The organism is Phyllobacterium bourgognense (assembly GCF_003337575.1).
Lineage (GTDB): Bacteria > Pseudomonadota > Alphaproteobacteria > Rhizobiales > Rhizobiaceae > Phyllobacterium > Phyllobacterium bourgognense.
On the sequence record NZ_QPJM01000009.1, the window covers coordinates 115,065 to 172,557 of the forward strand.

A 57,493-nucleotide genomic window follows, 5' to 3' on the forward strand; every position below is an offset into this window, starting at 1 on the left:
TGGAACACCGAGAAGTTCTCGTGCCCTTGAACCATGGGTTAAGTCGGCTGCATCAGCTGGCTGGGTGCTGTAGTCAATTCGAGAATGCCGATAAACAGTTCAGGTGCCGCCAATCAACACTCCAGAATTGTAGTGCCAAGGATCGGATGAAACTTAGTGTTGGCTCCCGGTCATCAGGGATGAAAATCGGCGAGCGGATGACGAAACCCAGACTTCCCAGCCGCAATCCAGGCCACTCTAACCAGAAGAATAGCACGGCTTCACACTTGGTAGGATAGTCTGCGTGCGCGGGATGACGGCACATACCGCTGTACAAAATGCGGGTAACTGAATGTTCCGGAGGCTAGAGGCGGCGTGCAACTGAATTTGAGGTCATTGACAGGACGAAACGAAATTCCGTTTGAGGACAGTCTTCAATCTTCGGATATCAGGACGACCATTCTGCAAACGTCCATGCGGTTGTTCCAAGTCAATGGTTATGTCGGCACCTCGGTAGAGTGCATTGCCCTTGAGTCGTCGTGCAGTATGACCGCAGTGCACGAAGAATTTACGGATAGGATTGGGATATTCGGCGCGATCGTATCTGATGTTGTCGAACAAGGACTCCAGTTGCGCATACACAAGGACGACAACGCGATTGATCTAGGCACCGTGCTGATGGAACATGGTCGACAGATCGTATCCCTGTCCGAAACGTCCGATCTGTTGTTCCTGTACCGCTTGACGGTGTGGGAATCGGCGGCGGCTCCGGAGTTGGCCAGCGCATTTTTTGAATACGGTCCTCGTCGGTTGTCAGTGCGAATTGCGAAGCAAATCATGAACGACTGTGAACAATTTGGCATTCAGGCCGACGTGACCCGAGCCATCTCGAACTGGATGGCTACTCTGCTCTACGCTCAAATTCACCTGAGATGCTTGAGCAGAGTTTCATCAGCATCGCAAGAGCAGATGACACACGAAGCGATAGGCTTTTTACTCGATGCAATTCTGCAGAACGCTCGGGCATCTCGAAACAATCCAATCGGGAGAAGCTGAACCTAGACGAAAGTATAGCGTAGCCAGCAATCAAGTAGGATAGCTGGCCTGACGAGCGGATTCCATAATCGTCAAATTCCCCGCCACTCAATCCATCCACAATAGCCGCTTGAAGTTCGGTCGATAGACTATGGGGACTTACAGCCGCCAATCTTGGAGTAAGAAATGCTCGCCAATGCCATTGTTGAAGACAACCCCACTTTCAACCGTTACGAGATGCCGATAGCCGACGGTCTCATTGCCGCGGCGTATTACAGGACTGAGGGTCATATTGTGATTTTAACCCACACGGAAGTGCCATTCCAATATTCGGGCGAAGGCATCTGTTCACAGTTGGCGAGGGGGGTATTCGACATAATACGCGAGAGTGGCCGCAAGGTAATGCCAACTTGTACGTTCATGGTAAAATTCGCGGGTCAACATCCAGAGTATAGCGATCTGATCGTTGGCTGACTGATACCGAAGTCCTCTTTACGAATACATCTTGAGCCAGGCACGCACCACTGGTGAACAGGTCTAAGCTCCAGAACCTGGTTTTCATAGTAAGCGGTTTGCCGCACTGTTTAATTCCGGTGTCACAGGACTCCAAATCAATGTCATTGTCCGCTCGTATAACTCCGCACTTGCCTTGTCTTCGGCGCTTTGCGCACGCCATCGCGGGTTCACAATATCGGGGCGACGCCTATGTAGCTGCCACTCTGGAGAGTCTCATTCACGACATAGAGATTTTCCCACACACCAGTTCTGATCGCGTGGGCCTGTGCAAGCTCTTTCTCAGATTTTTTAATTCGGTAGATGGGTCCGAAATTGGGCAGAGAAAGCAAGTGTTTGCTGGATTCAAGTCGTCTACGACAGCGCGTCAAGCACTTCTTTTGACTGCCATTGAAGGTTTCAGCGAGGCCGAGACAATGGAGATCCTCGAGGTGACCGAAGATGTGTTGCATGCGCTACTGGAGGATGCATCTGACGAACCCGTCGGCGCATCGCGATCGGCATCTTCAATTCGCCGGAATATCCACATACTGCCGCGAAGATCCAACGTATAGCGGGTGAATGCGCCTCGTGATCTCTCGGCAATTAAACTACAGTAGATCAAACCAACTGCAAAGCCGACCGTTGTCATCGCAGCACACATACATATTCAGCAGATCATGTGCGAACGTTGCGGTTCACCCTCGACGGAGAGTGGGCAAACCATGGTTCTATAGATTTGGAGGGCGTTTTTAGGCTCTGTGGGCCTCATTTTTCGAATGTCTGGAGTCTGCAATGCGCTTTTACTTTTTAGTGGCCCTTATAATTGGAACGTTTGCGGGTATATCGGCAGTGCCGGCAGCAAATGGCACGATTATCGATGGCAAGTCGGACGTGGAGGGGGTCGCTTATCACTACCTTTTGGCGCAGGGTGGGCCGCAAACAGTAGTGCTGCTGCATGGCTGGGGTACCACATCATACATGTGGCGTCATGTGATGCCGCAATTGGCGGCTAAAGGGTATACAGTTCTCGCGCCGGATCTACGTGGTCTGGGCGACACCGCCAAACCTCTGGCCGGCTATGATAAGGCTTCGATAGCCGAGGACGTTCGAAAGCTGGTGAGCAATCTGGGCATCGGTCCGTCGGTGAACCTCGTCGGCCATGACATGGGCGGCATGGTCGTCTATGCTTATGCGGCCAAACATCCCAATGACGTTGAGACACTGGCGATTCTGGATGTTCCTCTCCCCGGCATTGAGCCTTGGGACGAACTGATCCAGGGCCCTCGTACTTGGCATTTTCGCTTCCACTCTGTCCGCGATGTTCCGGAAATGCTTATCGCAGGCCGTGAACTCGAATATCTCAAATGGTTCCACACTGCCGAGGGCGTTAATTCGCGCGCCTTCGACAACGAAGCCGATGAGTTTTACGGACGCTCATATGCTCAACCGGGGGCACTTCGGGCTGGTTTTGAATATTATCGTGCATTTCCCAAAGACGTGGAAGCTAACAGATTATTTTCCATCGAAAAGCTACAGATGCCGGTTCTTGCCATGAGTGGAGTTGGGGGCATGGGACTGGAGTATGGCAACCATATCCGCCACGTCGCAAAAAACGTGCGGGGCGTGGTCGTGGAAGGTTCTGGCCATTGGATCCCTGAAGAGCAGCCTGCAGCCGTCACGAAAGCACTGATCGAATTTCTTCCTGCACCCATGTGATTGCCACCCCATCGGGTCGCTGCGGCGGACACGGCAAGTGGATGGCAGAGAGCCATCTCGCCGTTGGCAGAAACGGGATAAGCGAAAGCCGATCCAGCCAAACACGTCGTTGGAAATCCTCAACGATAATAGCCTAATGTTGCTTTGGGTTTTGCGACCAATGCGTGATACTGGAACCGTCCAGGTATCCGGGAGCGCGCCCTATCGCCGGGCTGGCGTCTTTCATTCTTCTTCGCATCTCCACATAGCCGTTTGCGCTATGGGACAATAAGAAATGGCACTTTAGCGGCAGCTGATAAATACGGCTGGCCGATCCCAAAAGGGAAGGCGTCAATCCAAGAAAGCCTAGATGCAGCGAACGCTACCAAGTCGAAGTTGTGATGTTCGGCCATGCCAAAGAGCGAACTGCTACGCACGTATCCAGTAGGCATTTGTACCGAAACCTTGGCACCGTGTCTTGCCATATAGAGGGCAAGGTCTCCACCAGGTTGTTCACCTGCGATCTTGCCAGATCTGTCGTTGGCGATAAGGTCTATTGAGACACTGTCTGCCAGCAGTAGGAGTAATCCAGTAATGAGCTGCCGGGGAATTGAACTACCATTCCAGCCTGCGAGTATTCTATTTGGTGGTTCCTTCTTCACCCACAATGGAGGTACCACGATTACAGGAAGCTCAGCTTTTGACAGTATCGACTTGAGCGACCAAATGCCTGAAATAAAATTCGGCGGGGGCGTTCCCATAACAATCAAATCGGCATGCAGAGCAGTCAAGATTGTGCTTCTGTAGACCTCATCTCTTTCAATCCAATGATACTCATATGTTATATTTTGACCTTCCGTTGCGAATAGAAACAGTTTGTGTGCGATCATTGAATTGCGTACGGCGTCACACCGATGGTGTTTTATCAAGCGCTGCATGGCCTCTTAGCCACGCACAAAAGATTCCGAATTGTTGCAGCTCGACTTAGGAGCAGTTACACAAAGTGCTACCAAATGAGCGCTATGACGGAGGCATAACTGCACCGCATACTGGGCCCTGACAAACGTGTCGGGAGAACTGTCAACCAACAAAACTACAGTTTTTAAACCCATAGCTTTCCTTTTGCGTGCGCGCCTTGTTTTGGCTCGCGCTGCCGGCGCCGTCACTAGCGGAAGTTCAGATGGCCTCTAACATCGAAGATAGATCTCGGGAAAATTGGCTGTTGAAGCGTCAACACGAGACCAAAGATTGGCTGTCGGGATGCGACAAGACAATCGATCGACAAAGAAGATGATTTCCCTACTGTGAAATAGGCTTCCAAGGTGGGTTATTTTTCAACGTCGCAAAAGTATACATTGGTTTATGTGTTCGCAGGATCTGTTGGCCAGTGAGAGAAACGTTAGAAGTCGTGAAACAGGTCATGACTGAAGTTCAGGAACGATTTGCTGCGATCTATGGTGTGTGTTTGGGCTTTCCGACGACTAGTGTTTTCGCGTTGAGCGTTGTGGTTCTATGCTCCATAGGGCCGCAATATTCCTATCCGAGGCGACATGCGTTGAGTAGTGCTCTCACCCGTGTGCGCATTGTGCATACGGATGAGAGGTTCTCTGAGGACGAGACTTTATTCATTGAAGAAGGAGGTGAATTCCTCAACTTCGAGTTTGTAGTTTTCCATATTGTTTTCCGGCCGATCATTATCGGCATATCCAAGGGCCATACCCGCAACAACCAGATCAGATTCGGGTATTCCAAGTTCCGACCGGAGCAACGGATTTTGCAGGGACCAGATCTGCTGAGTACAGGTATCAAGCCCTCTGGCCCGCGCGGCAAGCATTACGCTCTGGAGGAAACAGCCGTAACAAATGAAACTTGACCATTCCAGGCGACGATCCATCGAGAATATGATCCCGATAGGAGCATTGAAGAATCTAAACTGACGTTCATTGTCTTTTAGCCGTCCATACTTGTCACTTCGCGGCACACCGACGGCGTCTCCCAATTGACCACGAAAAACATTGAATCTGGCAAAGTACGGCTCATCGAGTGTTGACGGGAAAAATGCGTACTCGGGCGTAAGCCTTTCAGGACCGGCCCGATAAATATCAACGGCTTTGGAACTTATCCTCTCTTTTGCTTTGCCTGACAAAACAAAGCATTTCCAAGGCTGGATGTTACTAGAACTTGGTGCGTATCTAGCGACTGATAAGATGTCCTTGACGGTTTCCATTGATACTGGCGTATCCAAAAATCCGCGTTTTGCTCGTCTTTGGATGATCGCTTGGTCCACCGATATCTTGTCCTCAAGATCCCGGCAGGTTAGGTTCATTCTCGTGTTCAAGTCCATTCCCCTTTTGTAGCCGACTATAGTCTTCAAAGGTGGCGACATCGTCTTGCGTACGGGCGCTGAATTCGCCAGCTTCATGTCATGCTGACGTGAATTATGCAGATCGCAAGTGCTTGGACGGGGGCATACTCATCAACGTCGATTCGATTGCTTCTTGTTGGATGGATGGAAGCTCAGCGACATTCGAGAAATAGGTACGCACTCTCGGCAGATCACCCCACAGACTACCAAGCCCAAGGTATTCAAGTCTTACTAAACTCACTCCCCAAAATAGATCAGCAAGGGTGACCGTGGTACCACACAGCCACTCAGCGCCGTTTGCTTGGAGGTCTCGATCCAACTGGACGATTATTTCGCGGGCCCTTGAACGCGCAGCATGCTGGAAAGAGGGATCACGACTGACATTCTTGCCCCCTTTTTCCTTCTTTATTTTCGCATGGTATGCGGCAACCAGTTCATGGTCGGCCGAATTGTCGGCGGCAAGCTCCTGTAGCGCTTCAACCTTATCGTCGTACACGGACAGCATCAGTTCTTGAAGTATTTGGGGCCGCCGGTCGTCCTCAGGATGAAATCCGTACAACAACGCAGGGTGTGGAGTGTTGTCGACCGCATCCAATTGCGCTTTCATTTGTGCAAGCAACAATGGGTCGTTTGGCACCAGTGAAGGCGAGTTCGAAACAGTCCCGTTGACATGCAGGCAAATGCGTAGCGAGTCGACTATCACTTCGCCTGTGAAAAGATCCACGAGCGTCGGCACCGCACAGGCATCAAAACCTTGAGTTGAGACCGACGACACACCCGTATAGTTGGCCGCGAGATCAGTACTTAGCAGTTTGCCACCAATCAACCTCAACCGCACGTAATCGGGATGATAATTCTCAGCCGGAATTAGCTTCCCCGATGATGCCATCCTGTTGCCTATGATGACCATATCGCAGGATTTGAAAGCCGCGCCCTTTTGCACCAGTGTGGCACGCACTTTCTGTGAACAGAAGGACATTGCGGAATGGAAAAGTGTAAACCGCCCTTGCTCGTAACCGTTGGTGTTTCGCTCGGTCAGTCTGGATGGGTCTGCTATGCTATTGTTCGCCTTCGCGAGCATCATCTCAAGTGTCGATTTGTCCATGGGGAAAGTGCCTCCATCCTCGAAAGCTGATCAATGCGTCATGGGTGGCCGGCACCCGTGTGCCGGCCCAACACGCCAACATGGCGAGCGTTCCGTTATGCCAGCATTTGCAAAAATGGTATTAGTCAACCATGCCACGGGCCGCCCAAACTTCGGGGAAAGGAATTTCTTCCATCGTTGGTAACAGCCACCCGATAGCATCTTCTCCGTGATATGCTGGGCGTCCTCCGAACGTCCGTCGCGTCGCCATCAAATGAAGGTACTTCCAATTGGTGAACTCCACCGCAATATCGGCCAGAAGTTCTGCCATTGCTCTCCAATGATCAGCAGGATCGTTCTTGATATAGATTTGATGCCAGACCGCGGCAACGTTGGAATCTGCTACATAGGGTTCCGCATAGTCGCGTGCGATTTGAGACTGCGGCACGGCTGCTCCACTTCGGGCAAGAGCAGCTAGAACATCGTCATAGATGCTAGGCTCTTCAAGTGCGGCAGATAATTGTGCCATCCGTTTTGGCTGGCTTGCGAAATAATCTAGCTGATGTCGCTGTTTGATCCCCATCAGGAAAACCATGTGACGGAACGACCAACCCTGGAGTGCGCTGTCCTTGCCATGGGTAGATTGAAGCCCGCGGAGAATGGGCATCAGCTCGGACGGAGTTAACCAAGATAGTGAACGCCAATTCGCATTCAATGCCACCATATGATTTACAATCCGGTGAAAAACACGGTTTGTCTCTGCAATATTATCTTCGCGGAGTTTTCGCTGAGCGGTTTGCAGTTCTTTGGTAATAAGAGCCCAATAAAGTTCGCTCACCTGCACATTCACAATGAACGCAGGTTCTGCAGGACTATCGCTGACCAGGTTTTGAAGTGAGTGAAGAGCTTCTGTCTGGATATAGGCGGAGTACGGAGTCTCCCCCGGCGGACATGTTCCCAGTTTTCGTTCATGGTCTGACATAGACGCTCACTCCTCCAAATGTTTAAGAAAACTTCCGAGCGAGGTTTCCAGATCCGCATTGCAATAGAACCTTTTGACCCCAGAATTTTCCCTTGGTGAATGCTTTGCATGTTCCGTTGCTAAAGCAGTCACACTCAAGCCAGTTGTTACTCGGAATCATAGAATGGGTGCTAAGCCTCCAACAGCCGTGAGTTTCAAAACACAGCGTCCAAAGAACTAGACGATACTTTTTGAAAACTTCGTCTGAACAAATTTCAGTTGGGGAGGCCACGCTAGTGCCAAGAGCAACGATAGCGTTGTCGAAACCACTTTAGGATCAATTAGACGGAATGCAGACAAGCAAAATTAGTTAGCCAAGACACCAATCTCGGAATTAGTATCCGTTTCTGTTCTAGGCGAGGGGGGTATAGGCCGTCGTCTTTGGAACTTCAACCGCAAGAAAATCAACGAGTGAACGAACTGCAGGAAGCAACCCTGTTCGATAGGGAATCAATGCAGACATTCGCGCATCGGCGGCAATCCAACCGGGAAGTATCTGGCGAAGCTTGCCCGCTTTTAACTCGTCACGGCAGATGTAGCCAGGAAGCGCTGCTATTCCAAGATTGGCACAGGCGGCTTCCTTTAACGATACCATGTTGTTACTTATAAAACGGGGTTCTAAAGGGATCGAACTTTCCATTCCTTCGCGATTCTGCAGAGTCCATATGGACGGGCCGCTTCTCACAATGGCAATTGTAGAGTGTTGAGAAAGTTCGTTTGGGGTGTGGGGAACGCCGTTTACCTCAAGGTATTGCGGACTTGCGAATAGATACCAAGGTACAGTCGTAATAGTTCTTTGTACCAACGTGGAGTTTTGTAAGGGAGCCACGTGCCCACGTAATGCAAGGTCGAAGCCTTCTGCAACGATATCCACTAATCTGTCGGTAGAGATTTCGACAATCCGTACGCGAGGATATTTGTTTAAGAATACTGGTATGAGATCGCGCAGGGCAAACTGGGCAATCTCCACGGCAGTTGTCATTCGGATGGTTCCGCTGGGCTCCGATAATCGTTCACGGACCGCATCTTCGGCAACATCCGCGCTGTGCAGAAGCTGCCTGGCGTACTGATAGAACTCTGTCCCAACGTCCGTCATGCCGAATTGACGAGAGGTTCTGTTTATCAATCGTACGCCTAATACTGTTTCGAGTTCGCGAACCCGGTGGCTTAGTGTGGACTTAGGGATTCGCAAACTGCGACCGGCAGATGTGAAGCCGCCACTATCGACAACTTGGACAAAATAGAAGACGTCTTTAAGATCCAGCATTGAAACAAGCTATACGACGAAGTAGAGCCGCGTCAAAGCTGGACGTCGGCTTGCAATGGGCTGTGGCCGCACTTTATGCATCAGATACGCCCCACATTTTATAGCATCCTGCACATCGCTAGTATTGCCTGCACGTATCTAGATGTTTACAGGCTTACGAACGACGTAAACTCTTCTACCTCAAGTTTCATGTTCGTCATATTATTTTCAGCAAGACTATTGTCTGCGAACCCGAGAGACATGCCGGCTACAACCATGTCCTTGTCTGCGAATCCAAGCTCAGCTCTCAGAAGTGGATTTTGAAGCGACCAGATCTGCTGTGCGCAAGTGTCTATGCCTCTCGCTTTCGCTGCGAGCATAATGTTCTGGAGAAAACAGCCGTAACATATGAAGCTAGCCCACTCCAGTTGACGATCCATCGTGAATATAATGCCAATGGGCGCTTCAAAGAAGCGGAATTGACGTTCCACATCCCGCATCCGGCCATACTTGTCACTTCGAGGAACACCCACAGCATCACCTAATTGCCCTCGAAATGTGTTAAACCGCCCAAGAAATGGATCGGGAAGTGGTTGAGGAAAAAACGGATATTCTGGAGCTAGTTTTTCGGGTCCAGCACGAAAGACCTCTACCGCCTTGGCGGTAATCCGGTTTTTGCCGTCGCCGCTCAACACGTAGCACTGCCAAGGTTGCGTATTACTCGAACTGGGAGCAAACCGGGCGACATTCAGAATGTCCTTAACAACCTCTAGAGGCACCGGCTTGTCAAGAAAACCTCTTTTTGCTCGTCGATCAATCATCACCTGGTCGATATCGAATACGTTCGGCGTATGTCTTACTTCTGTCTCCAAAGCGGTGTGCATGATGAATTCCCCTTTTTTAGTTTGATTTTATCAAGCCAGGGAAGTCTATGGGAGAACTGCAAATTGGGAAGACATCCACCTTGTACACATAGTTGCGTAAATCCGAACGATGACCGCGTATGGGTATTACTTCGAGTTAGTCTTCGACAAATTACAAGCCATCACGTCTGTATTAGTTCAATCCACCCTTCCTGTTGCTTGACGCGAGCCAGCCAGAGCAAAATCGCGGGAAACCGTGTCATGTCGTAACCGCCCTGCGAGGCGAGTGCCACATACGCAAATACGCCCAAATCCGCTATGGTATAGCGATCGTCGACGAGCCAATGACGTCCTCCGAGTCCACGCTCAAGCTTCTCCAGCCCGTTATAGCCATCCGTATGAAATCGCTCTATTTGCTGAGACATACGATCGGCCAGCCCTCGCAAATGATATACCCGCGGCAGCGCGATAGCCCGCTGAAGATCGGCTTGTTCGAAAAACATCCAACTCGTGACTTCAGCCCTTAGATATTGATCATCGGGAAAAAAGGGGGTGCCGGCAGCCAAGTATTGCAAAATCGCGCCTGATTCAACAATTGTCCGGCCATCCGCCAATTCCAATACGGGCACTCGTGCGAACCGACTAATTTTCTGGAACTCGGCGCTGTTGGTATCACCCTTTTCGAGGTCGAGTGTGATACGCTCGTACGGCAACTGAAGTTGGTTTAATAGTATGCGGACTTTCCAGGAATTCCCAGAAAGGCGGCTATCGTAAAGTCGCAACATCTATCGAGGCCCCGAGATCGAGTGAGCATGGATAGAGGTTAGCTTCGCAATGGGCGTTTGGCTATAGCAGGCGGCGTTCAGGAACGCCCAAAGCAGACACGGTGACTTTGGCTTTGGCAACCACTGACCATCGTCAACCCGCGATATAAGATCGTATGTACTCTGCTTCGCATTCAATGGCACGAACGTGGTGCTTCACGGCATCTCCGATCGAAATTATTCCAACTAGATGTCCGTCGTTTTCAACCGGGAGATGACGTGCCCGCAGTGTATTCATCATTTCCATCAAGGTATTAATGCCGGTGGTCGGTTTGCAGCGGTGCACGTTAGTCCACATAAACGATTCAATAGGCTGAGCTAGTGCGACCATCCCGTGTTCAGCTATACTGGCTACGATGTCCCTTTCAGTAAAAATCCCCTGAATTCTCCGGTCGCTGTCGACAATCACCAACGCTCCGATATGATGTTCGTGCAGGACCTTGCAAGCGTCGCTCACCAACATATGCGGTCCAGACGTGACTACATGGGATCCCTTTTCTTCCAGAATAGAACTTACTGACACGCTGTGGTCCTCCTTCGCGGATACGCCAGTATTCTTCGGCTCAATTTTCCAATCTGACTTTCGTTCGCTCGTTAAGGTACCGGCGGAATTTCGATCAAAACTTCGACTGGTTGAGTTTCAGACGGGTCCCTGGACAGTATAGCCTCGATATTTCGCGCCAGCGCGATGAGCGCATCGTCTTCATCTCTGCGTCCTACAATTTGCAATCCGATGGGTAATCCCGAGCCGAGGACGGGCATCGGGATCGAAATTGCCGGAAAGCCAGCAATATTAAAGGGTGATGTGTAGGTCATCATCGCTTCGCGAACGGTTCCCGACCAATCGCCGATCCTAATCATATCGATGCCACGCTTAGGAGCGACGCAAGGTGTAGTGGGCGTCATCAAAAATCTGAAACGCTTCATAAGCTGATGGAGATCTGTAATGAAATCCCAGCGTGCTTGAAGATTTTGCGCATATTCGCCAACGGTGGATGTTTTGGCCAGTTGGAGGCGCGTCATCGTTTCATGGTTATACGAACTAGCCATCAGCTCTAATCTGTTCCGGGAAAAATGGGTAATGCCCCCCTCCATGAGCACTATGCCAGCAAACACCCGAAATTTGTCAGCAAACAACGGGCATGACCCAATGCGTTCAATTTCAAGATCGCCGGAAAGCAATTCGATTGAATGATCAAATGCCACCGCGACGCATTCCTCAACCGGGACATTCGCGATCGTGTCAATCACGCCAATCTGACCGCGCAAAGTCGGCTCATAGCCAGAACTCAGACCAAGGGCTTCTGCTAGAAGCGTCACGTCTCCAACGGTCTTACCGAGGATGCCTGGATGGTCCAGTGTGGGCGCAAGGGGAAAAATCCCGTTCGTGGAGAGGCGGGAATACGTTGGTTTGAACCCAACTACGCCACATAACGACGCCGGAATCCGAGCCGAGCCGCCCGTATCTGTACCCAGACCACCAGCAATGGCTCCAAATCCAATCGCCGCTGCGGTTCCTCCACTCGAACCCCCGGGGATGCAATTCGGATCGTGCGGATTGAGCGTATCACCGAATCTGGGACTAGAGGTCGTTACTCCCCACGCAAATTCGTGGGTTGTCGTTTTCCCGATTATGATCGCGCCTTTATCCTTCAACACCCGGACAATGTCGGCGTCGTGAGATGGCCGATGACCTATGTAAGCTGCCGATCCATAACGGGTTTCGATGTTTTCGGTATCAATTATGTCCTTGACCGCTATGGGCAACCCTTCGAGCAATCGAGCCGTACCGTTGCTATAGCGTCTATCGCTTGCAGCAGCGGCCTCCAAAGCAGTTTCGGTGGCGATTACCGAGTATGCATTGAGAGCGACACGGCTACGTTCGGCTTCATCCAGTGCAAGTCGAGTTAGCGCTACGGCCGTTGTCCGGCCGGTGTCGAGTTCCTCCCGCATTTCATGGAGGGTTTTGGCACCTCGTCTGAAGTCTGGGGCTAGTCTGTGTGAATGTTTCGTCACCACATGCCCTCTAGTAGCGTATTCAGCTTCTCGGAAGGGTCGATGCCTAAGTCCGAAACTTCGTTCGCGTAGTTGGACGTCAGCAAGGATGCGACTTCTGAAAGTTTTGACCGCTCAAGACCAAAATCACGGAGCCGACTTTGAAGTTTGAGAGTTTGGACGAGAAGCGATATTTGGTTGGCTAGCGCAGATGCCGGATCGATTGCACCCGGAGTAAAAACTCGAAGCTTATCTCCGTAAAAATCAGAGCAAGCCCTTACTACGGGTGCTAGAGTGATGCACGAGGTGGCACTGTGAGGAAGGCCAAATGTCCCGCCAAGAATGTGCCCAATTCTGTGACTCAACCCATAGATGACAGAGGCAGGATAAAAATAGCATTGCCAAGCTGCGAGTTGTAGTTGAATTAGATCGTCGGCTGTGACCAAGCCCCGCTCAAGCGCAACGTTTGTCTCGTGTTGGTCGGGCCATGTCATAAGAACGGAAAAAAATCGCTTCACTCCGCTCGCGGCCATTATCGCATGCGGATGGTCCTTATCGATCTTTCGCATACCTTCTACTGCATGATCGATGCTTTTGATCGCAGAAGATAAAAGTAGCAATCGTGGGGTGCCCTGAATAAGGACGGGATCCATGACGACTAGCCGGGGGACCGTTTCCCGGACCGCGTAACTTCGTTTGAACTTCTGAGGACCGTTTGTCTCGGTGATTCCGAAGTAGTGCGAAAACTCCGAGCCGGAAAGTGTCGTGGGCAAAGCAACAATTGGCAGATATCGGCCGGTCTTTCGCTGGTGGAAGTGTGATACCGCCTTCGCGGCATCCAGAACAGACCCTCCACCAAGCGCGATTATGGAGTCAGCATCATTCGCGAAGCACGAATCGAGTGCCTGCTGTACGGCAAAGTCTGGAACGTGTGGTGGCAGGTCGCTGAAGAGACCTGCACCATTTTCAACATTTGGTTCGATATGGGTGCGGTACAGCGCCTCCAGCGGCTCAACAGTGAAGGTTATGGGCCGTTTCATGCCGTAGTCATGCAGTTTAGCGATGGATTTCGCCAGAATGTCGGTGCCCCAAACCACATAGTCTTGGGGCAGGCATTTCAACTCATTCATAAGACTGATCCCACATGAACAATTAAAAACCGACTAGAATTATTGTGACTGCAATGGCTAGAACTAACCTTACTCAAGCACTGGAACGGGCGCGGGCCGGAATGCCAAGTGGCGTTCAATTGACGTTCTGTTTTGTTCGTTCTTTTCCGAAAGACAGAGCTTTTCTCCAAGCGCCGCAACATCTTCGTCTACAGTGAAGTCGCTGGGTGTCGAGAGCGCACAAATATGGCCATCAGGATCTCGGAAATGAAATAATTGCGAATAAATCGAGTCCTGAATCGAAGAGACATCAATTCCGAGTCGTTTTAGCCGGGCGTGCTCACTTTTCAGTGCTGCATCATTCTCCACTTGCAGGCTGAAATGGTGCGATAGACCAGTACCCAAGCGTCCGGAGGTGTACCCTGGAAGCCCGAAGAAAGTTAGAACCGAGCCTGGCGAGATATTGTCGTCGCAAGCATAGTAGTAGTGGGTTCCACCCTTCTCATCGAGATAGTCCGTCTTCTTGATCAGATGCAAACCTACCGTGTCGACAAAGAACTTCTCGGTCCGCTCTGCATCACTTGAAATGGAAGTGATGTGATGGAAACCACGCAATGCGAAATCTGGAGTCACGGTGGGTACCGGGTTTGGCCAAGTTTCGGCCGCGACTAATATTTCATCTCTTCCACCGATAAGATTCTCTTTTGGCTGCGGTCGGTAGCCCGAGCCCAGCACGGTTTCATCATGACCGAAGCCTGGCTCGGAAGTGGCAATTTCGATGATCGCCCCATCCGGATCGCGGAGATAAATGGCGTGAAAGTAATGACGGTTATATGGACCTGTAACATGAACGCCGAGATCAGTAAGGCGGCGCTTCCATTTTAAAAGCCCGTTGCGATCCGGGACATGAAGAGCCAGGTGATGATTTGTTCCTGCACCCCACCGTCCCTTTGGATCACCTACACGCGGTGAGGCTACACCGCGAGCAGTCTGATCTGCTTCTACAAATCCCTTCTCCGGAATCATATAAAAAATGGGGTTCCACTCGACATAGGTTATGGATTCACCGCGAATGCCCTCGTTGGGAAACCTGCGGAAGCCAAATGTGGTGACGGGGAGACGCTCGTCGAGGTGATGAACGGTGCGCTTGACCACGGGCAATCCCAACGCTTCTGTATAAAAGCGCTCAGTGCGCGTGAGGTTCGCGGTTATGAAAGTCTGGCTGTTGACGCCGCTGACGACCATCTGATTCATGTTTCACCTTCATGTTTCATTAAAAGAGCTGCCCATGTCACGCTGTGTAGTCATAGGGACGGTAGTCCGATTATGCGGGTCGCAGAAGCTGCCATGGGGCAAACGGAGCGTCCAAAAATTTGGACGCACTTGGATTTGAAATTTAGGCTAACGCTCCCAAACGCTGCAGGCGATAAAACTTCCAATAAGAGTGCGGAGTGGAGTGCGTTCCAAAGACCTGTTGAGCCGTATGCCCCACCTTGCAAGGGATTAGTCCGCTCGCGCGACTGCGCAAAAGCGGACTGTTTTTGTTATACTGCTGCGCCAATAAATTGCGCATCTCGCAAACCTCGTGCCACGGACGTGACCCGCCGGCCTTGGAAGTTGGCTACAGCAAGATGAGCCTCGTCAGGTCGCAACGAGTCTTGAGCGGATACGTGGGTTGCACCGTACGGCGTTCCTGCCCCGAACATAGACGGATCAGCGTAACCAAGTGGGACGATAATAAGCCCGAGGTGAGCCAATGTCGTATAGATAGACAAAAGTGTCGACTCGTTGCCGCCATGCTTCGAAGAAGTGGAGCCGAAAACAGAACCCACTTTGCCGTTAAGTTTTCCCTGAAACCAAATTCCCCCCAAACTGTCGATGTATGCCTTGAGCTCCGAGGAGATGGAGCCGAACCTTGTGGGTGTGCCAAATACAATGGCATCGGCCCAGTCTGCATCGTCTTCGGTTGGAGCTTCATAGAGAGCATTCATTTTGTCTGCGCTTTCTTGCCAGCCTAATACTTGCGCCATGACTTCGGACGTCACGAATTCTCTAGCGCGCCGCAGGCGAACTTCAGCACCCAGTTGGCGCGCGCCGTCCGCAACTGCGTTGGCCAGAGTTTCTGTCGAGCCGTTTCTTGAGTAGAATGCGATAAGAATCTTGGGTTTGGTCATTTTGACGCCTCACATGAAATTTCAGCCCTGCGTGTACGGAAATTGCTACAGGGCCGGATGCGAGCGAGTTTGGCCGAAGTGATAATCGATCAACAGCTAGCAATTGCTGGAATGAATGTCCGAGAATTTGGACGATGCCCTCTCGCTCCCGATACCGGAATACAGCGAAGCTCGATATGGTTAAGCCAACACAGAAACTAATTGCTGGTGGCCGCACATTGGGCCGTCGGGATGGCCAGGCCTTTTGAATAAAAAAATATGCGGCCAGTTATATAGCTCGATTTGAGCGAGTTCACCCGTTGAGGGCTCGAGAGTTGCTTCAACACGGTTCAATTCCCTTTCAAGAAGGGCGTGCATAATTTTGCAGCTATGAATAGTACCCTCCAGAGTCCTCTAAGCTTGAATATTAGCGGCGCGAGCTCTCCATGACGGAGCGGCCGCGCAAATCCCTTTGTACGGCGCGTTATGTCGAAGCTTTTGCGAGGACGAAGTTCTGCTTTATCTCCCAGAATTCTGTATTGAACCCGTATTCGGCCGCGCGAGATTCATCGTGCGTGCGTTTAAATTCAGCGAGCAAACTCTCTTTCACGCCGAATACTGCATCCGAGGAGATGTAGGGATCATCGCGATCAAAGATGTGCGTGATAAGTGTTTCGAAACCGTCCGCCTTTATCAGATAATGAAGATGAGCCGGTCGATAGGGATGGCGACCTAAAACTCCCAATAGCTGACCGACGGGGCCATCATTCGGTATTGGATAGAACTTTGGTCGTACAGCTCGAAACCAGTATCGACCGTCTTCTCCCGTTCTGAAAACACCCCTTAGATTGAAATCGGGTTGCAGGCCTTTCTGCTGTACATCATAAAAACCCTCGTCATTGGCCTGCCAGACGTCGATCGTCGCATTATTTATCGGTGCGCCCTTTGTATCCGTGATGCGTCCATGCACGAATGTCTCTTCACCCTTGGCGTCGAGGCAAATGTTCTCGCCCATCGATCGTTCTGGAGCACCCTCTACGTGAAAGGGACCAAGCACTGTGCTTTCTGAGGCACCGTTAGGTTTGCGATGATTAATTGAATCAACCAGCATTGAAACACCCAGAACATCAGAAAGAAGAATGAATTCCTGACGCGACTGATCACACATTTGTCCCGTTCGAGTGAGGAAAAGGATAGCTTGCATCCATTCCTCATGCGACGGTTCTATCTCTTTAACAGCCTCGTGCAGTTTCCGGGTCACAACTTCCAGAATGGTTTTAAGACGTTCACTTTTGGCGTCATGATTCCTTCCCGTAACCAATTCGATGGAGTTATCTTCCGAAAAGTAGTGTTTTTGATCGGCTGTCATTTCTCTCTCCCTGGATTAGTCTCTCAGCTTCCGTTTTGCGTTCGTAAATTGCCTGTCCACGCGTTTTGGAGCAGCGAGCGAATTGACTCGATTTCGATTGTACGAGGGTTCCAATATTGATTTTGGCTTGCCACCTGGGCCGCCTGCTCCAGATCGTCGAGGCTCATGGATCCGGCAATCTCGGCAAGGCTTGTTTTTGCTCCCAGTCTATCTGCCAGGTCGAACAGCGCAGCGGCGGGATCTGTCGTTCGCAACGCGTCCTTAAGGCGCTCAATAGCATCGGGAACGGCCGGAGCGTTGTATGCCAATACATGAGGAAGGATTACAGCGTGGGTGTCCGCGTGTGGCAGGTCGAAAAGGCCACCCAGCACATGACATAGTTTATGATGCAGCGCCATTCCCACAGAGCCGAGGCAAATACCCGATAGCCAAGCTCCATAAAGAGCGTCTGCTCGAGCGTCTTTGTCTAGGGGGTTGTCTATCACGCGCGGTAGCGCAAGTGCCAATGTCTTAACGGCATCTGTCGCTATTAAACTAATGACAGGATTTCTGTCCTTGGCATACATCGCCTCGACGGCGTGGGCCATGGCATTCATCCCGCTGGTTCCAGAAACAGATGCGGGAAGAGTCATGGTGAGATCTACGTCATAGATGACCACTTCGGGCAGTATTCTGGTGCTGCTTTTCGTATGTTTCTGTCCCTCGTGAGTCTCTCCAAGGATCGGGGTCATCTCTGACCCTGCATACGTCGTGGGTATAATGATTTGCGGCAGATCGGTCCGGTAAGCCAAAGCTTTTGAAAGACCCGTGGTCGACCCGCCACCGATGGCAACGAAGCCATCGATGTTTCGGTCACGTACTACTGCCAATGCGTCGTCAGTTCTCGAGACCGGGGTGTGCATTGTAGCATGCGGGTACAGCCCTGCGGACAGTTTTCCGAGCCGATCACAAATTCCACGAGCGTCCGCTTCCTGTGCCGGTGCGGATAGAACGAGTACACGTGAGAGACCGAGGCGGTCTACCTCCGACGGCAAATCAGCGATCGTTCCCGAGCCAAAGATTACTCGCGCGGGCAGACCGTTGTAAACGAATGAAAGCATCGGCGTTCCTAATTTTGGGCGAGCAAGCGGCGTGTTTTTGCTCACGCCGCCGGTCCGCGACGACGTGAGCAATGGAGTTAATGTTTCGCGATGTTGCCAATGTACCCTTCGTGGACATCCTGGTCTCGCGCGTATTGCGGTTGGAAGCGTACGTTCGCATAGTGCGAAAGTTTTTCCGCCTCTTGAGCCCGCTTCCCAAGATCCGCCGTGTCGCCGAAGCCCAGCACATCACGTGCCAATTGAGTCAATGGTCCATCGACGTGGTACTCGGTGCGCTGCAACGTCAACAGATTGATGAGATAGAGTGGCGTTCCATTGAATTTTTCGAACATTTCATGGCGAGTTCCCCATTCCGTTAGGAACCGTTCGCTGATCTGCCGGAAAATCTTGATGCGATCGACGGCGCTAATTTCAGAACCACGTAGTGCCTCGGCCAACTTTGGTCCGATGTATGGATCATCCATTTCACGCTTGGTTGGCTGTAGAACAACGCCACGGCCACAAAACTCGATCAGCATGTTGACCATCCGATGCTGATTTTCAAGGTAATGAGCACGGCCGAAATCGATGTAAATATTGTTCGGTTTGAACAAGCCTCCCGGCGTGGCAAACCCTGTTTCTTCGGCAGCCAACATGAAAGCGGTACATGTTTCCCGAAACCGGATCATTTCGGCGAGCTGTGATTGTACGACCGGATTTGAACTTGTGCCCAGTGATTGGGTCAGCAGGAGAGCAAGTCCAACCATTAGTTCAGCATGCACGCAGTGCCTGATTTGTGTTTCAAGATGCACCCAGTCAAATTGACGTTGAGGATACCACTTGGCGTGATCAGGATTGCCAATGTGTTGAACCTGAGACCAGGGTATCAACACGTCATCAAAGTAGACCATGGCGTCGAGTTCATCGCCGATCGTAGCCAACGGTCGATCATAGGGATCGGCATCAGGTTCCGCTCGCGATTCTCGAGCGACAACGGTAACACCCGGTGTCGCGACAGGAACCAGCGCATAGATTGTTTGCTCCGGTGTCTGCCCCGGCCGCCAAAGGTTGCCAACAAGAATGTGGTTCACGAAAGGCACGGAAGTTCCGATAGCTTTCCAACCGCGTACCAAAATTCCGTCATCGCGTTCCTCGACAATACTAAGCATTGGAGTTTCCCCCAAAGCATCAGTCCGTCCGCGATCGTATTGAACATCGACAAACATCGGCGAAATTGCCAAGTCTTTCGTGGTCACTTCATCCCATTGCCGCTGAATATTGCCTGTAAGATCGCGCTCGGCTCCTTTAAAACGAGAGTTCTCTGCCCAAGGTGCTTGATCGTCCACCTGGGTGTACATAACCACGTTCATACCGGCTGGCGGGCGAGTAAAAATACCTCCTTGGAAATGCCTAAAGATGAAATCGGCGTACTTTCGGCGGCGGATGGTGTCTTCCTTTGATCTCGGCAAAAACCAGTGCATGGACTGGCGGTTGCCTTTCTCGTCGATGAACGTTGTTATGTCTTGGTGTTCAGGGTCGAGGTGAAGATCGTAGTACTCTGCAATTGCTTGCGCATAGCCCCGCGTTTTGGGGTGACTGGTAATGTCCTCGATTATCTCACCACCAACATATACTTTGCGGCCATCCCGCAACGAATCCAAATACTCTTTACCTGTTCTCATGACCTGCCTCCACAGTTGGAATGTTCAATTGTTTTTGGAACGTTGCAGCGTCCCAATAGTCATCGCTGCGAAAGATCAGACCGTCCAATAGGTACAAGACTTGAATTCCACGCAGCGATATTTTTTGTCCTTGAGGACGATAAGGACCCATTTGAGTTTGGAGTGTCGCGCTCAGCACATACGGAATCGCGATTGTGCCATTGTCATCCGCAATGCTTGGTGCCGGTTGCCAACGGGCATCTGGAAACCAGCCAAAAAACGTCGCAAGACCGTCAGCAATTGCCCGTCTGCCATGTTTAGCACGGCCATGTGCTACATCCTCATGCGTTGCATTTTCCGAATATAGTTTGGCCACACCATCACAATCGTGATTGTTGTAGGCAGAATAAAGCAACTCGTCGACCGAAGCTGAACTCATGCCAGGGCTCCTTCGCTCAATACTTGATCAACGGAAACGCCGTGCATGTATTGGCCATCGCCATACAGCAAAGGCAACTTCGCTGCCGGGGCTAGTATTGAATCCACGGAAGCGATGAGAACTAAGTGGCTCTTTACGAGGAATTCGCAGTTGACCTTGCAATCGAAGGTCACCAATGAGTCACGCAGCACCGGCATCTTAATACGATCAGGCAGCTCATCTTTTGGAATTTCAAAATCCTCGATGAATTTGTCGGAGCCGGCTCGCGAGCAATGTTGCGATATGTTTACCTGTTCCTGGCTCAGCACGTTGACCGCAAAACGCGCGTCCGCGGTGATATTTGCAGCTGTAATGGTGTTTCGGTTAACGCATACGATTAGCGTGGGAGGGTCCATACATGCGGGTGCAAAAGCACTGACCGTCATTCCCCAAGGCCGATTCTCGTGCCTTGTCGTTATGACCGTTACCCCACCTATGAATCGCCGCATAGCGGTTCGGAACGTTATCGATTCGGATCCACTGTCCAAATCCCAATGTGGAACCGCCGGAGTATTTTCAGTCCCGAGCATAGGTAAGATTGTGGGTGATTTGATGAACATAAATCCTCCTTTCTGAAAAGAATAAGATTCTCTTCAGCTTCACGTTGTTTAATTCCCGATTATTATTGTTCTTGACAAGAACTTGACGTTCCTGCGGTATTATGTCCAATCGATAATTGCGAACTCTGCTATCTGTCACATCGATACATGGACGCGCTCAATGAACCTTCGGAACATAGACCTCAACCTCCTCGTCGTTCTGGATGCTCTTTTGGAAGAGCAGAACGTTAGTCGAGCCGGACAGAGGATCGGTCTTAGTCAATCGGCGACAAGTGCAGCACTTGCCCGTCTAAGAGATATTTTTCACGATCCCTTGTTGGTTCGGGTAGGGCGGCAACTCGCATTAACCGAGAATGCGGAGAAGTTGATCGAGCCATTGCGTGATGCACTCACTCGCGTCGAACAAACTTTCATGCTGCAGACGGGATTCGATCCGTCTACCGACTCTCGGACATTCACAATCAGTGCATCTGACTACGCTGTGCTGGTTTTGCTGGAGCCATTCTTCACAAAACTGGCGACCGATGCCCCAAACATCACGTTTCATCTTTTACCTCGATCAAGACACGCCGAGAGCATGTTGCAGAAAGATCAGGTCGACATCGTTATTGAACCCAGTGAGTTGTTGATGAACAGTGATTACCCGTCGACAGAGCTCATGGCAGATAGGTGGCTATGTGCAATCGATGAGAACAATCCCCATGTTGCATCTATAGAGGTCATGACAATTGCTGAGTTTGGTTCGCTTCCGCATGTTGCGTACGGTATCGGACCTGACCGGCAGTTTAATCTTGCGGATCAACATCTGGCGAAATTAGGCATACACCGCCAGATTGCGGTGACTGTCGAAAGTTTTCTCCTGGTGCCATTCCTGTTGCAAGGTACGACTATGACCAGTCTCGTGCTTGAGCGCACGATCCGTCGCCTATCGAAGGCAGCGCGTATTCGCGGCGTGTTACCGCCGGTTGCCCTTCCGCAAATCCATGAGACGATGTATTGGCATTCTCGGCACACAGGTGATCCAGCTCACAGCTGGTTGAGGCAACGAATTCAGGCCGTTGCAGCCCAACTCGATAGCGCTCCTGACTATTGATTGCGGGAATGTAAGTCGCAATCTTTCAGTGGCTCGAAGCTGAGCGTTCTGACTGTTAATTTCCACCCGGCTCAGTTCCGTGTGGAAATCACCAGTGAAACGTTCCATCTTGATGTCTGTTTTCGTCTAATTTGCCGCGATGGGAGTACAATGGTCGCACAACTTGCACGGTCAGTTGAAGGGTTTACCGGAACAAGGTCGCCCCGCGCGCTATAGTCTTGGCCACTGTATCTGGATGCCAAACCATGACGCGTCGCGCAGATCAAGATAAGAAACAAGCTCGGCCACATCGCTCGCGTAGCGATCCATATCATGTCGGTTGCTAACTTGGCTGGAACGTCTGTGAACAATTCGGCTGCCAAATTGAAAAGACCGCCCCCGGCGGGAGGTGCGGTCTTGGCGGATCTGGTAGATCCGCAGCATCGGAGCGGGGGGCCGGTGCTCGTTAGCGTCTGGTGCGCTAACCACCTCTGCTTGAGGAAGCGAGGTAACAAGCCAAGCTAGCAGATGTCGTAGGAGGAGGTAGCTATATTTTGGTTTGTAAGGTTCCTGCCGAAACGTTGCAGATGTCGGGCAAGCAGGTTCTCCGCATCCGATCGATCGTCAGCGGTTTGAATCCGCCGTGCATTGGTGCCACTTCATCTGATAGCCATACTGGTGCTTTTTGCCGTAGCACCACCCCATCGAATACAGGTTGTCTGATAGGGTTTCCCGGCGCGCACATGCCTTGTCGGTCTGAGGATCGTTACCCGCGCCACCACGACATTTCGAATTCTCGTCAAACCATGTCGAGATCAAGGATGCGGTCTTCGTATCTGGGCGCTCGTGCTTTATCACCGAGCTGCTCTCAGATGTAATCACCTCCAGAGAAGTATCCCAATCGATGGACATGGAGGCGACCCCACTGGGAGTCTTCTTACGTGCGGGGCTACCTGCCTGCCAATCTACAAGCGCCTCGACATGACAACTGGTTACCGCACAGGCCACAGTCACGCTGTCCGGCTGGACGACATAATTACGGTTAGGCCACCGTTCCATGAACTTGCGCTTTTCAGCGAGCACCGCTTCCTTGCTCAGGTATTTTCCGTAGTATGAAACGCTGCCGGAATACGCGCCCTGCATGAACTTCCAGGCTGTGGCATTATCGCCGGAGAGTGCCTCATGATAACTGATGACGAAATTCCTAACCCTTGTCTCCATTGAGGCTGTCGAGGGTGCTACCGCCATGCTTTGCCCAGGAGCAGAGGCGGCGGGAGGAACTTCAGTTTTGGCCTTGAAGCAAAACACTTGTTTTACGGAGGGCGAGATTTTTTCGGCCAGATCAGAGGTGGGTAAGCCGGGGAGGGCAGTCTCAACATTCTGGTAGCTTATTCCTCTTGCTTGAAGGAAGACCTCAAGAACGCTCGCTCGTATGGCAAAATTCACATTCTGGGCAAGGATTCCGGTTTCCACGGTAAACTTCGTTCCCAAGGTGGCCGTGTTAATGCCAAGGAGGCTTCCCGCCTTGTCGACAAGCGGACCACCGGAATTACCCGGTTGAATGGGCGTCGATATCTGCAGGTATCGGCTGTCGTTGCCCAAACCAATCATCGAATTGATATTCCCGGTCGTGATTTTCACGCTGTCCGATAGGATCTCGGTGAGCGGATAACCAAGGGCGGCCACGTCTTCGCCTAAGCGAGGTGGTGCACGGCGTATTGCTATCGGAGCGATATTAAAACCCGGACCGGAAACGCGAACAACGGCTAGATCGTTCTGACTGTCGACAAAGCGTTCGTTAATATCGCCCGAACCGGAAATATTGACTCGGTCACAATCCTCTATGACGTGAGCATTGGTGACGAGCCACCCGCCATCGTTGATGACAAAACCCGTCCCGGAACTGGTGGCCCGCTCTGCAGACACTGCTGGCAACGCGGGGCAGACCATTAACGCAGCCAAAAAAATAGCCAAAGATCTGGTGCTGCTCATTGCCTGTCCCCAGCAGAAATTATGTCAAGCGCGATGGATTTCAGAATACTAGTGAGAAAACCTAAGCATACGCTTAATCGTCGACGTCATTCGGGATAATGTTACTGGATAGTTTGGTACTGCGAAATGACTCACCCAATCAGCATTCTTCCGCGGAGATACTACTGGATGAATTCGGTTTCCGGTCGGCAAGCTCGAGAGCGCGTCTCGATGAACGTCCCGCATGGCGTTTGCTGATCGTCGATTTGACCGTGTTACGATGAGGCGGCATTGTGGAAAATAAAATCGGGAGTGCGTCCATTTTGAAGCGCTTGTCTTTCTCCATAATCTTCGGCTGTGCGGCACTGATGATGACGAGCGCGAATGCTGAGCGTTTTGAGCTGAAGATGTTCGGACACGAGGTATTCGTTGCGTCTGGCGGTCCCGAAGGCGACATCCTCAAAATTGATGGACGCGAGGTCCACAAGAATCAGATCATCACCTTCGAGGAACTGGTTACAGTGGATGGAGTCGCGGTTCTGATCGGCAGTTCAGCCAAGGGAGGCAACAGCTGTGACGGAGCGCCTTTCGTTGTTTCATTCCCGGCAAACTCTAACCCGCGCATCGATGGCCCGCTTGAGACATGCTACCCGACGACAATGGCTGCTTCGCCATCACAACTGGAATTCTCTACTGCGGCGCAACCCGGAAGCGATGGTGAAAAGTGGATATGGACCCCGGCTGATGGCTTCAAGCAAGTCGCGGGCGAGAAGTTTGCGGCAACCAGCAGCAAAGGCTGGGCGCAACTACGCGAGCGCACGGTAACTCATCCAAACGAACTCCTCGGTTACAAAGAGATTGCCGATGAAATAAACCGGATTGCCGGTTCCAACAGGAAAACTTTCGAAACCATGATTGGTGGGGTCGGAAGTGCTGAGTCCACAGGGGACCTGTTCGTCGGCACGAGTTGCACGCCGCATAATTGCGATGCCGAAGCTGCTATTCTTATCGCCTCAATTCCTGACAAGAGGGTTTACCTGGCATGGAAACCAGAAACCGAGAAGATCGTCGTCCTTCCGCCCGTCAAGCAGTGGCCGCAGAATGCCAAGAATGCATTGTTGAACTGGTCGCGGAAATGGAAATAGCAGTTCGCTATCCCTTGGTCGTGACGGCGCTTCTGCTCTTGAGAGCGGCGTAGGGAATGCTTTGGTAGGTGCGTATTTGACTTCACCAAAAATGCCGTGGCTTTTTTAGACTTCTGCCAAGCCTAACAGCATAAATTGGCTTGACTATAGCCGCCACCATGGCCTGGATGCCTGCACAGCGGTGGTCCGCCTTTCCAGTCATATCCCTGAGCCTTGGCGGAGAAATAAAGTTAGTAACTTCCGTCCATTTGAACACCAGATCGCGTCGAGGCCGAGCATGAAGGGCATAGAGCGATCTCTTCACGGCAAGCCACTGGGGAACCTTATGAAATTGGCTTTGAGCTCACCGTGCATGGGTATAGTTCGAACTCGCTGATCTCAGGACTCTCGTCAGTCACCTTGTTTGGTCGAGGTTTGCAGTCATATTGTGCCACCCGGGTACGTAGGTATCGTGTGTGAACGCGCTCGAGCAATATCGGGATGTTGGTTCACCCACTTCTTCGACGCGGTCCACGCTGAGCTCTCTGTAAAGGTCCGGGCATGCCATCGGCCAGCCGAATTCCTGGAGACAGTGTCCACATCATCATCTGCAAATCGCGACAGCACTATGCGTGGCTCACGGTCTTTGCAGATAGCATAATAGTGTCGGTTATCCGGTTCTAAAATTTCGAGCGCACTGCCAATTGGCGACTCGCCGGCGCAATTGGCCCGGTGTATCGGTGTCGTGACGATGCTTACCGATCGCTCGATGATTACCCGCCGATGTTGCTAGCGCGGCTCTGGTACGACGGCGGGCTATAAGAAATAGCTCTCGCATTTAAGTCGATAACGCACTCAGAAATTGAGCCTTGATGGCAGCCGGGTCCCCTAGCACCGCTGCAGGATATTGGGGGCAGCTGACACTTGAACCATGGTTCGCTTCCCGTGACTGCAGCTTCCATTGCTAGATTTGCCAGTTCCATTGCGCCGGCGGACAAAATGAACGACTCTAAGGAGTCGCCTACTACCACGCGACAGTTGTAGTGGTTAGAATGGAGAACCGTTGTAATGCAGTCCCAAAATCTTGAGGACGTTTTGCCAGAAACACCATATGGAGACTGTGCCAGGAGTGCGCTCGAGGGCGATGTCGCTTGTGTAGATTTCATCTCAACCGCACTCGGTAATTGGTTGAGTAATCGTCAGCAAAGGTATCCACACGAACTGCGACACGCTGTAGCCCCGACACTGATCCGGGCCTATAGCCAATGTCCCCTTGAAGTGAAATCGGAACAAGAATTCAGCAGTGAGTTAGGCCCCTTGCCCCTTCCGACTGGGCCAGTGTTGGAAGTCATGCTCGCTGCAAACGCCCATATCCTTATCGCGTTGAGCCACTTAATCTTATCCGAGATCAGCTCGTCAATATCGGAGTCTAAGCCTGAGGCATCTGCCTACTGTGAGACCCTTTGCTACTATTCCAGATTTGGTCGTGCGCTGAGTGTTAAAATGAGACGAGCTTTGGGATCGTGCCGACGCGGTTAAGGACAGCAAACAAAAGCGCTAGCGTGTCGTCTGCGATATGATACGGGTTCCGACAGCTAATTGGAATCAAGCAAATGCCAGCTACATTGAAATCAACCTTCGTTGAAGTCCTTACAAACGCTTCCGAAGTGGAAATGCGTGGCGGTCGTATGCCATAAGCATCCGTGTCTTTCCGTCTGCGCGGCTTATGAAGCGCGCTCGAATGCTGCTACCAAGGAAAGCAGATATCTATGTCTGAGCGGACGCACAAAATCATCGAGCGAGCGTGATTAGGTTCGGTTAATCGATAGATCGTTGACGTTCAGCAAGTCCGATCCTGCAGTTGCGGTCCAAGAGTCGCTAACTAACAGATATTTCAATGAATTACTTTGAACCAATATGGGTGCGGGGCACTGTTAGGTGCAATTGCGGGGTTTTAGCTGGAAATTCGCCCCAACTATGGGGGTAGTTACATTTTAGTCGGGACCGCCAATTTTTTTCCCATCAAAACCACTCAAAAAGAGTTGCACACCTCATTTCGCTGTTCTAAACTTTAGGCGGAGGAGAATTCTCGTGGGGAAGATGACGCTCGAAGACGTCGCCCGAGAAGCCGGTGTCAGTTTAGCAACGGTCGATCGTGTCGTGAACGGAAGGATTGGTGTGCACGCGCGCACCATCGAACGCGTCAATGCGGCCATCAAACAGCTTGGCTTTCTACCTGATCCACATGCATCCCGGCTCGCTCGCGGACGCGACTATGATTTCCGCATCATCCTGCCGACCGGCGAAAATGAATTCATGATGGCCCTGGGCGCCGAATTCCGTGCCACGCGCGAGCGGCAATTGCAGGAACGTGTCCGCCTGTCGATCCAGCACGTCGATACGTTCGACGGCGAGGCACTCGCGGCGGCCCTCGAAAGGCTCCCCTCCGGCATCGACGGTGTCGCCGTCGTTGCGCTCGATCATCCCGCTGTCACCGAGGCGATCAACGCCTTGGCGGACGCCGGTGTCGTTGTACTTACCCTCGTATCGGACGTACCGAATTCACGGCGGGCGCATTATGTCGGCATAGACAACTTTGCCGCCGGACGGACAGCCGCCTCGCTGATCGGCCGCTTCGTCGGGCGGCGCAAGGGCAAGGTGGGCATGATCGCCGGGTCGCTGGCATTGCGCGATCACGTCGAGCGCCAGTTCGGTTTCGAACAGATCCTCTCGCGCGAATATCCAAATCTCGAAGTGCTTCCCGTGCGTGAGGCGCGCGACGAGAACGCACGCGTTGAGGCCGTCACCCGCTCGCTGCTGCGGGACCATCCGGACCTTGTGGCCATCTACAATGCCGGCGGCGGGCAAGCAGGGGTCATCGCTGCGCTCGAAGCGACAGACCACGTTTCCGACGTCATCTTCGTGGCGCACGAACTAACCGCCTCGACGCGCCGGCATCTTGTGCGTGGTACAGTGGACGCACTTATCAATCAGGATGCAGGTCATATGGCGCGCAGCGCTGCCCGCATCCTGACTGCCTTGCGCGAGGGACGCCCGATCGTGCCGGGTCAGGAACATATTCGCATCGATATATTTCTCAGGGACAACATGCCGTGACGGCAAAATCTGGAATTGGAGGATTGACATGAAGACGATCAAGGGACCGGCCATTTTTCTCGCGCAGTTCGCGGGCGATGCAGCACCGTTCAATTCGCTTGATGCCATGTGCGGGTGGGCAGCAGGGATGGGCTACAAGGGTATCCAGATACCGGCTTGGGATGGACGGCTCATCGATCTGAAGAAGGCTTCGGATTCGAAGGACTATTGCGACGAGATCGCCGGTGTCGCTGCTTCGCATGGCCTGACCATTACGGAGCTCGCGACACACCTTCAGGGCCAGCTCGTAGCGGTTCATCCGGTCTACGACGAGTTGATGGACGGCTTTGCCGCACCGGAAGTGCATGGCAATCCGAAGGCGAGGCAAGAGTGGGCAGTGGATCAGCTCAAGCGGGCGGCGCGTGCCTCAAAACACCTCGGCCTCAAAGCAATACCGACCTTCTCCGGCGCACTCGCTTGGCCGTTCCTGTATCCGTTTCCGCAGCGTCCGGCGGGTCTCGTCGAGGCGGCATTCGATGAGCTGGCGAAACGCTGGATACCGATCCTCAACTATTTCGACGAACACGGTGTTGACGCTGCCTATGAGATTCATCCCGGGGAAGATCTGCACGACGGCATAACTTACGAGATGTTCCTGGAGCGGGTGAAAAATCATTCCCGCGCCAATCTCCTCTATGATCCGTCGCATTTCGTCCTGCAGCAGCTCGATTATCTTGATTATATCGACATCTACCACGAGAGGATCAAAGCCTTCCATGTCAAGGACGCCGAGTTCAATCCAACCGGACGGCAGGGCGTTTATGGCGGCTACCAGTCATGGGTCGATCGTGCAGGCCGTTTCCGCTCGCTCGGTGACGGGCAGGTTGATTTCGGTGCGGTCTTCTCCAAGCTGACCGCCTATGATTTCGATGGCTGGGCAGTGCTTGAATGGGAATGCGCCTTGAAGCACCCGGAAGACGGCGCACGCGAAGGTGCGCAGTTCATCGACGCGCACCTGATCCGCGTCACCGAGCGCGCTTTCGATGATTTTGCCGGTTCTGGTACCGATGACGCGGCCAATCGCCGTATTCTTGGCCTGAAATAGAGGATCGAATAATGGCTATTGGAGCATCCAAGGAGAAATCCGCGAGCCGCCGCATCCGTATCGGCATGGTTGGAGGCGGGCAGGGCGCCTTCATCGGCGCTGTCCACCGCATTGCACTGCGCATGGATGATCAGTATGAGCTCGTCGCAGGCGCGCTCTCTTCCGATCCGGCGCGCGCCAAAACTTCCGCGAAGGAAATCGGCATCGCCGAAGATCGCGCCTACACTTCGTTCGAGGAGATGGCCAAGGCCGAGGCCAAGCGCGCCGACGGCATCGAAGCGGTTTCCATCGTCACGCCAAACCACATGCACGCTCCGGCGGCAAAGGCATTCCTAAAAGCAGGTATCCACGTCATCTGCGACAAGCCGCTGACCACCACGGTCAAGGAGGCCAAGGAACTGGTGTCGCTGGTCAACAAGACCGGCAAGCTTTTCATCGTCACGCATAATTACACCGGCTATCCAATGATGCGGCAGGCGCGCGCCATGGTGGCAAAGGGCGTGCTTGGCGACATTCGCGTCGTGCAGGCCGAATACCCGCAAGACTGGATGACGGAGAAAACCGAAGCCACAGGCAACAAGCAGGCCGAATGGCGCATCGATCCGAAGCGTTCGGGTGCGGGCGGTGCCATTGGCGATATCGGCACGCACGCCTATAATCTTGCCTGCTTCGTTTCAGGTCTCAAGCTCAAGCAACTCTGCGCCGAGCTCACCAGTTTTGGCGAGGGCAGGGTGCTCGACGACGATGTGCAGATTCTCATGCGTTTCGACGGCGGTGCCAAGGGCATGATCTGGGCGAGCCAAGTGGCGCCAGGCAATGAGAACGGCCTCAAGCTGCGCATCTATGGCACAAAGGGCGGGCTGGAATGGACACAGGCCGACCCTAACTATCTCTGGTACACGCCTTTCGGCAAGCCAAAGCAATTGCTGACGCGCGGCGGTGCCGGCGCATCGCCGGAGGCAGCGCGTTTGACCCGCGTTCCGTCCGGCCATCCGGAAGGCTATCTCGAGGGCTTCGCGAATATCTACTCAGAGGCTGCGCAGGCCATCATCGCTGCGCGTAGCGGAAAAAAACCTCCGAAGGATGTGATTTTTCCGACTGTGGACGATGGGCTTGCGGGGATGGAATTCATCGAGGCTGCGGTGAAGTCGTCCAAGGCGGGCGGCATTTGGACGAAGGTGTGATGAGCGATAACCCAAGCAAGACTGCGACAGTGCCAGTGCTTGAAGCACGAGGCATAGCCAAGGCGTTCGGCCCGGTCGAAGTGCTGACGGACATCAGCCTGCGCGTCATGCCTGGCGAAGTGCATGCCATCATCGGTGAAAACGGTGCCGGCAAGTCGACGCTGATGAAGCTTATGAGCGGACACCTGAAGCCAACGCGCGGTACCGTCGCGATGGATGGGGAACCGGTAAGTTTTGCCGGACCCGTCGACGCCGAACATCGTGGTCTTGTGCTGGTACACCAGGAGATATTGCTCGCGCCCGACCTGACCGTAGCGCAAAACATCTTCATGGGTCGCGAGTTGAAACGCGGGCTCATGGTCAATGACCGTGAGATGAACCGGCAGTCTGCCGAGGCTGTGCAAAGCCTTGGAGCCGATATCGATCCGACGACGCAGATTTCGCGGCTTTCCATCGCCCGGCGCCAACTGGTCCAGATCGCTCGCGCACTTCAGGTGCCGCATCGCGTCGTGATCTTCGATGAGCCGACCGCGTCGCTGACACCGTTCGAAACGGAAGCGCTGCTGAAGGTCATCCGCGACCTTCGGGACAGGGGCGTGGCCATCCTTTATATCTCGCATCGCCTGCCGGAAGTCGGCGCCATCGCCGACCGCATCACGGTGCTGCGCGACGGCAAGCTTATTGCCACACGCGAAGCTTCAGAATTGCAGCCGGTGGATATGGCGCGACTGATGGTCGGGCGTGACATGTCGAAGCTCTATCCGGAGCGCGAAGATACGGCGAGCCATCAGAACGTATTGGAGGTCCAGAACTTCCATGTTCCCGGATATGCACGCGATGCATCGTTCACCTTGCGCAAAGGCGAGATTTTGGGCTTTGCCGGGCTGATCGGCGCTGGCCGGACCGAGCTTCTCGAAGGCATCGTCGGGTTGCGCACCGGCCATGGCGAGGTCAAGCTCAATGGCAATCCGGTCAAGTTCAAGACGGTGCGCGACAGCATGGCTGCGGGCATCGTTTACCTGAGCGAAGATCGCAAGGGCAAAGGGCTGCTCCTCGCCCAGGATCTGCGCACCAATCTTACGCTGGCAACGCTGGAGAAGTTCACCAGGGGTCCACTCATCGAGCGCAAGCGCGAAGATAACAGCCTCGACAAGGCGATCAGCGATTTCGACATTCGTGCACGCCGCCGCGACCTTCTCGCCGGACAGCTCTCCGGCGGCAACCAGCAAAAGCTGCTACTCGCCAAGATGATGCTGCTTGAGCCCAGCATCGTCATTATAGATGAACCGACACGCGGCATCGACATCGGCACCAAGGAACAGATCTATAAATTCATTTCCGATCTCGCCAAAACTGGCAAATCGGTCATCGTGATCTCCTCGGAGATGCAGGAACTCATCGGCATATGCCACCGCATACTTGTCATGCGTTCGTCACGCATTGTCGGCGAGGTTACGGGCGAGGCAATGACCGAAGACGAAATCGTCGTCTACGCCACTGGCGTCAAAATCAACGAAGCAGAGCTTTACTCGGCGGGGAACGCATGACCGACACGAAAACAATCACCGACACACGCGGTTTTGGCCGCAAGCTGGCGGATCTCGACAAGACGGCCGTAGCGCCATTCCTGGCGCTTGCCGCGTTGTTCGTTCTCGGGGCGCTGGTCAATCCAAATTTCCTGTCGATCGACAATCTGCTCAACGTCCTCACCCGGTCATCCTTCATTGCCATCATTGCGATTGGCGCGACATTCGTCATCTCAGCCGGCGGTCTCGATCTGTCGGTTGGCTCCATGGCGGCGCTTGTCGCCGGCATCATGATCCTGTTCCTGAACTCGGCCTCCATAGACGGTGACGTGGCCATGCTGGCCACGGGCATTGTCGTTGCGCTCGGTGTCGGCGCTCTTGCGGGACTGCTTAACGGCGCCGTTATCACCATCGGCAAGATAGAGCCCTTCATCGTCACGCTGGGCACCATGGCGATCTTCCGGTCGGTCACGGTCTGGCTGGCGGATGGCGGTTCGATCGCGATGAAATCCATCGCGATGCGCAATATGTTCCGCCCGGTTTACACCGGGGTGTTTCTCGGCCTGCCAATACCGGTCTGGATCATCATTGCAGCCGGTCTGCTCGGTGCTTTCATTCTCTACAAGACATCGTTCGGGCGGCACGTTATTGCCGTTGGCTCGAACGAGGATGTGGCAAAATATTCGGGAATCCACGTCAATCGCGTCCGCGCCATGACCTACATCATTCAAGGCATCTGCGTCGCCATTGCCGTCGTCGTCTACGTCCCGCGCCTCGGCGCCGCGACCACGACGACAGGCATGCTTTGGGAACTCCAGGCGATCACCGCAGTGGTCATCGGGGGAACAGCACTGCGTGGCGGTGTCGGCCGCATCTGGGGTACGATCTGCGGTGCATTCATGCTGGAGATCGTCGGCAACATCATGGTGCTGTCGAATATCGTCAGTGAATATCTGATCGGCGCGGTGCAGGGCACGATCATCATTATCGCCATGCTGGTGCAGCGCACCCTGCAAAAGAAGAAATAGTCGGCAGACTATACACATAAGGGGCGCGAGGCTGCTCCTTCTAAGGGAACGGGGGGAAAGGGCCACCCACCGAGCCGCAATCAAGGCCCGAGCAAAATTGGGAGAAACCAAATGCGTAAACTTTTGATCGGTCTTGTCGGGGCGGCGCTCGCTTCGACCATGACCTTGGCCTACGCGCAGGACAAAGAGGTCAACATCGCCGTATCTATACCTGCAGCAGATCATGGTTGGACGGGCGGTGTTGTCTACCACGCCGAACGGGCCGCCAAGCTGCTTGAGGCTGCTCATCCGGGCCTCAAGATCACTATCAAAACTTCGCCTGATGGAGCATCGCAAGCGAACGCACTTGAAGATCTGACGACGCAGGGCATCGACGCACTCGTTACCCTGCCACACAATTCCGACGAACTGACCGATCCATTGCGTCAGGTCAAGGAAAAGGGCGTATTCGTCACCGTGGTTGACCGCGCTCTGTCCGATCCGACGATTCAGGATCTTTACGTTGCCGGTAACAATCCCGAGCTCGGCCGCGTCGCCGGCGAATATCTCAAGGACACGCTGAAGACCGGTGACGTCGTTGTTATCCGTGGTCTGCCGATCGTCATCGACGAAGAGCGGCAGAAGGGTTTTGACGATGCAATCGCCGGCAGCGGCATCAAGGTTCTCGACAAGCAATTTGGCAACTGGTCACGCGATGATGCCTTCAAGATCATGCAGGACTACCTGACCAAGTTTCCCAAGATCGACGCCGTATGGTGCCAGGATGACGATATGGCTGTCGGCGTGCTCGAGGCCATCGATCAGGCCAAGCGCACCGACATCAAGTTGGTCATCGGTGGCGCCGGTATGAAGGACATGATCAAGCGCGTTGCCGACGGTGATGCGATGACACCGATCAACGTGCTTTATCCGCCTTCAATGATTGCGACGGCAATGGAGCTCACGGTCGCAAACTTCTATGACCAGGTCCCTGTGCGCGGCAAGTACATCCTCGATGCCACACTGGTTACCAAGGACAACGCCAAGGAATTCTATTTCCCGGATTCGCCCTTCTAAGATCAGCTATCCAACTTCAAACGAAAGGGCCCGCAAGGGCCCTTTTTTGTTTGGCCAGGGTTGGCGCCGGGGGGACTCTAACCCCGACGCCACCCTGTTGCGGCAAGCAGGAATATGGCTGTAACAGCGGTCATGCTATGGCCAAGGCTTGCTGCAAATTGACAGCTCTTTTTAACTTGAGTTGTTGACTCTTGTTTCAATTGAGTAATAAAGATGAATAAGATAGTCAAGTTTAAATAAGAGGGATAATGCGAGCAGCGCTGTCCCGGACAAAAGGAACAGAAAAGGCCCACTGCCATGTCCCCACGTCAAATCATCGATATGCAGGTGCGTCTCCCCAACACTACGCCGGTGCGCGCCAATTTTTCCGCGCCGATACAAAAGGACATCCGCGTCTACGGTAGCGACATCCTTTTCGACGGCACCAATGAAGTTGGCATTGAACACGCTGGCTCGCTCTACCGACTCAAAATCACCCGGCAGGGCAAACTGATCCTCAATAAGTAATTCCCATCAGCAGGCTAGAAACATGACTGACGCAGTAAAACCAACACCCGAGGCAATTCGGCAGGCGAGGGCTGAGAACCCGAAAATGCGCGAGCGCGACCTTGCGCAGCAGCTGCAGATCTCGGAAGCCGAGCTGGTGGCCGCCTATTGCGGGATCAATGTCGTTCGTATCAACCCGCACATCGAAACCTTTCTGACTGAAATCGAATCGCTTGGCGAAGTGATGGCGCTCACCCGCAACGAGAGCGCCGTCCATGAGAAGATCGGTGTTTATGACAAGCCGATCGTCGGCAAGCACGCCTCGATGCTGCTCGGCGAGCAGATCGATATGCGGCTTTTTCCCAATGCCTGGGCACATGGCTTTGCCGTCGAAAAGCCGGACGGCGAAGACGTTCGCCGCAGTCTGCAATTCTTCGATGCAGCCGGGGAGGCCATCCACAAGATCCACCTTCGCCCAGCCTCCAATCTGGAAGCCTACCAGGCTCTCGTCGCCAAACTTCGTCTTGATGATCAATCACAGTCTGTGCAACTGACAGCCCTGCCGAAGCCGGAGGAAAAGACCTTCGAGCTTGACGAGCTCGACGCTTCAGGCTTGCGCGACCGCTGGACCCAGATGAAGGATGTCCACGAATTCTTCGGCATCCTGCGTTCGTTGAAGATGACACGCCATCAGGCGGTGCAGGTAATCGGACAGGATTACGCGTGGCAACTCGACACGGCCGCATTGACAACAATGATGCACGACGCCGCGCAGGAGCAACTGCCGATCATGTGCTTTATCGGCAATCGCGGCTGCATCCAGATTCATTCGGGACCCATTCAAAACGTGAAGCCAATGGGTCCGTGGATCAACATCCTCGACGAAACCTTTCATATGCATCTGCGTACTGATCACATCGCGGAGTTGTGGGCCGTGCGCAAGCCTACCAAGGACGGGCATGTTACCTCGCTCGAAGCCTATGGCGCAGAGGGCGACATGATCGTCCAGTTCTTCGGCAAGCGCCATGAAGGCTCCGGCGAACGTGGCGATTGGCGACAGCTCGTCGAAACGCTGCCACGCCTCATGCGTGCTGCGGCATAGGAATGACAATGAACAGATTCCCCCTCATGGTGGCAGCGCTCGGCATTCTGGCGCTGCCAGCCGTTGCGATGGCAGAAGAGATTTCCGGCCCCATTCCCGATGCAAGCCGTGTAGTCTCCATCGGCGGGTCGATCACCGAAATCATCTATGATCTGGGTGAGGAGGGGCGGCTGGTCGGTCGCGATACCACCAGCGTTTTCCCCGAAGCTGCGCACAAGATTCCCGATGTCGGATACATGCGTGCGTTGTCGCCGGAAGGCGTCCTGTCGATCAACCCGACTGCGATCATTGCCGTTGAGGGTTCAGGCCCGCGTGAAGCCATCGACGTATTGAAAAAAGCCAGCGTACCTTTCGTGTTCGTTCCGGAAAACTACACGGCCGAAAGCGTGTCGGAAAAAATCCGGATCGTCGGCAAGGCACTCGGCGTCGATGACAAGGCCGAGAAGCTATCTGCCAAAATCGAGCAGAAATTGGCGGCGGCGAAAGCCGAAACCAAAGATATCAAGACCCGCAAACGTGTGCTCTTCGTCCTCAGTACAACAGGCGGAAAAATCATGGCAGCAGGCACCAAGACGGCTGCCGACGGCATCATCGAACTTGCAGGCGCTGACAACGTCGTCACCGGGTATTCCGGCTACAAGACAATGACAGAGGAAGCGATCCTCACGGCGCAGCCGGATGTCATTCTCGTGATGGATATCCACGGGCCGCGCGCTACAACCGACGCGGATCTTCTCGCCAACAAGGCGATTGCAGCAACGCCTGCCGGTCAAGCAAAGAACATTGTGCGCATGGGCGGGCAGTATCTGCTCGGCTTCGGACCACGAACGGCAGAGGCTGTGCACGATCTTGCCAAGGCATTCTACGGATCTGAAGTGAGCCAATGAGCGAGTCTGTGTTGGTGAGGCCTGTGGCTCTTCGGTCGGGACAAGGCAAAACCCGTGCGGACGGCGACCGTTCATTTCTGGCGAAGGGCGTTATCGTCGTGCTGGGTTTCGCACTGCTGGCGACGATGCTGTTCAGTCTTACGGCCGGCGCATCCGACGCTTCGGTCATATCTGTTGTCCACGCTTTGATTCGAGGCGCAAGCAGTGACGATAGTGTCCTTTCCCTGCGGGACAGCATCATCATCTGGGATATAAGGTTGCCGCGCATTATTCTCGGCGCGATGATCGGAGCGTCGCTTGCTGTCTCCGGTGCGGTGATGCAGGGATTGTTTCGCAATCCGCTTGCGGATCCCGGCATTGTCGGCGTCTCCGCGGGTGCAGGTCTTGGCGCTGTCAGCGTTATTGTCCTTGGCACGACGGTTCTCACACCGTTCATTTCGACCTTCGGTATATTTGCCCTGCCGATTGCCGCCTTTATCGGCGCCCTGGTTTTCACGCTCATTCTCTATGGCGTCGCCACGCGGCGCGGACAAACCTCCATCGCGACAATGCTCCTGGCCGGTATTGCACTTGGCGCCATGGCCATGGCGTACATAGGCCTCCTGACATTTCTCGCCGATGACAGGCAGCTCCGCGATCTGACATTCTGGACACTGGGTTCACTCGCCGGTTCCAATTGGACCAAGATGTCTACGGCTGGTCCCTTTATCGTGTTGGCGCTGCTGGTTTCTCCCTTTCTTGGGCGCGGCCTCAATGCTCTCGCACTTGGTGAAGCCTCGGCAAGCCACCTTGGCATTCCGGTCCAGCGTTTCAAGCGCGTGGCCATCATTGTGGTCGCTGCCGCAACGGGTGCTTCCGTTGCCGTCAGCGGTGGCATCGGCTTCGTCGGCGTCGTCGTGCCGCATCTGCTTCGGCTGGTCATAGGACCGGACCATCGCTATCTGCTCCCGGCATCCGCACTTCTGGGTGCGAGCCTGCTGCTGCTCGCGGACGCCGTCAGCCGCACCATCGTCGCACCTTCGGAATTGCCGATCGGCATCGTTACGGCCGCCGTCGGTGCGCCCTTCTTCCTGTGGATATTGCTGCGCCGCCGCGGCATTGTGGATCTTTGACCATGATCAGCCTTTCCGACGTCAACGTCATGCTTGGACGCAAGGCCATCGTCAAAGATGCGAGTTTCGATGCTCAGGCGGGGGAACTGACTGTCATTGTCGGCCCGAACGGTTCTGGCAAGACGACGCTGATGCGGGCGCTTTCCGGCGATCTGCCTTTCACCGGCCGCATAACGATCAACGGGCACTCGCTCGGCCATCTGAAACCATGGCAGATGGCCGCCATGCGGGCGATCCTGCCGCAATCGACCTCGCTGTCCTTTCCGTTCACCGTTCGCGAGATCGTCAGGCTCGGGCTTACCAGCGGCCGTTCCGGCGCGACACATGATGTCGTCGAAAACCTTCCGGACGAGGCGCTGGCGCTCGTCGATCTTGCCGGCTTTGGCGGCCGTTTCTACCAGGAGCTTTCCGGGGGCGAACAGCAGCGCGTACAACTCGCGCGGGTTCTCTGTCAGGTCTGGCAACCCGTTCTCGATGGTCAGCCGCGCTTTCTCTTCCTCGACGAGCCCGTCTCCAGTCTTGATATCAAGCACCAGCTCATCATCATGCAGATCGCCCGCGCATTTGCCACGCGTGGCGGCGGGGTGATCGCAATCCTGCACGATCTCAATCTGACGTCGATGTACGCGGATCGCGTCGTGGTCATGCACGGTGGCACTATTGATAGCGTGGGTACACCCGCGGAGGTCCTTACAGACGACCGTATCCTGCGTGTCTATGAGTGTGCCCTGAAAGTAGGCGCCTTGCCCGACAAGCATGTGCCGTTTGTCCTGCCGCAGTCGGCGGCGATGTGACTCCTGGATCGCTGCCCGTCTATAAAAGTCTCGGGTCGAGCGTGAACGGCTCCAATGTGAGCACTTTGATCTCCGCCGCCAGCCGGTGCGAATGATTGATCAGCACGTTGATATCGGGCGAACCGGCAATAGGAACAATCGCTGACGGCACCATCAGCAGTGGCGTTGATTTGGCCTTGTGCCAATTGTCGCCCATGCCTTGGGTCAGGCCCTCCCACCGTCGCCAGTCCGATGGCAAGGATTGCACCGCGATGTTCTGGACGGGCATATCGTCCGGCACCTCATAGGTCACCATAACGAGCTCCGGCAAAAGTGTCGGATCTTCAACATGCACCAGCTTTTCAAGGACGCAAAGGGCGGGCGACGTCGCGCAATAGGTCACCGCATGGCCAACGCTGTTCCAGCGGCCATTGAACAACAGTCCATAGCCGCCGTCCAAAGTCTCCGCATGCTGCTTGCCGGATAATCGCCAAAGCCGCATTAGAGCCTCTAGGCGGCTGCACCCCAGGCGATCTTGCCAAGAATGGTTTCAATGACGCGTGCGCCAGCTTCCGTCTGGGCAATCACCAGCGGCGTTTCGCCGCCAAGTTCAGCCAGCGTTCGACGCAGCCAGCGGTTGGCTTTTTCCTTGTCGCCAAACGTTTCTTCAGCCAGTGTCTGGATACGCATCAAACGGACCGTCCTGTCGGACTCGTCAACAGTCAGCGGTTGCTTCTTGTCGGCGCGGTGCCGCCTTGTGCGCTGAGGAATAACGAACTGCTCGATTTCCTGATTGGTCAGTCCAGCAAGGGTCAAGCCTTTCAGAGCACTCAAAGGCAAACGATTGCGAACAGCCATGGCGAGATCCGCCTGCGAGCGAACTTCAGATCCGAGTACCGGCGTCCCACCGAGCTTTCGGGCAACTTCCTCGACAATGACTTTTGACATCCACGTGCTCCAGGCCTTTGCGGCAACTTGCTTGAATATAGACGGCATATTGCCGTTTTACAAGTCCGCGCGACCACCACAACTGCGACATATCATGCCGCCAACAGAATTGACTTGTTGACATAAAGATATCTTTATGTGACCCTCACACCTCGGGTGTATTTGAGATTTTTTGCTATGACGCTCCGAAAATAGTGGTTTCGAGCACCGGAGCGCAGCGTACATTTTGGTACGTGAGCACCGGAGCACAGAAAAACGCCGTTTGCAGGTCGTCAAAGCGTGAATATCAATACACCTCATCCGGTTTGTGGATCATGAGGCGTGCCAAGTTATGAATATTGCGGTTGATAATCTGTTCGGTCCCATGGGTTCTCCTCGGGACGGCTCCGAAGTTTTTACAGCTTTGACCAAGGCGGCGAAGGAACGGATACTGATTCTCGACGGCGCCATGGGTACGCAGATTCAAGGCCTTGGCCTGAATGAGGATGACTTTCGTGGCGATCGCTTTGCGGATTGTTCCTGCCACCTGCAAGGCAACAATGATCTCCTGATCCTGACGCAGCCACAAGCCATCGAAGATATCCACTACGCCTATGCCATGGCGGGCGCCGATATCCTTGAGACCAACACATTTTCCTCCACTACGATCGCCCAGGCTGACTACAGCATGGAAGAGGTCGTGTACGAGCTTAACCGCGATGGTGCGCGGCTTGCCCGCCGTGCTGCGTTGAAAGCCGAGCAGAAAGATGGCCGCCGCCGCTTCGTCGCCGGAGCGCTCGGCCCGACAAACCGCACGGCATCGATTTCGCCTGACGTCAACAATCCCGGCTATCGCGCTGTCACTTTCGACGACCTGCGCACCGCCTATGGGACCCAAGTGCGTGGCCTCATCGATGGCGGCGCGGACATCATCCTTATCGAGACCATCTTCGACACACTCAACGCCAAGGCAGCAATCTTCGCCACGAACGAAGTATTCGAAGAGAAGGGCATCACTCTTCCGGTGATGATCTCCGGCACGATCACAGACCTTTCCGGCCGGACGCTTTCTGGTCAAACCCCGACGGCTTTCTGGCATTCGGTCCGCCACGCCAAGCCCTTCACCATCGGATTGAACTGCGCCCTCGGTGCCAACGCAATGCGGGCGCATCTCGCCGAGATTTCCAGCGTTGCCGATACATTCGTCTGCGCCTATCCCAATGCGGGCCTGCCCAACGAATTCGGCCAGTACGACGAGAGCCCGGAAGCGATGGCGGCGCAGCTCGAGGGTTTCGCCAGCGAAGGCCTGCTCAATATCGTTGGCGGCTGCTGCGGTTCAACTCCGGAGCATATCAAGGCGATTGCCGAGGCAGTCGGCAAATACAAGCCGCGCGAGATTCCCGAGACGGAAACGCATATGCGCTTGTCGGGCCTCGAACCCTTCACGCTGACCAAGGATATTCCCTTCGTCAATGTCGGCGAGCGCACCAACATCACCGGCTCCGCCAAGTTCCGCAAACTCATCACTTCGGGCGATTTCGCCACGGCGTTGGATGTGGCGCGCGATCAGGTGGCGAACGGCGCGCAGATCATCGACATCAACATGGACGAGGGCCTGATCGACAGCGAAAAGGCCATGGTCGAATTCCTGAACCTGATCGCGGCAGAGCCGGATATCGCCCGGGTCCCGGTGATGATCGACAGTTCGAAGTGGGACGTCATCGAGGCGGGCCTGAAGTGCGTGCAAGGCAAGCCACTGGTCAACTCGATCTCGATGAAGGAAGGCGAACAGGCCTTTCTCGATCACGCCAAGAAGGTGCGCGCCTATGGTGCCGCCGTCGTCGTCATGGCCTTCGATACGGACGGACAGGCCGATACGCTGGAGCGGAAAGTTGCGATCTGTACGCGCGCCTATGAACTCCTGACCAAGGAGGCAGGCTTCCCGCCCGAAGACATCATCTTCGATCCAAACGTCTTTGCTGTTGCAACCGGTATCGAGGAGCACAATGGCTATGGCGTCGCCTTTATCGAGGCGACGAAGCAGATCGTCGAAACACTGCCGCACGTGCACATCTCCGGCGGCATCTCAAATCTCTCCTTTTCGTTCCGCGGCAATGAACCGGTGCGTGAGGCGATGCACGCAGTCTTCCTCTATCATGCCATCCAGGTTGGCATGGATATGGGCATCGTCAACGCGGGCCAGCTCGCGGTCTATGAATCGATTGATCCGGAACTGCGTGAGGCCTGCGAAGACGTCGTGCTCAACCGCCGTGATGATGCGACAGAGCGACTGCTTGATCTTGCCGAGCGCTACAAGGGTTCCGCCGGCAAGGAAGCACGTGAACGCGATCTCGCCTGGCGTGAATGGAGTGTCGCCAAACGCATCGAGCATGCCCTGGTCAACGGCATTACCGAATTCATCGACGTAGATACCGAGGAAGCGCGCAAGGAGGCAGAGCGCCCGTTGCACGTCATCGAAGGGCCGTTGATGGCAGGTATGAACGTCGTCGGCGATCTGTTCGGCGCCGGCAAGATGTTCCTGCCACAGGTCGTGAAATCCGCCCGGGTCATGAAGCAGGCCGTGGCCCTGCTGTTGCCCTTCATGGAGGCGGAAAAGCTTGCCAATGGCGGCACAGGGGAGCGGACAAGCGCCGGCAAGGTGTTGATGGCAACCGTCAAGGGCGACGTCCACGATATCGGCAAGAACATCGTCGGCGTCGTGCTTGCTTGCAACAATTACGAGATCATCGATCTCGGTGTCATGGTTCCCGTGACCAAGATCCTGCAGACGGCCCGCGAACAGAACGTCGATATTATCGGCCTCTCGGGCCTGATAACGCCGTCGCTCGACGAAATGGTGCATGTAGCCTCGGAGATGGAGCGCGAGGGTTTCGACATTCCGCTGCTGATCGGTGGCGCAACGACCAGCCGCGTGCACACGGCGGTCAAGATCAACCCGCGCTACAATAAGGGGCAGACGATTTATGTCACCGATGCGAGCCGTGCGGTTGGTGTTGTATCCAATCTTCTGTCCAAGGAAACCAAGCCGGGTTACGTCGAAGCCATCGAGGCCGAATACATCAAGGTCGCGGACGCGCATGCCCGTAACGAGGCCGACAAGCAGCGCCTGCCATTGGCCAGGGCGCGCGCCAATGCGCACAAGATCGACTGGACCTCGTACAAACCGACCAAGCCAGGTTTCATCGGGACGCGCGTCTTCGAAAACTACGATCTTGCCGAGATCGCCCGCTATATCGACTGGACGCCGTTCTTCCAGACCTGGGAGTTGAAGGGTCGCTATCCTGCCATCCTCGAAGACGAGAAGCAGGGCGAAGCCGCGCGTCAATTGTTCGACGATGCGCAGGCAATGCTGAAGAAGATCATCGCGGAAAAATGGTTCAATCCGAAAGCTGTCATCGGCCTGTGGCCAGCGGGCGCGGCGGACGACGACATTCGCGTCTTCGCTGATGAGGCGCGCAAGGAAGAGCTCGCGACCTTCTACACCCTGCGCCAGCAACTGTCGAAACGCGATGGCAGGCCGAATGTGGCCCTTGGCGATTTCGTAGCGCCCATCGACAGCGGCGTTCAGGATTATATGGGAGCTTTCGTTGTCACCGCCGGTATCGAGGAAATCGCCATCGCCGAACGCTTCGAACGTGCCAACGACGATTATTCCTCCATCCTCGTCAAGGCGCTGGCGGACCGTTTTGCCGAAGCCTTTGCCGAGTTGATGCACGAGCGCGTGCGCAAGGAATTCTGGGGTTATGCACCTGACGAAGATCTTGCGCCGGAGGAACTCATCGGTGAACCCTATCGCGGTATCCGCCCGGCGCCAGGCTATCCGGCGCAGCCCGATCACACTGAAAAAGCGACGCTTTTCCGCATCCTTGACGCGGAAGCCAGGATCAACGTCAGCCTGACCGAAAGCTTCGCCATGTGGCCGGGCTCGTCGGTGTCGGGCATCTACATCGGCCATCCGGAAAGCTATTATTTCGGCGTCGCCAAGGTCGAGCGCGACCAGGTGGAAGATTATTCGGAACGCAAGCAAATGCCGGTCGGTGAGGTCGAGCGCTGGCTTGGGCCGATCCTCAACTACGTGCCGGGGCCAAGGGTTCAGGCGGCCGAATGAAGGTAATGCCTCGGCGGCGCGCCGAGCATGCGCTTGAACATGGTCGTGAAAGCCGGCACGCTGTTATAGCCGAGATCCAGTGCGACGCTGGTCACCGGCTCACCCTTGGTCAGGCGCGGCAGTGCTGACAAAAGGCAAGCCTGCTGGCGCCACGTTGAAAGGCTGAGGCCGGTTTCGCGGCGAAATGTCCGCGTGAACGTACGCCGGCTCATTCCAAGCCGATCCGCCCAGTCGTCGATATCTGTGTGGGGCGAGGGGTTCTCGAGGAATCCACGGCACAGTGCCGCCAGCCGCCGGTCTTCCGGGAATGGCAGGCCGAGTGGTCGTTCCGGAAGGTTGGGGATTTCATGCAGCAGCAACCCCATGACAAACGTCGTCCGTGGATCGGCGTGAACGTCGGCAGGCGCCGCAACCGCCTCGCGGATCAGGTTGTCCATCAAGGGCGTCAGTCCCACCACGTGCAAATGCCGTTTCAACCCCGCCACTGCGTCCGGCCGCACATAGATTGAATGCATCGAGACATCGCCCAGCATATCCACCGCATGCTCCGTTCCGGCAGGCAACCATAGGGCATGATGTGGCGGCACCATCCAGCGGCCAAATTTGGTCGTGACCATGGTAACGCCGCTGATGGCATGCAGGAGCTGCGATTGGCTGTGATGATGGTCGGGAATGTGAAATCCCGATGGATAGACCGTCGCCAACGCGAAAACGTCGCCTTCGGCTTGCTCAAGCCAGTTGAGCCGCACCTTATGCAGCTCCTCAAGCCGCAGGCCCGCAGCGTTCCGGGCAGCAAATGTTTGATAGCGCATTGTTTTTGGCCCACACTCGAAAGAACTGGACCAAACCACGAAAGCAGGATGCGCGCAACAGGTATATCAGATGCGCAGGAAGGGTGACCGCCTGGGCGGTGCACCCTCTTTCTTCGATGGACGCACACCATGACCGATACAGCCTTGCCTGCTCAGCGGACTTCCGCCGAAACAACCGTTTTCGCCATCATTTTTGCCGTCAGCTTCTGCCATTTTCTCAATGACATGATGCAATCGCTGCTTGCAGCTATCTATCCGATGCTCAAGGAGAACTATGGCCTCAATTTCAAGCAGATCGGTTTCCTGACGCTGACATTCCAGGTCACAGCCTCGCTGCTGCAGCCGGTCGTCGGCACCTATACCGACAAGCGACCGATGCCGTATTCGCTGCCTGTCGGCATGGCCTTTTCGCTGGTCGGGCTCGGCTTGCTTTCCATCGCCACGCATTATGTCATGTTGCTCGCCGGTGCCGCTTTCATCGGTATCGGTTCGTCGATCTTCCACCCGGAATCCTCGCGTGTGGCCCGTCTCGCCTCGGGCGGGCGCCATGGTCTGGCGCAGTCGTTCTTTCAGGTCGGCGGCAATTTCGGCACGGCGCTCGGGCCCCTGCTGGCAGCGTTCATCGTTTTGCCGCGCGGCCAGCAAAGCATTGCCTGGTTCTCCGCTGCCGCTCTGATCGGCATGATCATCCTTTATCAGGTCGGCAACTGGTACCAGCGCTATCGCATCGCCAATGCAAACAAGCCAGCCGCGAGCAGGGTCCTGAAGCTGCCGCGCAAAAAGGTCATTACATCGCTGCTGATCCTGACGCTGCTTGTCTTCACCAAGAACATCTACCTTGCCAGTATCTCCAGCTATTACACGTTCTACGTCATCCACAAATTCGGCATTTCGGTGCAGCAATCGCAGATGATGCTGTTCCTGTTCCTCGGTGCCGCTGCTGTCGGGACTATTCTTGGCGGCCCGATCGGCGACAAGATCGGCACCAAGGCCGTCATCTGGTTCTCGATCCTTGGCGTCCTGCCATTCACGTTGATGATGCCCTACGCCAATCTGCTCTGGACAGGTGTGCTCACAGTCTTCATCGGCTTCATCCTCTCGTCCGCCTTTCCCGCGATTGTGGTTTTTGCCCAGGAGCTGGTACCCGGCCGGGTCGGCATGATAGCCGGTATCTTCTTCGGCTTCGCCTTTGGCATGGCCGGTATTGCCGCTGCGGTACTTGGCTTCGTCGCCGATGCCAAGGGCATCGACTATGTCTATATGATCTGTTCCTACCTGCCATTCCTCGGATTGTTGACGATCTTCCTGCCAAGCATGCGGGAAGTCCGGGGCGAACCGGCCACGGCCTGAACAACAAAAGCCCGGCAATGCCCGGGCTTTTTTGCCAGTTCTCCTTCGGCAACGCTGCTGACGTCAATTGTCAGGAATGCCGGTTTGTAAAACGATATCCAACCCCATATAAGGAACACCATTCTCACGGGCGCGCCTGCGCCTCAGATTTGTTCCGCCAGATACGTCCAGACCGAAATTCCTTTCCAGGTAAATTCATGTCCTCAGCTATCTCCGTCTCCAGCCTTTACAAAACCTACTCAACCGGTTTCGAAGCGCTGAAGAATATCAATCTCGACATTCGCCATGGCGAGATATTCGCGCTGCTCGGCCCAAACGGCGCGGGTAAAACCACGCTGATCTCGACAATTTGCGGCATCGTCAATCCGACATCGGGAACGATCCTCGCCGACGGCCACGATATCATCAAGGAATATCGCGCGGCCCGTAGCAAGATCGGTCTCGTACCGCAGGAACTGACGACAGATGCCTTCGAGACGGTGTGGAATACGGTCAGTTTCAGTCGCGGTCTCTTCGGCAAGCCGGCCAAACCGGCGCATATCGAAAAGATCCTGAAAGAACTCTCGTTGTGGGACAAGAAGGATTCAAAGCTCATGACCCTCTCCGGCGGCATGAAGCGCCGGGTGATGATCGCGAAAGCTTTGTCGCACGAACCGGAGATCCTGTTTCTCGATGAACCTACGGCCGGCGTCGACGTCGAGCTCCGGCGCGACATGTGGAATGTCGTCCGGGCACTGCGCGAATCCGGCGTCACCATCATCCTGACCACGCATTATATTGAGGAAGCCCAGCAGATGGCCGATCGCATCGGCGTCATCAGCCATGGCGAAATCATTTTGGTCGAGGAGAAGGCTGAACTGATGCGCTCGCTCGGCAGGAAGCAATTGCGGCTGTTTCTACAGGAAAAACGTGACGAGGTACCGGAGGCGTTGGCCCAGTATGAGCTCGAACTATCGTCCGACGGCTGCGAGCTCATTTATCACTACGACACGCAGAAGGACCGCACCGGGATTACAGCCTTGCTGAAAGATCTCGACAAGGCTGGCGTGCGCTTCAAGGATATCCAGACGCGCGAAAGTTCATTGGAAGAAATCTTCGTGAATCTCGTGAGGGAACGCAAATGAACCTCTATGCCATCAAGGCGATCTACCTGTTCGAGATGCACCGCACATGGCGCACGATCATGCAGAGCGTCATTTCGCCTGTCGTTTCGACGAGCCTCTATTTCGTCGTCTTTGGTTCGGCCATCGGCGGACGCATTCCTGAAATCAGCGGGGTCAGCTATGGCGCGTTCATCGTGCCCGGTCTGATCATGCTGTCGCTGTTGACGCAGAGCATTTCCAACGCATCCTTCGGCATCTATTTTCCAAAGTTCGTCGGAACAATCTACGAGCTTTTGTCGGCACCCGTGTCCTATCTGGAGATCGTCATCGCCTATGTCGGGGCCGCAGCGACCAAATCCATCATTCTCGGGGTCATCATTCTGGCCACAGCCGCCCTGTTCGTACCGTTGCGGATTGAACATCCCTTCGTCATGCTGCTCTTCCTGGTGCTGACCGCAGTTACATTCAGCATGTTCGGCTTCATCATCGGCATCTGGGCCGACGGCTTCGAAAAGCTGCAGCTCGTCCCGCTGATGATCATCACGCCGCTAACTTTCCTCGGAGGCAGTTTTTACTCCATCGACATGCTGCCGCCTTTCTGGCAGAAAGTGACGCTGTTCAACCCGGTCGTGTACCTGATCAGCGGTTTCCGCTGGAGCTTCTTCGGCCTGTCGGACGTGCACATCGGCACCAGCCTCGCCATGACGGCGCTGTTCCTCATCGCCTGCATTCTGATCCTGCGCTGGATCTTCACGACGGGGTATAGATTGAAGAGTTAAGGGTCTTTCGACCAGTCTTCCACTTGGAGACCTTCGACATGGCGGAACGCTGCATCGTTTGACACCAAAATCGCATTTGCAGCGATTGCGTGAGCAGCAATCAACAAGTCCAGACCTATGATGGCCTTTCCGCGCTGCTCCAACTGCGCGCGCAATGGTCCATAGCGAGCAGCTACGGTGCTATCAAGCGGCAGGCTATTCACGCGCTTTAGAAACTCATGAATTCGACTGGCGAGCCTTGTAGCTGCAGGCCGCTTCGCAAGCCCGAAAAACAGCTCTGCCTCTGTGACAACAGAGATGCATATTGATGCCATTGGAACATCGACCATGCGCTTGACAGTGGCGGCATTACCCTTGATCGCTTGGCTGACAGCGTTGGTATCAAGCATGAAAAGTGGGCTCACTCCTCCCAACCCTCAAATGGATCGGCGTCACTGCCGGAAAGATTGCGCTCTTCCCTGCTCAGGAAATCGGCAGGTACGTCTCCATCTCTAAGCGCTGCGAGAAATCCATCCCAGTTGTCAGGTTTGCTCGACAGGATGACATCACCCGTTACCTCGTCCCGGCGAATAAATACCTCGCTGCTGTCGAACCGATAGGCTGCAGGAAGGCGCACTGCTTGACTGCGCCCATTCGTAAAAATCTTTGCCGTCTGGGTCATGAATAGGGTCCTTCCCTTGATATATACCAAGATATATATTCTGTCAGAAATAATCAACCCACAAGGTCATGCCTGGTTGTAATACTTCTCCAACGCAGCCAATCCAGCTTTCAGCTCATTCTCGCCTCGCTTACCGAGATGGGAAAGCAACTCAGCCTCGAATATGTGTGCCACGTTGGCCAGCTCAGTATAGGCTTTGCGCCCTGCGGATGTGAGTTCCAGATTCTCGATGCGCCGGTCGATATCATCACGCTTGCGACTTAGCCATCGGCGCTTTTCCAGCGTGAACACTGCCCTCGAAACCTTCGTCTTGTGCATGGAGGAATGCGCACCGATCGCCGTGGCGGTCAAAATACCGAATTGGCCCAACGTCGCCAGGGTGCGCCATTCGGGCCGCGTCAACCCGTATCGATCGCGATAAATGCTGGCAAAGCGCTGGCTGACGGCCTCCGCCGCCTTGTTCAGCCGGTAGGGAAGGAAATCTTCCAATATCAGTGGCTGTGTCGTCTCGGCTGTCATCGGCGTAAAAGAATCCTGTTTTCATGTTGATAGTTACAAAATAGATCGTCACAATTGCAACTAAATTCAGAGGAGGTATCGTCATGGCGGCTGTCAACTACATGCCTGGCTTCGGCAATGATTTCGAAACGGAGTCTCTGCCTGGCGCTCTTCCGCAGGGGCAGAACTCACCGCAGCGTTGCGCCTATGGGCTCTATGCGGAGCAATTATCGGGTTCGCCCTTCACCGCACCGCGCGGGATCAACGAACGTTCCTGGCTCTATCGTATCAGGCCTTCGGTCAAGCACAGCGGCCGGTTCACGCCGGCAAAACGCGAACACTGGAAGACCGCGCCCAACCTTGATGATCATGAATTGCCAATCGGCCAATTGCGCTGGAATCCGACGCCGATGCCGCAGCAACCAACGAGTTTCATCGATGGCATCCGCACCATGACCACGGCCGGCGATGTCCATGGCCAGGCGGGGATGGCGGCGCATGTCTATGCATTCAACCGCGATATGGAAGACGACTACTTCTTCGATGCCGATGGCGAAATGCTTTTGGTGCCGGAAAAGGGAAGGCTCCGTATCTTCACCGAAATGGGTATCATCGAGATCGAACCTTCGGAGATCTGCGTCATCCCGCGCGGCATGATGTTCAAGGTTGCGGCCCTTAATGGCGCGGCGCGCGGCTATATCTGCGAGAACTACGGCGCGAAATTCTCATTGCCGGATCGCGGTCCGATCGGCGCCAATTGCCTGGCCAATCCGCGTGATTTCAAAACACCTGTTGCGGCCTTCGAAGAAAAGGAAATTCCTTGCCGGCTGCATGTGAAATGGTGCGGCAAGTTCTATCAAACGACGCTCGATCATTCGCCTCTCGACGTCGTTGCGTGGCACGGCAACTATGCGCCTTACAAATACGATCTGCGCACCTTCTCACCTGTCGGCGCTATCCTGTTCGATCACCCGGACCCGTCGATCTTCACCGTGCTGACCGCTCCCTCCGGCGAAGAGGGCACGGCCAACGTCGATTTCGTGATTTTCCCGCCGCGCTGGCTGGTGGCAGAACACAGTTTCCGCCCGCCCTGGTACCATCGCAACATCATGTCCGAATTCATGGGTCTGGTATATGGTCAGTACGACGCCAAGGAGGAGGGGTTCGTGCCGGGCGGCATGAGCCTGCACAATATGATGCTGGCACATGGTCCCGACGCGATGGGTTTCAACAAGGCCTCGACGGTGGAACTCAAGCCGCAACGCCTTGAGAACACTCTGGCGTTCATGTTCGAGACGCGTTTCCCGCAACATCTGACCCGTTTTGCCGCAGAACTCGAATCGCTGCAGGACAATTACGCGGATTGCTGGAAAGACCTGAAGAAGCGGTTCAACGGAACGCCCGAGGGCGACTGGTCAGAGGAGAACAAAAACAAATGAAGCTAGCCTCCCTGGACAACGGTACCCGCGACGGCAAGCTCGTTCTTGTCTCCAAGGATCTGACCCGCTTTACCGACGCTTCGTTTCTCGCGCCGACCCTGCAATCGGCGCTCGACGATTGGGCGCGTATAGCACCGCATCTGGAAGCGCTTGGCAAAAGTCTCGAGCTTGGTGCGGTCCCCACCGGCCGCTTCCACGAACATGAGGCAATGGCGCCATTGCCACGCGCCTATCAGTGGGCGGACGGCTCCGCCTATGTCAATCATGTCGAACTGGTTCGCAAGGCGCGCGGCGCCGAGATGCCACAGAGCTTCTGGACCGATCCTCTGATCTACCAGGGTGGTTCCGACGGTTTCCTCGGGCCACGCGAACCGATCCGCATGGCGGACGAGGCCTATGGGATCGACATGGAAGGGGAGGTCGCCGTTGTTGTCGATGACGTGCTAATGGGTGCAAGTGTCGACGAGGCACGTGATACAATCCGTCTTGTCATGCTGGTCAATGATGTCAGTCTGCGTGGTCTGATCCCGGCGGAACTCGCGAAAGGTTTCGGCTTCTTCCAGTCCAAACCATCATCGGCGTTTTCGCCCGTTGCCGTGACCCCCGATGAACTCGGCGATGCCTGGGACGGAAGTAAGGTGCACCTGCCGTTACATGTCAACCTGAATGGGAGGCCGTTCGGCCGCGCCAATGCCGGTATCGACATGACCTTCGATTTCCCGACTCTGATCGCCCATGCCGCCAGGACGCGGCCGCTTGGTGCGGGTACGATCGTCGGCTCCGGCACTGTCTCCAACAAGCTCGACGGCGGACCGGGCAAGCCCGTCGAGGAGGACGGTGTGGGCTACTCCTGCATCGCAGAACTCCGCATGATCGAGACGATCAATGAAGGCGCTCCGCAGACGCCATTCCTGCGTTTCGGCGACCTAGTGCGGATCGAGATGAAGGACCCCTATGGTCATTCGATCTTCGGTGCCATCGAGCAGCAAGTTATCAATTACGGACGTGAAGCATGAACGGCATCATCCTTTACGACTACTGGCGCTCATCGGCCAGCTACCGGGTACGCATAGCGCTCAACCGTCTAGGTCTCGAATATGAAACCGTGCCGGTCAATCTTCTCAAGGACGAACACAAAGGCGCCGACAATCTCAGCCGTAACCCGCAAGGTCTCGTTCCAACGCTCGCCATGGACGGGCGGATGATGACCCAGTCATTGGCAATCATCGAATATCTTGACGAGATCTATCTGGACGCAGGCTTCCTGCCGCAGGAACCGGCCGGAAGGCAGCGGGTGAGGGCGCTTTCCTATGCCATAGCCATGGACACACATCCTGTCTGCAACATGGGTGTGATGGCCCACATCCTGTATCTGACCGAAGGTGGTGACAAGATCCGCATCGCCTGGATGCGCAAGTTCATCGCCGAGGGCCTTTCCGCATTCGAGGCCATGCTGGACCATCCGGATACGGGGAAATTCTGCCAGGGCAACGCGCCCGGCATGGCAGATTTCTGCCTTGTTCCCCAAGTTTACAATGCCAAGCGGTGGGGTGTTAAGACGAGCGGCTTCAAACGCATAAGTACAATCGTCAAACGGTGCAGGGCTATCGACGCCTTCGCAGCGGCGCATCCGGACAAGGTTAAGGTCTGATCGCGGGAGCAAGCGCCGCGGCACGGTTCACTCGATGTACTGATCCCACTCGGGGCCGAGGTCATCGAAATCTTCCGATATCCTTACCGCGCCCTTCATTGTGCCGATCAGGCTGCGCATCTCTTGTGGCCAAATACGCTTTACTTCCGCGGTTATCGCTTTGACAGCTCGTACCGTATCGTTTCTCTCCATTTGCAGAACGTCACTTGCGTGTCGCAATTCGTCTACGCCATGAAGTTTGTAAGCTGCCCATGCGAGCTTGCGCGGAACGTCCTCACCGTAGGCGTTCAATCCATTGGCAATCGCCTCGTCTGGAATATTGCCAAACCCGATCACAAGCATGCCAAGATCAATCGCATCGCGGTAGGCAACAGAACGGTCATGGCACCGGTCAGCATTGGCAAGCAGCTTTTCCGCAAAGAGATCCTGCACGACCAGCGTGGGCAACCCCAGTTGTTCGTCCATGTGTCCTCTCAACTGAATTCTGGCTTCGCGAATAATTTCAAACTTAATTATCTGGCCATGCAGGCCAAGCGCTGTCCGCAAGCCGTATTGATCAGACTTGAAACCCCGCACCGTTTCCACGGGTTCCGGAAAAAAACCCCGGACGCCACGTTCCACCGCTGCACTGCGAAGTGCCCGGTATCCGTCCACACTGGAGCAAAGAAAATCAACATCAAGCGACTGGCGATATTCGCCTAGCTTAAGGACGATTGCTGTCCCCCCACCAAACCAGCAGCCGTTGGCGACAAGAAATTCATGATCCATGAGCCTTAGAGCCTCAAGGATGACGCGATGTTCATTGAGTTTGATTTTGATCACGATTTTCCGTCTCGACTGCATATCCCACACTATGCAGGAGCACTTGCGAAACGAAAAGTCAGGAAATTAGAAGTACACCATTCCCGAAAGCATTCGTCAGTTCTTTGATGAGCTTGGCTTCACACGGCGTCAGATGCTCCGCATCGACAAATCGCCAGTTCCGTTCATAGAGCTCAAATGCTTCTTCTGCGGGGATGGGGCGCGCAACGTCACGGTTCCACGCGAGCAAAGTCAGCTCGGGGAAATCTGCCGGTACAATCGTGGTTCCATAGGTCGCGGTCATGTGCCATATATAATGCACTATTCATGCAGTTTACAGCCTCCTACTCCGCTGCTGCGATTTTTATCACACCGCGCCGGATTTGGTCTTCCTCGATCGATTCGAACAAAGCGCGGAAATTGCCTTCACCAAATCCTTCGTCACCCTTGCGCTGGATGAACTCGAAGAAAATCGGGCCGATTACGGTCTTTGAGAAAATCTGCAGCAAAATCTTCGTCATGCCGCCATCGACGACGCCTTCGCCATCGATGAGAATGCCGTGCTTCTTCATACGCTCGATCGGCTCGTCATGGCCGTTTACACGGGTCTGCGATTTTTCGTAATAGGTCTCGGGCGGTCCGGGCATGAATTTGAGCCCGTTATCGGCGAGCTTGTCGGTCGCGTCATAGATCGCCTCCGTCCCGACAGCGATGTGCTGGATGCCTTCGCCCTTGTACTTGCGCAAATACTCCTCGATCTGACTCTTGTCATCTGTCGATTCATTCAGCGGGATGCGGATCTTGCCGCAAGGCGAGGTAATCGCGCGGGAAACCAGACCCGTAAACTTGCCGGCAATATCGAAGAAATGAATTTGCTTGAAGCCGAAGAGTTCGCGATAGAACGCCCACCATTTATCCATATTGCCGCGATAGACATTATGGGTGAGGTGATCGAGATAATAGAAACCGACACCTTCCGGCTTCGGATCGCGCTCTCCCAGCCACTCGAACTCCGCATCGTACACCGAGCCCTTATCGCCGTAGGTTTCGATGAAATACAGCATTGATCCGCCAATGCCGACAATCGCCGGAACATCGAGTGTCTTGTCGTCGCCCTCATAGGGCGTCGCGCCCTTGGCAACCGCATGGTTGTAGGCGTGCTTGGCATCGACTACCCGCCAGGCCATGGAAGGGGCGCAGGGGCCATGCTTGTCGACGAACTTCGTCGCGTGCGAACCCGGCTCGGCGTTGATGATGTAATTGATGTCGCCCTGGCGCCAGACGGTGATGTTCTTGCTCTTGTGGCGGGCCACAGGCACATAACCCATGCGCGCAAACAGCTCTTCGAGCTGCTCCGGCTCCGGGTGGGAGAATTCAACGAATTCGAAACCGTCCGTTCCAGCGGGGTTATCCTTGCTGATCGTGGCTTTCGGTGCGTCGTGCGGAAACGGGCCCATATCATCCTCCATGCGGTAGCCGCCATTATCGCGCAAACCGCCTGCAATGTGCTTGCATTTCAACGCTTCATAACCACATACTTTGCATGTTTCATGCATAGAAACGATATAGGATGCACATATGCCGCAACTTGATCCATCTGACCGCAAAATTCTCATGTGCCTGCAGGAAGACGGGCGGCTGACCAACAATGAGCTTTCCGAGCGGATCAACCTCTCGCCGTCGCAATGTTCACGCCGCCGCTCACGGCTGGAGGAAGAGGGATATATTCGCGGCTACCGGGCGGAGATCGACCGGGAAAAGCTTGGCCTCGGTATCGTCAACATTATCTCTGTGACACTGGCAACGCACAACCGGGACAACGCGCAACGCTTTTCAGAACTCATCTCGAAACTGCCTCAGGTCATGGAAGCCCATGCTCTGACTGGAGAGATGGATTATTTCATCAAAGTGGTGACACCGGACCTGCGCGGACTTTCGACATTCGTCAATGAGGTTCTGCTGCCGCATGAATCCGTCCAGCATGTCAAAACCGCTATCGTACTTGATACGCTGAAGGAAGACGGGCGATTGCCAATATAAATGGTGCTAGATGGACGAGAACCGTTAAAGAAACAGGGCCTTCCTGACCATCGGATAGACCCGGGCATGACCGAGCATATAGGCGGTAATTGTTTGTGCGTCGAACAATCCGTGAAACGCCCGGCCGAGAATATTCATTCCGCCCGCATAAGCGCCGAACGCCGGCATGATCAGACGCGAGCGGTCGCTGACGAAGCAGCGCCGCTGCACTGATTGCCCGCGCCGCACCACCTTGGCCGCCGGGTGCAAATGTCCTGCGATCTCGCCGGAGCAAGGTGCTTTCGACGGTTCGTGCCGGAAGACAAGATTGCCGAGCGCCAGTTCAGTGAATGTCTCGCCCGGCAAGTCCGCCGGGTGTTCCGGGTCATGGTTGCCGGTGATCCATATCCACTCGCGCCCCGCCATCAGTGTGGCGAGTTCCGCCGCGTATACCGCGGGCAGCCGCGCTGCCGCTTGACCATCGTGAAAACTGTCGCCGAGGCTTATCACGCAGAGGGGGTTGTAGCGCGCGACGATCTTCGCAAGCGCGGCAAGCGTCGTTGCCGTGTCGTATGGCGGCAGCATCATGCCGCGCCGGGCAAATGACGAGCCCTTTTCGAAATGCAGATCCGACACGACGAGAATCCGGTCGCTTTCAAGATACAGCGCACCTGACGGATCGCAAACGCCGCTGTGCCCGGCAACCATCACTTCGGCTGCGCCATGTAAGGCTGTCTTGATCGTCTGAAACACCGGCGTCATTTATGATCCATCATTTCCCGGGTCAGTTCGTCGGCGATCTCTTCCAGGAGCGTCTCATGCGCTTCACCGGGAACACGTTCCTTGCCTATCTCCATCATCACGGGAACGGCAAAAGGCGAGATCTGGTCGAGGTTCTTGTGAACGATATGACCCTTGATTCGGCTTAGCATATCGCTCAAACGCCGAATGTCGAGAAGACCCGTTGCGGCATCGGCGCGCGTCGCCTGGATCAGGATGTGATCGGGCTCGTGCTCGCGCAGCACGTCGTAGATCAGGTCGGTCGAAACCGTCACTTGCCGTCCGGATTTTTCCTGTCCGGGATGACGTTTTTCAACCAGGCCGGAGATAAGCGCGCAGTTGCGGAAGGTGCGCTTCAGCATGAAGCTCTCCGACAGCCAGGTTTCGAGATCGTCCCCCAGCATATCCTCGTCGAAGAGCTCCGACAGCGGCAGTTCACCATTTTTGAACATCCGCCCCATGTCGCGCAGCCCCCAGATCGATACGGCGTAGTCGGTGGCGATAAAGCCGAGCGGCCGCGCCTTGGCGCGTTCCAGCCGACGGGTGAGCAGCATGCCCAGCGTCTGGTGTGCCAGCCTGCCCTCGAACGGATAGATCACCATGTAGGATCGCTCGCCGCGCGGGAACGTTTCGACAAGCAGGCTGCCCGGCTGCGGCAGCACGGATTTCTCCTTCTGGATACGCAGCCAGTCACTGACCTGATCAGGCAATGCTCCCCAGCGCGCGGGGTCTGCCAGCATGGCCCGAACCTGGCTTGCAAGATAGGTAGACAAAGGAAATTTACCTCCTTCATAGGATGGTATCTTGGCGTCGAACCCTTCAGCGTTCGTGACAATGCATTCGTTCTCGCGAATACCCTCGAAGCGCAGCACGCGGCCGGAAAAGAAGAAGGTCTCGCCTGGACTGAGCGACTCGACGAAATACTCCTCTACCTTGCCGAGCACCGGCCCCCCTCTGTTGATACTGGCACGCACATTGCCGCCCTTGCCGCGCTGGCGGGTGAGCCGCACATTGAGGCTTGGCGCCTCGATAATGGTGCCGACATTCAACCGGTATTGCTGGGCAAAGCGCGGGTGGGTCACACGCCAGGTGCCATCCGCGGTCTGCTTGATTTTGGCGAAACGTTCATAACTTTTCAACGCATACCCGCCGGTCGCGACGAAATCGACGATGCGATCGAAAGTCTCGCGTGGCAGCGCCGCATAGGGCAGGGCGGTGGTCACTTCTGCGTAGAGATCGTCCGCCCGGAACGGCTCGGCGCAGGCCATGCCGAGCACATGCTGCGCCAGCACGTCCAGCGAACCGTCACCCAGTGGCGGGGTATCCTGCGCGCCGATATAATTGGCGTCCAGCGCCGCCTGGCATTCCATCACCTCAAAGCGGTTGGCCGGAACGAGGATCGCGCGCGAAGGTTCGTCCATGCGGTGGTTGGAGCGGCCGATACGCTGCGCAAGGCGGCTTGCGCCCTTGGGTGCCCCGACATGGATGACGAGGTCGACATCGCCCCAGTCGATGCCGAGATCGAGCGTCGACGTCGCGACCACGGCCCGCAAGGCATTGGCCGCCATCGCCTGCTCCACCTTCCGGCGCTTGCCAACATCGAGCGAGCCATGATGCAGCGCAATGGGCATATTGTCGTCATTCGCCATCCACAGATCGTGAAACAGCCGCTCCGCCTGGCTGCGGGTGTTGACGAAGATCAGCGTTGTGCCATGCCGCTTGATCGCATCGTAGATACCAGGCAGCGCGTACACCGCCGAATGCCCGGCCCATGGCACATGATCGTCCGATTCGAGAATCGTGATGTGCGGTTTTGCGCCGCCTTCCACGGTGACAAGACTGGCCATTGGCGCATCGCTGGTCTGCGGCAAGAGCCAGCGCCGCAACCCATCCGGGTCGGCGACTGTGGCCGAAAGTCCGATGGTCTGCACCCCGGGCTGCAGGCGCCGCAGCCTTGCCAGCCCGAGTGACAACAGATGGCCCCGCTTGGACGTAACGAGGGAATGCAATT

At 54.8% G+C, this 57,493-nt stretch carries 54 protein-coding genes and 1 pseudogene (1 of these 55 running past the window's edge); 25 read left to right on the plus strand and 30 right to left on the minus strand.

Translation table 11 applies throughout. From position 1 onward, the window contains the following. Positions 1-453: 453 nt before the first annotated feature. The 4 genes from C7476_RS16370 (at position 454) to C7476_RS16385 (ending at position 3,225) form a co-directional block, all read left to right on the plus strand. Positions 454-1,035: a TetR/AcrR family transcriptional regulator C-terminal domain-containing protein gene (locus tag C7476_RS16370; RefSeq protein ID WP_114430968.1), complete on the plus strand. Its 582-nt coding sequence runs from the start codon at positions 454-456 to the stop codon at positions 1,033-1,035. 165 nt (positions 1,036-1,200) lie between these two features. Continuing rightward, the gene (locus tag C7476_RS16375) at positions 1,201-1,488 is read left to right on the plus strand and encodes a GNAT family N-acetyltransferase (RefSeq protein WP_114430969.1); all 288 of its coding nucleotides are present in this window, start codon (positions 1,201-1,203) and stop codon (positions 1,486-1,488) included. Positions 1,489-1,628: 140 nt separating this feature from the next. Continuing rightward, on the plus strand, positions 1,629-2,081 hold the full coding sequence (locus C7476_RS29435) for a hypothetical protein (RefSeq protein WP_425373996.1): 453 nt from the start codon (positions 1,629-1,631) through the stop codon (positions 2,079-2,081). 220 nt (positions 2,082-2,301) lie between these two features. Continuing rightward, positions 2,302-3,225, plus strand: coding sequence for an alpha/beta fold hydrolase (locus tag C7476_RS16385; RefSeq protein WP_114430971.1), 924 nt, complete (start codon positions 2,302-2,304; stop codon positions 3,223-3,225). A 257-nt stretch (positions 3,226-3,482) separates the two neighbouring features. On the opposite strand, the gene C7476_RS16390 is transcribed toward C7476_RS16385, so the two are convergent. From C7476_RS16390 to C7476_RS16470, 17 genes are all read right to left on the minus strand, one after another. Beyond that, complete coding sequence (locus tag C7476_RS16390) at positions 3,483-4,142, minus strand: hypothetical protein (RefSeq protein ID WP_147274668.1); 660 nt, start codon at positions 4,140-4,142, stop codon at positions 3,483-3,485. Between the two features lie 683 nt (positions 4,143-4,825). Then, on the minus strand, positions 4,826-5,542 hold the full coding sequence (locus C7476_RS16395) for a nitroreductase (protein ID WP_210207799.1): 717 nt from the start codon (positions 5,540-5,542) through the stop codon (positions 4,826-4,828). A gap of 100 nt (positions 5,543-5,642) precedes the next feature. Beyond that, a complete protein-coding gene (locus tag C7476_RS16400; protein WP_114430973.1) occupies positions 5,643-6,674 on the minus strand; it encodes a glutathione S-transferase family protein in 1,032 nt (343 codons plus the stop codon). A gap of 121 nt (positions 6,675-6,795) precedes the next feature. After that, entirely contained in the window at positions 6,796-7,635 is an 840-nt protein-coding gene (locus C7476_RS16405; RefSeq protein ID WP_114430974.1) for a tryptophan 2,3-dioxygenase, read from the minus strand. A gap of 391 nt (positions 7,636-8,026) precedes the next feature. Beyond that, positions 8,027-8,941: a LysR substrate-binding domain-containing protein gene (locus C7476_RS16410; protein WP_114430975.1), complete on the minus strand. Its 915-nt coding sequence runs from the start codon at positions 8,939-8,941 to the stop codon at positions 8,027-8,029. Positions 8,942-9,087: 146 nt separating this feature from the next. Next, on the minus strand, positions 9,088-9,804 hold the full coding sequence (locus tag C7476_RS16415; protein ID WP_114430976.1) for a nitroreductase: 717 nt from the start codon (positions 9,802-9,804) through the stop codon (positions 9,088-9,090). 161 nt (positions 9,805-9,965) lie between these two features. After that, positions 9,966-10,568, minus strand: coding sequence for a glutathione S-transferase family protein (locus C7476_RS16420; protein ID WP_114430977.1), 603 nt, complete (start codon positions 10,566-10,568; stop codon positions 9,966-9,968). A 133-nt stretch (positions 10,569-10,701) separates the two neighbouring features. Beyond that, the gene (locus tag C7476_RS16425; RefSeq protein ID WP_114430978.1) at positions 10,702-11,130 is read right to left on the minus strand and encodes a CBS domain-containing protein; all 429 of its coding nucleotides are present in this window, start codon (positions 11,128-11,130) and stop codon (positions 10,702-10,704) included. Positions 11,131-11,201: 71 nt separating this feature from the next. After that, positions 11,202-12,560: an amidase gene (locus C7476_RS16430; protein ID WP_114430979.1), complete on the minus strand. Its 1,359-nt coding sequence runs from the start codon at positions 12,558-12,560 to the stop codon at positions 11,202-11,204. Positions 12,561-12,619: 59 nt separating this feature from the next. Beyond that, the gene (locus tag C7476_RS16435; RefSeq protein ID WP_114430980.1) at positions 12,620-13,732 is read right to left on the minus strand and encodes an iron-containing alcohol dehydrogenase; all 1,113 of its coding nucleotides are present in this window, start codon (positions 13,730-13,732) and stop codon (positions 12,620-12,622) included. A 69-nt stretch (positions 13,733-13,801) separates the two neighbouring features. Continuing rightward, on the minus strand, positions 13,802-14,965 hold the full coding sequence (locus C7476_RS16440) for a VOC family protein (protein WP_114430981.1): 1,164 nt from the start codon (positions 14,963-14,965) through the stop codon (positions 13,802-13,804). Between the two features lie 290 nt (positions 14,966-15,255). Further along, a complete protein-coding gene (gene wrbA / locus C7476_RS16445) occupies positions 15,256-15,885 on the minus strand; it encodes an NAD(P)H:quinone oxidoreductase (protein WP_114430982.1) in 630 nt (209 codons plus the stop codon). A 463-nt stretch (positions 15,886-16,348) separates the two neighbouring features. After that, complete coding sequence (locus C7476_RS16450) at positions 16,349-17,233, minus strand: intradiol ring-cleavage dioxygenase (RefSeq protein ID WP_114430983.1); 885 nt, start codon at positions 17,231-17,233, stop codon at positions 16,349-16,351. Positions 17,234-17,256: 23 nt separating this feature from the next. Then, positions 17,257-18,333, minus strand: a complete 1,077-nt coding sequence (locus C7476_RS16455) for a maleylacetate reductase (RefSeq protein ID WP_114430984.1) — start codon at positions 18,331-18,333, stop codon at positions 17,257-17,259. Positions 18,334-18,410: 77 nt separating this feature from the next. Further along, positions 18,411-19,994: a 4-hydroxyphenylacetate 3-hydroxylase N-terminal domain-containing protein gene (locus C7476_RS16460; RefSeq protein ID WP_114430985.1), complete on the minus strand. Its 1,584-nt coding sequence runs from the start codon at positions 19,992-19,994 to the stop codon at positions 18,411-18,413. After that, positions 19,981-20,412: a nuclear transport factor 2 family protein gene (locus tag C7476_RS16465; RefSeq protein ID WP_114430986.1), complete on the minus strand. Its 432-nt coding sequence runs from the start codon at positions 20,410-20,412 to the stop codon at positions 19,981-19,983. Before C7476_RS16465 ends, C7476_RS16460 begins: the two co-directional genes overlap by 14 nt. Next, positions 20,409-21,011, minus strand: a complete 603-nt coding sequence (locus tag C7476_RS16470; RefSeq protein WP_114430987.1) for a flavin reductase family protein — start codon at positions 21,009-21,011, stop codon at positions 20,409-20,411. The genes C7476_RS16465 and C7476_RS16470 overlap by 4 nt, the downstream gene beginning before the upstream one ends. Positions 21,012-21,171: 160 nt before the next feature. On the opposite strand from C7476_RS16470, the gene C7476_RS16475 reads away from it, so the two are divergent. Beyond that, entirely contained in the window at positions 21,172-22,104 is a 933-nt protein-coding gene (locus C7476_RS16475; RefSeq protein ID WP_114430988.1) for a LysR family transcriptional regulator, read from the plus strand. A gap of 237 nt (positions 22,105-22,341) precedes the next feature. Here C7476_RS16475 and C7476_RS28730 read toward each other — a convergent pair. Next, positions 22,342-22,449: pseudogene (locus C7476_RS28730) on the minus strand (alpha/beta fold hydrolase); the annotation flags it as partial. Between the two features lie 258 nt (positions 22,450-22,707). Next, positions 22,708-24,075, minus strand: coding sequence for a S1C family serine protease (locus C7476_RS16485; RefSeq protein ID WP_114430989.1), 1,368 nt, complete (start codon positions 24,073-24,075; stop codon positions 22,708-22,710). A gap of 302 nt (positions 24,076-24,377) precedes the next feature. Between C7476_RS16485 and C7476_RS16490 the strand changes: the two genes are divergently transcribed. From C7476_RS16490 to C7476_RS16545, 12 genes are all read left to right on the plus strand, one after another. After that, positions 24,378-25,199, plus strand: a complete 822-nt coding sequence (locus C7476_RS16490; protein ID WP_114430990.1) for a hypothetical protein — start codon at positions 24,378-24,380, stop codon at positions 25,197-25,199. Positions 25,200-27,278: 2,079 nt separating this feature from the next. After that, positions 27,279-28,295 (plus strand): LacI family DNA-binding transcriptional regulator, encoded by a 1,017-nt coding sequence (locus C7476_RS16495; protein ID WP_114430991.1) that lies wholly within the window; start codon positions 27,279-27,281, stop codon positions 28,293-28,295. A 28-nt stretch (positions 28,296-28,323) separates the two neighbouring features. Then, positions 28,324-29,379, plus strand: a complete 1,056-nt coding sequence (locus C7476_RS16500) for a sugar phosphate isomerase/epimerase family protein (RefSeq protein WP_114430992.1) — start codon at positions 28,324-28,326, stop codon at positions 29,377-29,379. 11 nt (positions 29,380-29,390) lie between these two features. Beyond that, complete coding sequence (locus C7476_RS16505; RefSeq protein WP_114430993.1) at positions 29,391-30,563, plus strand: Gfo/Idh/MocA family protein; 1,173 nt, start codon at positions 29,391-29,393, stop codon at positions 30,561-30,563. Next, the gene (locus tag C7476_RS16510; RefSeq protein WP_114430994.1) at positions 30,563-32,110 is read left to right on the plus strand and encodes a sugar ABC transporter ATP-binding protein; all 1,548 of its coding nucleotides are present in this window, start codon (positions 30,563-30,565) and stop codon (positions 32,108-32,110) included. The genes C7476_RS16505 and C7476_RS16510 overlap by 1 nt, the downstream gene beginning before the upstream one ends. Further along, positions 32,107-33,117, plus strand: a complete 1,011-nt coding sequence (locus C7476_RS16515; protein ID WP_114430995.1) for an ABC transporter permease — start codon at positions 32,107-32,109, stop codon at positions 33,115-33,117. Before C7476_RS16510 ends, C7476_RS16515 begins: the two co-directional genes overlap by 4 nt. Before the next feature lie 111 nt (positions 33,118-33,228). Further along, a complete protein-coding gene (locus C7476_RS16520; RefSeq protein WP_114430996.1) occupies positions 33,229-34,173 on the plus strand; it encodes a substrate-binding domain-containing protein in 945 nt (314 codons plus the stop codon). 297 nt (positions 34,174-34,470) lie between these two features. Beyond that, the gene (hemP, locus tag C7476_RS16525) at positions 34,471-34,680 is read left to right on the plus strand and encodes a hemin uptake protein HemP (protein ID WP_112531533.1); all 210 of its coding nucleotides are present in this window, start codon (positions 34,471-34,473) and stop codon (positions 34,678-34,680) included. A 22-nt stretch (positions 34,681-34,702) separates the two neighbouring features. Next, on the plus strand, positions 34,703-35,761 hold the full coding sequence (locus tag C7476_RS16530; RefSeq protein WP_114430997.1) for a hemin-degrading factor: 1,059 nt from the start codon (positions 34,703-34,705) through the stop codon (positions 35,759-35,761). An 8-nt stretch (positions 35,762-35,769) separates the two neighbouring features. Then, positions 35,770-36,648: a heme/hemin ABC transporter substrate-binding protein gene (locus C7476_RS16535; RefSeq protein WP_114431071.1), complete on the plus strand. Its 879-nt coding sequence runs from the start codon at positions 35,770-35,772 to the stop codon at positions 36,646-36,648. Then, entirely contained in the window at positions 36,645-37,760 is a 1,116-nt protein-coding gene (locus tag C7476_RS16540) for a FecCD family ABC transporter permease (protein WP_114430998.1), read from the plus strand. The genes C7476_RS16535 and C7476_RS16540 overlap by 4 nt, the downstream gene beginning before the upstream one ends. A gap of 2 nt (positions 37,761-37,762) precedes the next feature. Beyond that, positions 37,763-38,554 carry a heme ABC transporter ATP-binding protein gene (locus C7476_RS16545; protein WP_114430999.1) on the plus strand — a complete coding sequence of 264 codons (792 nt, stop codon included), beginning with the start codon at positions 37,763-37,765 and terminating at the stop codon, positions 38,552-38,554. A gap of 19 nt (positions 38,555-38,573) precedes the next feature. On the opposite strand, the gene C7476_RS16550 is transcribed toward C7476_RS16545, so the two are convergent. Both C7476_RS16550 and parS read right to left on the minus strand, forming a co-directional pair. After that, positions 38,574-39,035 carry an RES family NAD+ phosphorylase gene (locus C7476_RS16550; RefSeq protein WP_114431000.1) on the minus strand — a complete coding sequence of 154 codons (462 nt, stop codon included), beginning with the start codon at positions 39,033-39,035 and terminating at the stop codon, positions 38,574-38,576. Positions 39,036-39,043: 8 nt separating this feature from the next. Next, complete coding sequence (parS, locus tag C7476_RS16555; RefSeq protein WP_114431001.1) at positions 39,044-39,481, minus strand: type II RES/Xre toxin-antitoxin system antitoxin; 438 nt, start codon at positions 39,479-39,481, stop codon at positions 39,044-39,046. Between the two features lie 331 nt (positions 39,482-39,812). On the opposite strand from parS, the gene metH reads away from it, so the two are divergent. Continuing rightward, a complete protein-coding gene (gene metH, locus C7476_RS16560) occupies positions 39,813-43,589 on the plus strand; it encodes a methionine synthase (protein WP_114431002.1) in 3,777 nt (1,258 codons plus the stop codon). Here the strand turns inward: metH and C7476_RS16565 are convergent. Beyond that, on the minus strand, positions 43,574-44,401 hold the full coding sequence (locus tag C7476_RS16565) for an AraC family transcriptional regulator (protein ID WP_114431003.1): 828 nt from the start codon (positions 44,399-44,401) through the stop codon (positions 43,574-43,576). The genes metH and C7476_RS16565 overlap by 16 nt on opposite strands. 129 nt (positions 44,402-44,530) lie before the next feature. Between C7476_RS16565 and C7476_RS16570 the strand changes: the two genes are divergently transcribed. The 3 genes from C7476_RS16570 (at position 44,531) to C7476_RS16580 (ending at position 47,633) form a co-directional block, all read left to right on the plus strand. Continuing rightward, a complete protein-coding gene (locus C7476_RS16570) occupies positions 44,531-45,751 on the plus strand; it encodes an MFS transporter (protein ID WP_114431004.1) in 1,221 nt (406 codons plus the stop codon). 197 nt (positions 45,752-45,948) lie between these two features. After that, positions 45,949-46,875, plus strand: coding sequence for an ABC transporter ATP-binding protein (locus C7476_RS16575; RefSeq protein ID WP_114431005.1), 927 nt, complete (start codon positions 45,949-45,951; stop codon positions 46,873-46,875). Then, positions 46,872-47,633, plus strand: a complete 762-nt coding sequence (locus C7476_RS16580) for an ABC transporter permease (protein ID WP_114431006.1) — start codon at positions 46,872-46,874, stop codon at positions 47,631-47,633. Before C7476_RS16575 ends, C7476_RS16580 begins: the two co-directional genes overlap by 4 nt. On the opposite strand, the gene C7476_RS16585 is transcribed toward C7476_RS16580, so the two are convergent. From C7476_RS16585 to C7476_RS16595, 3 genes are all read right to left on the minus strand, one after another. Further along, the gene (locus C7476_RS16585; RefSeq protein ID WP_114431007.1) at positions 47,630-48,022 is read right to left on the minus strand and encodes a type II toxin-antitoxin system VapC family toxin; all 393 of its coding nucleotides are present in this window, start codon (positions 48,020-48,022) and stop codon (positions 47,630-47,632) included. The two genes, C7476_RS16580 and C7476_RS16585, sit on opposite strands and share 4 nt — an antisense overlap. 11 nt (positions 48,023-48,033) lie before the next feature. Next, positions 48,034-48,294: an antitoxin gene (locus C7476_RS16590; protein ID WP_114431008.1), complete on the minus strand. Its 261-nt coding sequence runs from the start codon at positions 48,292-48,294 to the stop codon at positions 48,034-48,036. A gap of 66 nt (positions 48,295-48,360) precedes the next feature. Next, a complete protein-coding gene (locus tag C7476_RS16595; protein ID WP_114431009.1) occupies positions 48,361-48,813 on the minus strand; it encodes a MarR family winged helix-turn-helix transcriptional regulator in 453 nt (150 codons plus the stop codon). An 83-nt stretch (positions 48,814-48,896) separates the two neighbouring features. On the opposite strand from C7476_RS16595, the gene hmgA reads away from it, so the two are divergent. Genes hmgA through maiA form a run of 3 tightly spaced genes read left to right on the plus strand, consistent with a single transcriptional unit; the run spans position 48,897 to position 51,882 of the window. Further along, positions 48,897-50,231 carry a homogentisate 1,2-dioxygenase gene (gene hmgA, locus C7476_RS16600; RefSeq protein WP_114431010.1) on the plus strand — a complete coding sequence of 445 codons (1,335 nt, stop codon included), beginning with the start codon at positions 48,897-48,899 and terminating at the stop codon, positions 50,229-50,231. Then, a complete protein-coding gene (locus tag C7476_RS16605; RefSeq protein WP_114431011.1) occupies positions 50,228-51,247 on the plus strand; it encodes a fumarylacetoacetate hydrolase family protein in 1,020 nt (339 codons plus the stop codon). The genes hmgA and C7476_RS16605 overlap by 4 nt, the downstream gene beginning before the upstream one ends. Then, a complete protein-coding gene (maiA, locus tag C7476_RS16610) occupies positions 51,244-51,882 on the plus strand; it encodes a maleylacetoacetate isomerase (protein WP_114431012.1) in 639 nt (212 codons plus the stop codon). Before C7476_RS16605 ends, maiA begins: the two co-directional genes overlap by 4 nt. Positions 51,883-51,909: 27 nt before the next feature. Here maiA and C7476_RS16615 read toward each other — a convergent pair whose 3' ends face one another. The 3 genes from C7476_RS16615 to hppD all read right to left on the minus strand — a co-directional run bounded on the left by C7476_RS16615 (position 51,910) and on the right by hppD (position 54,140). Next, the gene (locus C7476_RS16615) at positions 51,910-52,701 is read right to left on the minus strand and encodes a nucleotidyl transferase AbiEii/AbiGii toxin family protein (protein ID WP_114431072.1); all 792 of its coding nucleotides are present in this window, start codon (positions 52,699-52,701) and stop codon (positions 51,910-51,912) included. A gap of 61 nt (positions 52,702-52,762) precedes the next feature. Then, on the minus strand, positions 52,763-52,987 hold the full coding sequence (locus C7476_RS16620; RefSeq protein WP_114431013.1) for a hypothetical protein: 225 nt from the start codon (positions 52,985-52,987) through the stop codon (positions 52,763-52,765). A 40-nt stretch (positions 52,988-53,027) separates the two neighbouring features. Further along, positions 53,028-54,140 carry a 4-hydroxyphenylpyruvate dioxygenase gene (gene hppD / locus C7476_RS16625; RefSeq protein ID WP_114431073.1) on the minus strand — a complete coding sequence of 371 codons (1,113 nt, stop codon included), beginning with the start codon at positions 54,138-54,140 and terminating at the stop codon, positions 53,028-53,030. A 121-nt stretch (positions 54,141-54,261) separates the two neighbouring features. Here hppD and C7476_RS16630 point away from each other — a divergent pair, with 121 nt between their 5' ends. Further along, positions 54,262-54,723 (plus strand): Lrp/AsnC family transcriptional regulator, encoded by a 462-nt coding sequence (locus tag C7476_RS16630; protein WP_114431014.1) that lies wholly within the window; start codon positions 54,262-54,264, stop codon positions 54,721-54,723. Between the two features lie 24 nt (positions 54,724-54,747). Here C7476_RS16630 and pdeM read toward each other — a convergent pair whose 3' ends face one another. Together pdeM and C7476_RS16640 are read right to left on the minus strand one after the other, a co-directional pair. Continuing rightward, on the minus strand, positions 54,748-55,443 hold the full coding sequence (gene pdeM / locus C7476_RS16635) for a ligase-associated DNA damage response endonuclease PdeM (protein WP_425373999.1): 696 nt from the start codon (positions 55,441-55,443) through the stop codon (positions 54,748-54,750). A gap of 17 nt (positions 55,444-55,460) precedes the next feature. Beyond that, positions 55,461-57,493: the 3' portion of a ligase-associated DNA damage response DEXH box helicase gene (locus C7476_RS16640; RefSeq protein WP_114431015.1), read on the minus strand. Its footprint extends 502 nt past the window's final position; the window shows 2,033 of its 2,535 coding nt (coding positions 503-2,535); its start codon lies beyond the right edge, outside the window — the gene reads right to left on this strand; its stop codon occupies positions 55,461-55,463.

What these genes read in the sequence shown, in the direction of transcription:
- C7476_RS16450 (WP_114430983.1), bottom strand. Translation starts at nt 17,233, where the DNA reads ATGACAGCCGATCAAAAACACTACTTTTCGGAAGATAACTCCATCGAA.
- C7476_RS16550 (WP_114431000.1), bottom strand. Translation starts at nt 39,035, where the DNA reads ATGCGGCTTTGGCGATTATCCGGCAAGCAGCATGCGGAGACTTTGGAC.
- C7476_RS16585 (WP_114431007.1), bottom strand. Translation starts at nt 48,022, where the DNA reads ATGCTTGATACCAACGCTGTCAGCCAAGCGATCAAGGGTAATGCCGCC.
- C7476_RS16605 (WP_114431011.1), top strand. Translation starts at nt 50,228, where the DNA reads ATGAAGCTAGCCTCCCTGGACAACGGTACCCGCGACGGCAAGCTCGTT.
- hemP (WP_112531533.1), top strand. Translation starts at nt 34,471, where the DNA reads ATGTCCCCACGTCAAATCATCGATATGCAGGTGCGTCTCCCCAACACT.
- C7476_RS16470 (WP_114430987.1), bottom strand. Translation starts at nt 21,011, where the DNA reads ATGTTCATCAAATCACCCACAATCTTACCTATGCTCGGGACTGAAAAT.
- C7476_RS16620 (WP_114431013.1), bottom strand. Translation starts at nt 52,987, where the DNA reads ATGACCGCGACCTATGGAACCACGATTGTACCGGCAGATTTCCCCGAG.
- C7476_RS16565 (WP_114431003.1), bottom strand. Translation starts at nt 44,401, where the DNA reads ATGCGCTATCAAACATTTGCTGCCCGGAACGCTGCGGGCCTGCGGCTT.
- C7476_RS16520 (WP_114430996.1), top strand. Translation starts at nt 33,229, where the DNA reads ATGCGTAAACTTTTGATCGGTCTTGTCGGGGCGGCGCTCGCTTCGACC.
- C7476_RS16515 (WP_114430995.1), top strand. Translation starts at nt 32,107, where the DNA reads ATGACCGACACGAAAACAATCACCGACACACGCGGTTTTGGCCGCAAG.
- C7476_RS16575 (WP_114431005.1), top strand. Translation starts at nt 45,949, where the DNA reads ATGTCCTCAGCTATCTCCGTCTCCAGCCTTTACAAAACCTACTCAACC.
- maiA (WP_114431012.1), top strand. Translation starts at nt 51,244, where the DNA reads ATGAACGGCATCATCCTTTACGACTACTGGCGCTCATCGGCCAGCTAC.
- C7476_RS16505 (WP_114430993.1), top strand. Translation starts at nt 29,391, where the DNA reads ATGGCTATTGGAGCATCCAAGGAGAAATCCGCGAGCCGCCGCATCCGT.
- C7476_RS16495 (WP_114430991.1), top strand. Translation starts at nt 27,279, where the DNA reads ATGACGCTCGAAGACGTCGCCCGAGAAGCCGGTGTCAGTTTAGCAACG.
- C7476_RS16430 (WP_114430979.1), bottom strand. Translation starts at nt 12,560, where the DNA reads ATGCGGGAGGAACTCGACACCGGCCGGACAACGGCCGTAGCGCTAACT.
- C7476_RS16590 (WP_114431008.1), bottom strand. Translation starts at nt 48,294, where the DNA reads ATGACCCAGACGGCAAAGATTTTTACGAATGGGCGCAGTCAAGCAGTG.
- C7476_RS16475 (WP_114430988.1), top strand. Translation starts at nt 21,172, where the DNA reads ATGAACCTTCGGAACATAGACCTCAACCTCCTCGTCGTTCTGGATGCT.
- C7476_RS16375 (WP_114430969.1), top strand. Translation starts at nt 1,201, where the DNA reads ATGCTCGCCAATGCCATTGTTGAAGACAACCCCACTTTCAACCGTTAC.
- C7476_RS16570 (WP_114431004.1), top strand. Translation starts at nt 44,531, where the DNA reads ATGACCGATACAGCCTTGCCTGCTCAGCGGACTTCCGCCGAAACAACC.
- C7476_RS16630 (WP_114431014.1), top strand. Translation starts at nt 54,262, where the DNA reads ATGCCGCAACTTGATCCATCTGACCGCAAAATTCTCATGTGCCTGCAG.
- C7476_RS16500 (WP_114430992.1), top strand. Translation starts at nt 28,324, where the DNA reads ATGAAGACGATCAAGGGACCGGCCATTTTTCTCGCGCAGTTCGCGGGC.
- C7476_RS16485 (WP_114430989.1), bottom strand. Translation starts at nt 24,075, where the DNA reads ATGAGCAGCACCAGATCTTTGGCTATTTTTTTGGCTGCGTTAATGGTC.
- C7476_RS16390 (WP_147274668.1), bottom strand. Translation starts at nt 4,142, where the DNA reads ATGCAGCGCTTGATAAAACACCATCGGTGTGACGCCGTACGCAATTCA.
- C7476_RS16580 (WP_114431006.1), top strand. Translation starts at nt 46,872, where the DNA reads ATGAACCTCTATGCCATCAAGGCGATCTACCTGTTCGAGATGCACCGC.
- C7476_RS16370 (WP_114430968.1), top strand. Translation starts at nt 454, where the DNA reads ATGCGGTTGTTCCAAGTCAATGGTTATGTCGGCACCTCGGTAGAGTGC.
- C7476_RS16405 (WP_114430974.1), bottom strand. Translation starts at nt 7,635, where the DNA reads ATGTCAGACCATGAACGAAAACTGGGAACATGTCCGCCGGGGGAGACT.
- C7476_RS16540 (WP_114430998.1), top strand. Translation starts at nt 36,645, where the DNA reads ATGAGCGAGTCTGTGTTGGTGAGGCCTGTGGCTCTTCGGTCGGGACAA.
- hppD (WP_114431073.1), bottom strand. Translation starts at nt 54,140, where the DNA reads ATGGGCCCGTTTCCGCACGACGCACCGAAAGCCACGATCAGCAAGGAT.
- C7476_RS16385 (WP_114430971.1), top strand. Translation starts at nt 2,302, where the DNA reads ATGCGCTTTTACTTTTTAGTGGCCCTTATAATTGGAACGTTTGCGGGT.
- C7476_RS16455 (WP_114430984.1), bottom strand. Translation starts at nt 18,333, where the DNA reads ATGCTTTCATTCGTTTACAACGGTCTGCCCGCGCGAGTAATCTTTGGC.
- C7476_RS16400 (WP_114430973.1), bottom strand. Translation starts at nt 6,674, where the DNA reads ATGGACAAATCGACACTTGAGATGATGCTCGCGAAGGCGAACAATAGC.
- hmgA (WP_114431010.1), top strand. Translation starts at nt 48,897, where the DNA reads ATGGCGGCTGTCAACTACATGCCTGGCTTCGGCAATGATTTCGAAACG.
- parS (WP_114431001.1), bottom strand. Translation starts at nt 39,481, where the DNA reads ATGTCAAAAGTCATTGTCGAGGAAGTTGCCCGAAAGCTCGGTGGGACG.
- C7476_RS16530 (WP_114430997.1), top strand. Translation starts at nt 34,703, where the DNA reads ATGACTGACGCAGTAAAACCAACACCCGAGGCAATTCGGCAGGCGAGG.
- metH (WP_114431002.1), top strand. Translation starts at nt 39,813, where the DNA reads ATGAATATTGCGGTTGATAATCTGTTCGGTCCCATGGGTTCTCCTCGG.
- C7476_RS16435 (WP_114430980.1), bottom strand. Translation starts at nt 13,732, where the DNA reads ATGAATGAGTTGAAATGCCTGCCCCAAGACTATGTGGTTTGGGGCACC.
- C7476_RS16415 (WP_114430976.1), bottom strand. Translation starts at nt 9,804, where the DNA reads ATGCACACCGCTTTGGAGACAGAAGTAAGACATACGCCGAACGTATTC.
- C7476_RS16595 (WP_114431009.1), bottom strand. Translation starts at nt 48,813, where the DNA reads ATGACAGCCGAGACGACACAGCCACTGATATTGGAAGATTTCCTTCCC.
- C7476_RS29435 (WP_425373996.1), top strand. Translation starts at nt 1,629, where the DNA reads ATGTCATTGTCCGCTCGTATAACTCCGCACTTGCCTTGTCTTCGGCGC.
- C7476_RS16410 (WP_114430975.1), bottom strand. Translation starts at nt 8,941, where the DNA reads ATGCTGGATCTTAAAGACGTCTTCTATTTTGTCCAAGTTGTCGATAGT.
- C7476_RS16510 (WP_114430994.1), top strand. Translation starts at nt 30,563, where the DNA reads ATGAGCGATAACCCAAGCAAGACTGCGACAGTGCCAGTGCTTGAAGCA.
- C7476_RS16460 (WP_114430985.1), bottom strand. Translation starts at nt 19,994, where the DNA reads ATGAGAACAGGTAAAGAGTATTTGGATTCGTTGCGGGATGGCCGCAAA.
- C7476_RS16465 (WP_114430986.1), bottom strand. Translation starts at nt 20,412, where the DNA reads ATGAGTTCAGCTTCGGTCGACGAGTTGCTTTATTCTGCCTACAACAAT.
- C7476_RS16440 (WP_114430981.1), bottom strand. Translation starts at nt 14,965, where the DNA reads ATGAATCAGATGGTCGTCAGCGGCGTCAACAGCCAGACTTTCATAACC.
- wrbA (WP_114430982.1), bottom strand. Translation starts at nt 15,885, where the DNA reads ATGACCAAACCCAAGATTCTTATCGCATTCTACTCAAGAAACGGCTCG.
- C7476_RS16420 (WP_114430977.1), bottom strand. Translation starts at nt 10,568, where the DNA reads ATGTTGCGACTTTACGATAGCCGCCTTTCTGGGAATTCCTGGAAAGTC.
- C7476_RS16535 (WP_114431071.1), top strand. Translation starts at nt 35,770, where the DNA reads ATGAACAGATTCCCCCTCATGGTGGCAGCGCTCGGCATTCTGGCGCTG.
- C7476_RS16545 (WP_114430999.1), top strand. Translation starts at nt 37,763, where the DNA reads ATGATCAGCCTTTCCGACGTCAACGTCATGCTTGGACGCAAGGCCATC.